Raw genomic sequence first — 53,387 nt, forward strand, 5'->3', positions numbered from 1 at the left:
GGGATGCCGGAATCCAGTCACATGGATGTGAGACTATGGCTTGGCATCAAGCCTAAATCATGCCACAGCGGTATCGGAAAGTTACCATCCCTGGCTCTGGATACTGGCATCCCTGCCAGTATGACGGTGCTAGCTGAAGCAGCTTGCTAATCAAGTTGAGTTTTGATATCAGCGCTATTTGGAGTCCAAAGCTTGTTTGGGTCGTATAATAAGTAACCGTTATTTTCAGGACCCTGAATCAGGTACGTCAAACACAGCTTAGAATATTGCAGGAAATGGAGAGAAAATTTTGAAGATACTGGTAACAGGAGCAGCCGGATTTATAGGTTCGGCGCTTAGCCTGAAATTGCTGGAACGGGGTGACGAGGTTGTTGGAATAGACAATCTTAACGATTATTACGATGTCAATCTGAAGCTGGCGCGGTTGGATCGGCTGCAAGGTTATGACCGCTTTAAATTTATCAAGCTTGAAATAGCGGATAGAACGGCGGTAGAAGAGCTCTTCGCCCGTGAGCAGTTTCAACGAGTCATTCATTTGGCGGCTCAAGCCGGTGTACGCTATTCGATAACCAACCCTCATGCCTATATTGATTCCAACATAGTCGGCTTCATCAACATCCTGGAAGGATGCAGGCACAATTCCGTCGAGCATCTAGCCTATGCTTCATCCAGCTCGGTTTACGGGGCGAATACCAAAATGCCGTTTTCTGTCCATGACAATGTCGATCATCCGGTTTCGCTTTATGCGGCCAGTAAAAAAGCCAACGAATTAATGGCCCATACCTATAGCCATCTTTATAAGCTGCCGACCACCGGCTTGCGGTTTTTTACCGTTTACGGTCCGTGGGGAAGACCGGACATGTCGCCCATCAAGTTTGCCCGTAATATCATTGAAGGAAAGCCGATTGACGTGTTTAATTACGGCAATCATCGTCGTGATTTTACTTATATAGACGACATCGTTGAAGGCGTGATCAGGGTTATTGATCAACCGGCGCAAGCCAACGCCGCCTGGGCCAGCAAAAATCCCGATCCTGCGACCAGTTTTGCACCTTATCGCATCTATAACATAGGCAATAATAATCCCGTGCATTTACTAACGTTCATTGAAACGCTGGAAAAATATTTGGGTAAGGAGGCGATAAAAAATTTATTACCGATGCAGCCGGGAGATGTGCTTGATACCTATGCCGATGTTTCGGATTTAGCGCATGATTTGGGTTATAAACCCGTTACGCAGTTGGATGATGGGATTAGAAATTTTGTTGAATGGTATAAGGATTTTTACAGGATGGTTTTGTAGATTGAGCATGCTGTTTATGCTCGATATTCCTGTGATTCAATAGGACAAGGGTTTGCGGGTTTACCCGTCGCCGTTCCATCACCGGATGTTGAAATGTCGGGCAACGGAAAGCTTTGACTGACCGGGCTATTACGCCTTGCCGGGATCTGGCCGCTGCTTGCAGTAACTCATGCGGGCAAATTCGGTAAACCATTCCGTTGAAAAATTGACGTTTTTGTATTCTTCAAAGTAAGGGCCGCCTACTGTCCAGTGGACATTCTTAACATCGGCTGGCGGTTGGTCGTACTCTCCCACCAGCCAGTTCCAGCGAACATCCAACTCACCAATTTGATCATCTTCAAGCCAACTGAAGCGGTGCAGTTCCAGCGCCGATGTAGTATTGACAAATTCCGCGGTCACTTTTCTATTTGCCGGGTGTGCGCAGTTCCAAAGTACCACCGAAGACCAGTTTTTTCTTGGGTATTTATACTGAACGGTATTCAGGAATTTAATGTTGTCCTTAGGTTCATAATCGTGTTTTGTGACGTAAACGGCGCGGTCCGGATCAGTTTCTGTCACTTCCAGAATTTCCCAAATGTCAGTACGCAACATCATGTCGCAATCGAAGAACACCGCATAACCCTTGTAGTCGCACAAATACGGAACCAGAAACCTGGAAAATGAAAAGTCATTAGATTGTTTGGGATCCCGATCCCGCGTATAAATATCCTTCAAGTTTGCCAGATTTACCGGAATGATTGCGACAGGCCGGCTGCTGCGTGCCAGAATAGAATGTGCCATGGTGTGCCAAGCAACGCTTTCCACTTCATCGAAGCCTATAAATATTTTTAAAATTTTTGAATGCATAGGTTTCCTGTTTAATAGTTGAAAAGGAAGTTGTTAGCGCCTTGGCATTTCGAGAATTTCAGGTTATCCGCTCGCTCAAGGGTGTGCAGATTGCAAGTGGTCGGCATTTAAAACCACGTTTCCAAAGAGCCCTGTTTTTTCGAATAGCTTGTTTAGGCGTCCATTATATAGATTGCTCCCCAATTGCAAGCGAAGCTTTCCAGCAGTTGTTGTTTCAAAAGAGATTAAAATTGAAGTTATATGATCAATCCCTTGGTCGACCGTGAGCTCCATACCGAACGGGGACGCTATGTGCGTAGTGATCCAGAAGAAAAGCCTTAAAGTGCGTTTTGCCAAAAAAGACTGTGAAACAACAGACTCAGTGGCAACGTTAACTTAACTACGCGCTGGCGTGTAATGACTATTTTATCGTTAAAGAAGCCTCAATAGGCCTTGCGCTTGTAATTTAAGCACTTCCTCTTTCTCCTTTTGCCAACGATGAGTCTCGGAGCCCGAAAAAGTAAATCCGATCATCAACAGCTGATGCTCCGTCAAATCGAATTGCTGCAGCACATATTGTAAGGCTAAAAAACCGGAACTAGGCCCATATAAACTGCAATCTTTGGCGATATCCAGCATGTGACAGCAATCATGGAACAGATCATCGCCAAAATAAACGATTTTTTTATTTTTCAGGCCGTTCCTGGAAACGATGAATTTGGAATAATCGGTCTGTCTGAATGTCTGTCTCGACCAGGGTTTAAACCAAACCTGACGTGCTGGATTGCTGGTAGGTCTTGGAAACCAAATTTCATTCACTTCGTTGATAAAAGGTAAAGTAGCCAGCCTTCTATACTTGGCATAAGCCCGTCCGGGTGCCGATGAATTGCAGACGCATAAAACGTCGGTTTTTACTCCGGTATTGATATTAAAATTGTTCTTAGTCGCCACATTAAATCTCACTACCAAGTCTGCCGAATTTATTTCATCGGACAAATCGGTTTCGACCGTGGCATTACCTACTATTGCTATTATCATAAGGATTCAGAACTTTAGAGCTTTAAGGCGCAATAACGATAATGTATTGCACCACATGTTAATTATCATAGTTAAGGGAGCATCCTGTTTATCTTAGCGCATAAAGATCTTGTTGCACATACGCAGTAAGGCGTAATCCGTAGGGTGCAATAGCGCGAGCGTATTGCTCCCTACGATGTCTATGGAGTTTAAACAGTCTTATTTCCAAATACTGACAATATTGGTGAAGTCGTCCGTCCAGGGCTTCATGTCGAAATATAAGGGCATCTTTTGCCAGTTGCCGAGGCGGCTTAGGCGTAGTGGTTCCAGTGTTTCGGCGTGCTTTGCCATGACAACCCAGTCTGTTGCAACAACCAGCGGGATGTCCTGTTGCGGTTTGAATTCCTGAATCAGCGAGGCTAAGTGCAGGGCTTCCGCATTAATCGATAATACTTTTTTCAATGATAAATGGCGGTTGGTCATATGAAACGCCAGTATGCCGTTAGGTTTGAGTTTTTTGAAATAAAGCTCCAGTGCTTCCTTGGTCAGCAGGTGGGTCGGCACCGAGTCGGAGCTGAACGCATCCATGACTAATAAATCAAAGTGTTGATCCGGCTCTTTTTCCAGCGATAAACGGGCGTCTCCTACACGCATGACGGCGTGATGAGCGCATTGGCTCAAGTAGCTGAAATAGGCGGGGTTGCTGGCTATGTCGACCACCAGCGGATCGATTTCGTACAGCGTCCAGCTTTGCTGGTCCTTGGCATAACAGGCCAAGGCCCCCGCGCCCAGTCCGACTACGCCGATATTCCAGGCTTGATCGTTATTATCATACTCTTTAAACAACTGTCCCATCGGCCCCGGACGGCTGTAATAGGTCAGCGGTATTTGGCTCAGGTTTGCCGCCAGACGTTGCGCACCGTGCTTGGTCGTGCCGTGAAATAATTCATGATAGCTTTCAGGCTTGCCTTGTTCATCGGTCAACACCGCTTCACGAACGGCCAGTACGCCAAAAAAAGTGCGTTCCTGATAAAGCGTATGTGATGACAGACCATGCAAGCCGAGCGCAAGGAAAATAATAGCGCCGGTCATTAAAGCGAAGCCGACCGGGCGCGCTCGGAGTAGATAGGTCAACAAGGTTAAACCTATCAGACTGATGACGATGGTGTCGAAATACTGGAGTAAATTATCGACAGTGGCATGAGCAACAATCCCGATAATAACCAGCAGGGCAGGGGCTATTATTTGCGGTAGGGGTGAATTCATTCGCCCAGGGCGCAGCAGTAAGGCTGCAATAATCATGATCGGGTATTCATAAACAGCATTGAATACAAACGGCGCAACAAAGGTGTTGAACATGCCGCCTAACATGCCTGCAAACGACATGATCAGGTAGAAGGTTGTTAAATGCCGGGTATGCGGCCTTAGTTTAGCCAGCTCGCCGTGACAAACCATCACCGCAAAGAAAAAAGCGATCAGGTGCAAAATCAGGTAGGCCCAATAAGGCAAATCGGCCGGATTAATGAACGCATAGGCGATAAACGGCAACAGGAAAATCGGTTGCAGCTTCACCATTAACGGATGTATTTTGTCGTTCCATTTGGAAAAAACGATAACAAAAGACAATAGGTACAGTGTTAACGGGATAATCCACAACAACGGAACGGAGGCAATATCAGTGCTGATGAAGTTGGTCAGACCCAGCAGCAGGCTGGAGGGTACAAAGGCTAGCGCCAGCCAGTGTAATTGGGTGGCAAGACTGAGATTATTTTCGTCGTTAACAGCATCTACGTTCTCTTGCTGCCCGGTTGTTTGTCTGCTTTTCCATAGCGCAAAAGCGCAGCCTGCAATCAGCAGGCATAGCAGCAGATAGCCTATGCTCCAATAACTCTTTTGGTTGGCCAGTCCGATATTGGGTTCAAGCAGAAACGGGTAACTCAGCAATGCAATCAGGCTGCCGGTATTGCTGGCCGCATAGAGATAGTATGGATCATGGCTGGTATGGTGGCCGACATTGGCGAACCATTTTTGAATCAGTGGTGCGGTTGTCGAAACCACGAAAAAAGGCAGGCCGATAGCAAGAAATAACGTCCAAAACAGCCAGAATGTCGGGTTACTGTCTGTCGGAGGAACGGTGTTTTCCGGCAAGGCTAAAGGCAGTGCCAAAAAGCTGATCAGTATGAGTGCGGTATGGATCTGAATTTGGCGATGCTGGCTGTAGCGCGTAGATAGATAGTGTGCGTAAAGATAGCCGAGAAACAAAATGCTCTGGTAAAACACCATACAGGTGTTCCATACTGCCGGCGAACCGCCCAGCAGAGGTAATAAAATCTTCCCGAACAGGGGTTGCAACACAAACATCAGCGATGCACTGGTAAACAAAGTTGCGGCAAATAAGAAGATCAGGGATAAATTGCGGTCGGTGGTGGCTTCTGAATGGTGGTTCATTATTTTTATAGGTAGCCCTTAAGGCTTTTGATTTTTAATCTGCTAATGATAAAGCATTTGCTGTTGGATGGGGATAGGTATCTAAAGCAACGCGGCATATCCTGCCTGACGCCTTCCGGACTAATGCTAATTCCCAGACAAATTGGTGCCGAGATCCAGTAGTCATGGATAAATCAACACCAGATTGCGCTAACTGTTTTTTGCTACAAGAACTTTTTCGATCTATTTTTTAGATTTCAGTGTTTTGGATTCGGCAATACTATGCTCAGGGCACGAAAATAACGCAGATATAAAAAAGGCGGTGTGACCGCCTTTTATAAGCCATAGTCCAACAATTTCCGTTAACGTTTGTACCGCTGCTGTTTTTCCGGCTTATTAGTGTCCTGGGAATTATCATAGTCTCTGGATTCGTTAATCTCTTGTCTTTCGTCGGCTCTGTCCGCACCGCGCATATTATCCCCGGTTTCTGACTGCTTATTGCTGTTCAGCAAGCGGCCATCAGGACCGGGGCTTTCATTGCCGTGGTTACTCGGTTGCTTTGCAATAGCCGCCCCGGATAGAGATAAGGCCAAAACAGTTGCCGGAAGTAAAAAATATTTCCTGATTTTCATATTGTTGCCTGAGTTGTTATAGCGATCCAAAATAAGCCGCCAATGCCTTAAAATCGGCTTCGGACATATTGGCGACAATGGCTTGCATCGGTCCGCTTTTACGTGAACCTTCTTTGAAGGCTTTTAATTGTTGCGCAAGGTATTCGGGGTGTTGCCCTGCAAGCCTTGGAAACTGGCCGTTACCTTCAGCCTTGGCGCCATGGCATCCCAGGCACATAGAGGCTTTGGCTTCGCCTGCTTTTGCCAATGCAGGATCGCCCCCGGCCTTGACAGGTTGCTGGCTGGAAAAATAAGCGGCAAGGTTGTTGATGTCTTCATTGTTCAGGTTGGCCGCCATCGGTTGCATCATCGGATTGGTGCGATTTCCAGCTTTGAATGCTTTAAGTTGATTGATCAGGTAGGTCGATTGTTGCGCTGCCAAGTTGGGCCATTGCGCATTGCCGCTGTTGCCTTTTTGACCATGACAACTGGCACAAGGGGCAGATTTTTGTTCTCCGGCGGTTATATCGGCTGCCGAAACCGGCAATGTTAAAAAAACGGACAGGAAAGAAGATAAGATAAAGGATTGTTGTAGTGAGTTCATGATTCACCTCATAGGATAGGGTTAGACTATCTGTGGCTATCTATTGGGCAGGCTATCGAAAGAGTCTGCCTTTTTCGGATAGGACTTCACTATACAACTAAAAAGATTAACTGATAACAAAAAGTTAAGGGCTGTACGTAAGTATACAAAGTAATAAGTTCGTTTTTGGCAAATCAGGAGAGCAAGTCTACGAGATTTATAGAAGGCAAAAGACCAAGTGGTTGCTATGTTCAGCGAGGACTGGCTGGACATAGCAAAAACACAGCTATTTTACGATGCGTAAATTGGGTTTTGCAGCAGGTTTTTTTACCGGCGGTGGCTCATCGCCATCACCATCTTCCTGGTCGAAGATCATGCCTTTGCCGTTTTCTTTAGCATAGATTGCCAACACCGCAGTTATTGGTGTGCTGATATGCATTGGCTTTCCGCTAAACCGGGCATTAAATTCAATTTCCTCGTTACCGAGAGAAAGTCCCTGTATCGCTTCCGGCCTTATATTTAAAACGATTTTGCCGTCTTCAATAAATTCTTTCGGTAAAACGGCACTGGTATCTTCAGCGTCCACAAGAAGATGCGGCGTCAGGTTGTTATCAATAATCCATTCGTAAATTGAACGAATTAAATAGGGCTTTAGAGAAGTCATAAGGCTAGGATTTACTTTAAAGGCTCGACCATTTCTTTTTCAGCTTCGCTCAGGCTACGCTTGAATGCGGCTCTGTTGAATATGCGCTGGGCATAATTGGTGATTACTTCATTCGGGGTTGCCACGTCAATGCCTATGCTGGGTAGGCGCCATAACAAGGGTGCGATGACACAATCGATCAGTGAGAATTCATCACTCATAAAATAGGGTCTGGCGGCAAAAATAGGCGCAGCGGATAATATGCTTTCTCTGAGCATTTTTTTGGCACGGGCGGATTTTTTCTCCCCGGAAAATAAAATTTCGTCCAGTAACTGATACCAGTCCTGATCAATGCGCTTGATCAGCATTCGGGCATTAGCCCGTGAAACCGGATCCATTTGGTGTAAAGGGGGGTGCGGAAAACGTTCGTCCAGATATTCCATGATGATACGTGAATCATAGAGAACCAGATCGCGTTCAATCAATGTGGGTGACGTGCCATTGGGATTTAGTTCGAGTAAATCTTCAGGTGGATCTGTCGGGTCATAATATTCTATGTCTGCGACAACTCCTTTCTCGTGCAAAACAAAACGGGCGCAGTGGCTCATCGCGCATGTTGGAGATGAGAAAAGCGTCATTACAGATTTACGAGTATTAATATTTGTCACGAATAACAACCTCTTTAAGACGTGTAGGGCGTTAAAAAAAAGGTATTATAACAGGTTGGCGATTTTTTTATTTACAGTTGTTAGTAAATAGGATGGGCCTTTTTCGTCAGCCCACCCGATAGTTTTGGTAACTAAGTTCGTGTTTTCAAGAATTAATGGATGTTCTTCCAATATTCTTTTTTCAGCAGATAAGCTAAAACTAAAAACATTAAAATAAAAAATATCACATATTTTCCAAGACGTTGCCTTTCCAGTTGCACTGGTTCGCCGACATACACCAGGAAATTAACCAAGTCATTGACGAAAATATCAAATTCTCCTTCGGACAATGTACCCGGTTCTTTAATAACCAGCGTGGTATATTCATGACCCCATATGTTTTTTCTAGGTTCTGCATACTGATCACCTTGCAATTGCCAGAGCGGGTTAGGCATGGCGGTATCCTCGAAAATCAGGTTGTTTACGCCTCTAGGGCTTTTTGGGTCAATATAGTAACTTTTTAAATAGCTGTATAACCAATCGGCGCCACGCGATCTGGCAATTAAAGATAAATCGGGCGGCTGGGTGCCGAACCATTTTTCTGCGTCATGCCCATTCATGGCGCTGTGCAATTGGTCGTAGATATTGGCTCCTTCCGGTGCAATATCTTTCAACATCTTTTTTTGATCGACATCGGTATCAAGAGCAATACGTAGATAACGAATATGCTTGATTGAATGGCAGCCAAGACAATAGGTGACGAAGTGTTTCGCCCCGCGTTGCAATGAAGCATTATTGGAAAGATCAATATTCGCGTCTTGCAGTTCAACGCCTTCCGAGGCGGCAACTCCAAAAGACAGTAATAACAATAAAAGTAATGCCGTTAAATTTTTCATATTAATCCAGACTCCCTATTGCTTTTTTTGCTAACCGACTGATAACGTTTTTTATGCCTTCGGGGTTAGGTTGTCTGGTAAAAGAAGAGCCTTTAAAAGCAGTATGACCAATTTCAGTCGCTGCTGGTTTTAATACGGTAATTTCCTCAATTAGCGCGGGCAATTGCTCCTCAAGACTATGTACTGTAGTTAAGCGTTTTGGCACCGGCTTGGTTTTTTCCCACCGTGTATAAAGTGGCATTAACAGGAAGAAGCCGAAGTATATCGCGCTAAAAATACGCGCAAATATGGTTGCTGTCGGCGTTGCAGGTTGCGTACCCAAATAGCCCAGAGCCAGGAAACTGATTACAAACAGCATCAAGGCCTTTTTGTATATGCCGCCGCGATAGCGAATCGATTTGACCGGACTGCGATCCAGCCAAGGCAACAGGAATAATACGACAATCGCACCGCCCATACCGATAACCCCTGCAAATTTATCTGGGATCGCTCTTAAAATGGCATAAAAAGGTGTGAAATACCAGACTGGAGCTATATGCTCCGGAGTTTTCATCGGATCGGCAGGGATGAAATTGGCGTGCTCAAGAAAATAACCGCCCATTTCCGGCATATAAAAAATAACCGTCGCGAAAAACAACATAAAGACGCCCACACCGACCAAGTCTTTGACGGTGTAGTAAGGATGGAAAGGAATGCCGTCCACAGGATGGCCCCACGGGTCTTTGGATTCCTTGATTTCAATACCGTCCGGGTTGTTTGATCCCACTTCATGCAATGCCACGATATGCAGGAATACCAGCATGACCAAAGCCAGCGGCACCGCAATAACATGGAAAGCGAAGAACCGGTTCAAGGTTGCGTCGGAAACGACATAATCGCCTCTGAGCCAGAGTGACAGGTCATCACCGATAACAGGGATGGCGCTGAACAGCGAGATAATAACCTGTGCGCCCCAGTATGACATCTGTCCCCAAGGCAACAGGTAGCCCATGAAGGCTTCGGCCATCAAGGCGACAAACAGCAACATGCCGAAAATCCAGACCAGCTCGCGGGGATGCTTGAACGAACCGTAAAGCAAGCCTCTGAACATGTGCAGATAAACGACGATAAAAAATGCCGACGAACCGGTCGAATGCATGTAGCGAATCAGCCAGCCCCAGTTCACATCGCGCATGATGTATTCTACGGAGTCGAATGCCAGTTTGGCATCCGGTTTGTAGTTCATGGTCAGGAAAATACCGGTCAATATCTGGTTAACCAGCACCAGCAAAGCCAGTGAGCCGAAGAAATACCAGAAATTGAAGTTCTTGGGCGCGTAATAATGCGCCATGTGCTCATTCCAGAGTTTGGTCAGTGGAAAACGCTCCAAAAACCAATCGTTACATTCAGTTATGCGGCTACGTTTCATGCGCTTGCTTCCTCTGCAGATTCACCAATAATCAGCTGAGTATCGGTAATATAGCGGTAAGGGGGGATTTCCAGGTTAGTCGGCGCCGGTACTCCGCGATAAACGCGACCAGCCAGATCAAACCAGGAGCCATGACATGGACAGAAAAATCCGCCTTTCCACTTGTCGCCAAGATCGTTAGGCGCTATTTCAGGACGAAACGTGGGTGAACAGCCCAAGTGGGTACACAAACCCACGGCAACAAACACTTCCGGTTTAATGGAGCGTACCGGATTTTTACTGGACTCCGGTTGTATCGATTCCTGAGAAAGAGGATCTCTTAACTCATTGTCCAAAGTTTTTAAAGTTTCAAGAACCTGTGGGGTTCTGTTGAGTATCCAGACCGGTTTGCCTCGCCATGCGACCCTGATTAATTGACCGGGTTCCATTTTGCTGATGTCAACTTCAACAGGTGCCCCGGCCGCCATGGCTTTGGCACTGGGTTGCATTTGAGCAAGAAAAGGAACAGCCAAATAGCCTGTGCCGACTGCGCCAACCACGGTCAAGGCCGTGGTTAAAAACTGGCGTTTGGACTGATCGACGCCTTTATTATTCATTATAGAACTCTCCTGATTAAGTCTGCGCTTCTTAAGGGCGCATTATTTTCTAGCGTCAATATACCATTAGAGCTTATAAGATTTGAAGTGCTTATGCCGCCGGTTTTAGTATTTGTTAGCTATTAAAAATGGATTGAAGTAACACGTAAAGCACAAGCCTATGATATTGCGACAGATTGTTTGTGGTTTAGCCTCGATAACGCCGTTAAGTTTTTTATATAAATGGTATATATTTGATGATTTGATACGGTGGTTATTCCGACTATGGAGTGACCAAGCTGCTTGTTAATGCAGCAAGAAAGGCCGCATTTTCTTCCGGTTTACCTACGGTTACCCGCAGACAATCGGCCAACAAGCCGCCTTGGCCGCTAAGGTTTTTAATTAAAACGCCTTGTTGTTTTATTGACTCGAAGATTTCGTTTGCCCGGTTCTCAGGGGTTTTAAACAGAATAAAATTAGCGGCGCTGGGATAGGCAGTAATGCCGTTTAGTGCATTAAGCCGGTTAAAAACGATTGACCGTTCAGCGCAAATTTTTTGCGTTTGCTGATCAAATAATGTTTTGTTGGACAAGGCAAAATCTGCGCTTGTCTGGGTGAGGCTGTTAATGTTGTAGGGCAGGCGGATTTTGTGGAGTTGTTCAATGATGTCCGGCAAACCTGCGATGTAGCCGAGACGTAAACCCGCCAGACCCAGTTTCGATACGGTGCGCATGACCAGCAGGTTGTCATATTGCCCCAGGCTGTCGATGAAACTGGCATCGGCAAAAGGCGCATAGGCTTCATCAATGACTACCAAACCCTTGGCCGCTTTTATGATGTCCCGAATCGACGCTTCTGAAAATAAATTGCCGGTGGGATTGTTAGGATAGGCCAGAAAAATGACCGAAGGCTGATGCTTTTCTATAGTCGACAGCATGGCCGGTAAATCCAGGTCAAAGTTATCGGCAAGCAAAGGGATAGCATGGTAAGTTAGACCCAGGCATAGACTCAGCTGTTTATACATCACAAAACCCGGATCCGGCGCCAACACGCAGGCATTGGAAGGCAGCGCCATTAACAGTAATTGGATGATTTCATCGGAACCATTGCCCAGCAGTACATCAAATTGATCGGGTATTTGATTCAAGCGTTTGATAGTTGCAGTCAAATGCCTCGCTTCAGGGTCGGGATACCGGTTCAACGGACAGTCTTTCAACGTTTCCAGCCAGTTTATTTTGATGTCTTCAGGCCAGCTATAGGGGTTTTCCATGGCATCCAGCTTGATCAAACCAGTAGCATCTGCAACTTTATAAGCAGACATCGCCAGAACTTCTTTGCGGAAAATGGAGGAAATGAGATTATTTTCGGACATATATGTGGGTCAGGGTAAAAGATGCAAGGCGAAAGGCGAAAGGCTAAGGCTTGGCGCAAACGGATGTTTTTTTCGCCCTTGGCCCTTCGTCCTTCGCCTTCTTTTAGTCTGTTTTTATTCTATATTCCGCAGATCGCGCATGGGCAGTCAGACTTTCGCCTCGCGCCAATATGGAGGCGGTTTTACCCAGCGTATCCGCACCTGCTTCAGAACAGTTGATCAAACTGGAGCGTTTTTGGAAATCGTAAACACCCAATGGTGACGAAAACCGTGCCGTGCTGGAGGTCGGTAATACATGGTTGGGTCCTGCACAGTAATCGCCTAATGCTTCGGCGGTATAGCGACCCATGAAAATAGCACCCGCGTGGCGAATGTTTTTACACAAGGCTTCCGGATCTTCAACGGAGAGTTCCAGATGCTCAGGCGCAATGACGTTGGCCACATCTGCAGCAGCGTTTAAGTCGCTGACCTTGATTAATGCGCCGCGCGTAGTCAGCGATGTTTTGATAATTTCGGCGCGTTCCATAGTTGGTAATAATTTATTGATGCTTTGCTCGACAGCATCCAGATAGGCTGCGTCAGTGCTGATCAATATGGCTTGGGCATTTTCGTCATGTTCGGCTTGCGAAAACATGTCCATCGCAATCCAGTCGGGATGGGTTTTGCCGTCGCAGATAATCAGGATTTCCGACGGACCTGCAATCATGTCAATGCCCACTTGACCGAAGACCAGTTTTTTGGCGGTAGCCACATAGATATTGCCGGGCCCTACAATTTTTGCCACAGCAGGAATGGTTTCCGTGCCGTAAGCCAGCGCGGCAACGGCTTGAGCACCACCCATCGTAAATACGCGGTCTACCCCGGCCAGATAGGCGGCGGCCAGAACCAGTTGATTGGTTTCGCCGTGAGGCGCAGGCACAACCATGATCAATTCGCCGACGCCCGCGACTTTGGCCGGTATCGCATTCATCAATACCGAAGAAGGGTAGGCTGCTTTACCGCCAGGCACATAAAGTCCTACACGATCCAGTGGGGTGATTTTCTGTCCGAGAACGGTACCGTCAGTCTCGGTGTATTGCCATGACTCTATTTTCTGGTGATCTGCATAAGCGCGAATACGGTCTGCGGCTGTTTGCAACGCCTGAGCTTGCTCAGCCGGTAAGCTGTTCCAGGCCGATTCGAGAACTTCCGGTGATAGTTCCAGTTCGGAGGCTTGCGTGATAGAGCGGTGGTCAAAGCGGTTGGTATATTCAATAACCGCTTTGTCGCCGTTTTTGCGGACATCGGCAATAATAGCCAGAACGCGCTGATGAATTTCCAGATCGTCGGTTTCATCAAAAGCCAGCAAATTTTTTAATTGCCGGTCAAAATCAGCTGACGAGGCATCGAGTCGGGTGATATTTATGTCGGACATGAGCAGTAACCAAAATTGTTAAACGATGTAGGTTGGGTTAGCGGTAGCGTAACCCAACATTTGCCTAACGCAAAACGTTTCAGGCGGGGCAGCATACCCCCTCCGGCTTGTGGAAGACGCTGGGGCAGTCAGTGACTGAGTTCCTTCGCCGGAGCGCTCATCTTTATACACAAGTATCTAAGTAACGCGTCATACCCGCCGGGAAGCGGGTATCCAGTGCCATGGATGGCGAGCTGTGTACGTCCATGTAGCCTGGATCCCGGCAATCCCTGCCGGGATGACGTGCTTTAAAAATACTTGTGTATAACGACGAGCGGCGGAGCGTGGGAACGATGCACTTTGCTTTTCTTCGTGGTGCAGTGTTTTTAAACTAAACCTAAATAAAGGTTAACCTCTTTTCGCCAGAGTCTTTTCAAACTGGTCAAGCAATGACTGAATCGCCTGATGCTTCATTTTCATCGCCGCTTTGTTGACCACCAGCCTGGAGCTGATATTCATAATCAGATCCCGAGGCTCAAGATCATTAGCTTTTAGCGTATTGCCGGTATCAACCAGATCGACGATGCAATCGGCAAGGCCGACCAGCGGCGCCAGTTCCATCGATCCGTACAGTTTAATGATTTCAGCCTGTATCCCTAAGCTGGCAAAATAGCGTTGGGTTATTTTTACGTATTTGGTCGCAACACGGACACGCCCTGCAATCGCGGGCGCATCTTTATGTGCAGCGGTCATTAACCGGCAACAGGCGATATTCAAATCCAACGGTTCATACAAACTTTCAGCGCCGTGCTCCAACAGGATGTCTTTTCCGGCGATACCCATATCGGCTGCGCCATATTCGACAAACGTAGGCACATCGGTGGCGCGGATAATGACCAGCTGAACATCATCGCGGGTGGTTCGTAAAATCAGTTTGCGGCAGGTAAGAGGATCATCAATCGGCGTGATGCCTGCCTCTGCCAATAAGGGCAGGGCATCCTCATAAATCCGGCCTTTAGATACGGCGATAGTTAGCATAATCTTCCTTATCTTGGGACGCGACGTATCGTCGCACCCAATTGAGAGAGTTTTTCTTCGATGTGGTCATAACCCCGATCGATATGGTAAATGCGATCCACCAACGTATCCCCTTCGGCCACCAGTGCGGCTATCACAAGACTTGCCGAAGCTCTTAAATCAGTCGCCATAACCGGTGCGCCGGTCAGTTTTGTAACGCCGGTGCAGATGGCGGTATTCGATTCCAGCTTAATGTCGGCGCCCATGCGCTGTAATTCCTGAACATGCATGAAGCGATTTTCAAAAACGGTTTCAGTGATAATGCCCACGCCGTCGGCGATCGCATTCATGGCGGTGAACTGCGCCTGCATATCGGTCGGGAAAGCCGGGTAGGGCGAGGTGCGAACCGAAACAGCCTTGGGCTTTCTACCGTGCATATCCAGTTTGATCCAGTCTTCACCGGTGGTTATTTCAGCGCCGGCTTCAACCAGCTTTTCCAGAACGGCATCAAGAATATCAGGGCGGGTATTTTTAAGTTTGATGCTTCCGCCGGTAATAGCCGCGGCAATCAGGTAGGTTCCGGTTTCGATCCGGTCGGGAAGGATGTCGTAGTGGATGCTTTCAACGCCCAGCTTTTCTACGCCTTCAATGACCAGCACGTCGGTGCCTATGCCGGTGATTTTGGCGCCCATTTTGTTAAGAAAGTGAGCCAGGTCAGTGACTTCAGGTTCCTTGGCGGCATTTTCAATAATCGTGGTGCCTTCGGCTAAAGCCGCTGCCATCAGCAGATTCTCGGTGCCGGTAACGGTGATCTGTTCAAGAACCAGGCGACAGCCTTTAAGCCGGGCCGCTTTGGCATGGATAAAACCGTTCTCGACCGTAATATCAGCACCCATCTTCATCAGGCCGCTAATGTGGATGTCAACGGGACGCGAGCCGATAGCGCAACCGCCGGGCAGTGACACATGAGCTTCGCCGAATCGAGCCACTAAAGGGCCTAATACCAGTATTGAGGCACGCATGGTTCTGACCAGTTCGTAAGGCGCAACGAAACTGTTGATAGTGCTGGAGTCGACTTCGATATTCATTTTCTCATCAACGGTGAGATGAACACCCATGCGGCCCAGCAATTCCATGGTTGTGGTGATGTCATGGAGATGCGGTATGTTGCCGACGCTAACCGGTGCTTCAGAGAGCAGTGTGGCAGCCAGAATCGGTAAGGCGGCATTTTTGGCGCCGGAGATACGTAGCTCGCCGGAGAGGCGTGCGCCGCCGGTAATAATTAGTTTATCCATATAAATCTTTAAGGCTAAGGGCTAAGGGCTAAGGGAAAGTGCTTGGCTTTTTGCGCCTTAGCCTTTCGTCTTTTCTATTAATCGGTTTGACTTGCAAAATGGCTTGTTTGATCAAAGCCGCTGAGTTTAGCAAGGTTGAGCAACTGCTCGGGAATATTTTTGAAAGCTATCTGCGTTCTATTGTGCCGGGAATATTTTATCCATTCAATCATTAACGCAAGTCCGGCGCTGTCTGTATTGGATACGCGGCTCAGATCAATGGTGACTTCTTTTGCCGCTTTTAAGAAAGAAAACGATTTGAGCGTCTGTTTGTCGATGGTGGCGAAAGTTAAATCGCCATCAATAACAAAGCGCCCGTTACTTTCTCTAATAATATTCAGTCGGCTCACTTTTTTTCTTCCGCAGACTTAAATAGGAATTGGCCAAGTGCCTTTTCCAGAATAATAGCAGACTGGGTAATTTCGATTTGCCCGCCATTTTTTAAAAACTCATCCGAACCGCCCGCGTCCAGGTTAACGTATTGCTCCCCTAACAGACCCGAAGTAAAAACGCTGGCGGTGGTGTCATCAGGCAGGGTATTGTATTGCGAGTCAATACTCAGTTTTACAACAGACTCGTAGGTTTTAGGGTCGAAGCTAATGGCGCTAACCTTGCCGATTTTAACACCGGCTGCTGAAACGGGCGATTTAACCTTCAAGCCGCCTGAGTTTTCAAAACGGGCAGTAACCGTATAACTATCATGCTCGGTAAAAGAGCTTAGATTACTCACTTGCAAGGCAAGAAAAAACAACCCGACTATGCCTGCTGCGACAAAGAGTCCGACAAATGTGTCCTGGGTATTGGTGTGTTGCATGTTAATTATCTCCAAACATGAGTGCGGTCAGAATAAAATCCAGACCTAAAATACTAAAAGCTGAATTAACTACGGTACGCGTGGTGGCGCGGCTGACGCCTTCCGAAGTCGGGATTGCGTCATAGCCTTCAAACAGTGCTATCCAGGAAGCGATAAAACCGAACACTATGCTTTTGATAACACCATTGATAATGTCATCCTGAAAATCGAGTTTGGCTTGCATCTGCGACCAATAAGCGCCTTCATCAACGCCTAATAAGCCAGAGCCAACCATTTGCCCGCCGATAATGCCTACTGCACTGAACAGTGCGGCAAGTAAGGGCATGGATAAAAATCCGGCTAAAAAACGAGGAGAAATAATACGTTTAATCGGGTCGACAGCCATCATTTCCATGCCCGACAACTGTTCGGTCGCTTTCATCAGGCCAATTTCCGCCGTTAACGCGGAACCGGCCCGGCCTGCAAATAAAAGCGCCGAAACGACGGGGCCGAGCTCTCTGACCAAAGAGGCTGCAACCATGACTCCCAATGTTTCTTCCGCGCCGAAATCAGAGAGTATGTAATAGCCTTGCAGACCCAAAACCATGCCGACAAACAGTCCCGAAATAGTGATAATCAGAAAAGAGAGTACACCGATCGAATACATCTGGTTAAGCACCAGTCTGGGACGAGGTAACACACTGAGTATGCCGGAAATAGTCTGAAACAGGAAAAACGTGCCTCGCCCAAGTTTGGTAAAACCGGTGCGGGTGTTTTGGCCCAATTGCTGTAGAAATTCAATCATTTTAAATTAAGGTAAAAGGTGCAAGGTAAAAGGTGCAAGGTAAAAGGCAAAAAACCTTGAACCTTAATAACGTTTTCCTGTCGACAACAAATCATCAACATAATCTTTTGCCGGATAATGAAAATGCGCCGGGCCGTCAGCAGCGCCGGTCATAAACTGTTGCACCCAGTCGGAGTCGGATTGTTCAATTTCCTTGGGCGTACCCTGGCCGACAATTTTGCCCTCTGAAATAACATAAATATAATCAGCTATCGCCGCCGTTTCCTGAACATCATGAGAAACAACGATGCTGGTTAAGCTCAGGATAGTATTCAGCGACTTGATAAGGTGAACCAATGCCCCCTTGGAAATGGGGTCCTGGCCGGTAAAAGGCTCATCGTACATGATCATCATCGGATCCAGCGCAATGGCCCTGGCCAGGGCAATACGCCTGGCCATGCCGCCGGAAAGTTCGTTAGGCATCAGATTCCGCGCGCCTCTCAAGCCTACCGCCTGCAATTTCATCAGCACCAGCGTGCGAATCATGGATTCAGGAAGATGGGTATGTTCGCGTAACGGAAAAGCCACATTATCAAAGACGTTCATATCCGTTAATAACGCGCCGCTTTGGAACAGCATGCCCATGCGTTTACGCAGATTGTACAGTTCCGACCGGCGTAAGCGGTGAACATTGTTGCCATCGACGATAATAGTGCCTTGTTCAGGAAACAATTGCCCCCCGATCAGTTTTAACAGAGTCGTTTTGCCGGTGCCGCTGGGTCCCATGATGGCGGTAATTTTACCGCGCTCAAACTCCAGCGAAATATCGTCAAATATTTTCTTGTTGCCGCGAGAAAACGACAAGTTTTGAACAGAAACCAGACTGTTTTGCGGAAGGCCGCTATTATCCATGCGTAGAGAGTTAATGTGGGGAATTAAACGGCCTATTTTCTATGACTACTCCCTGTTAAGTCAATCTATTGTGCTGCCGGTTTAACAGGCAGCGGTTATACAAGGTTGAATTCACTTGTGCCTTGCCGTTATTTGAGCAATACGCCGTCAAGATTGCCGATGAGTTTGTGGTAGTAACCACCATTGATAGAGTGGAGGATGTAAACCAAATACATTTCGTGTATCCTTTTTTGCGACTGATGCTTCTACACTACAGAGGTCACGGAATTTTCGGATGTTACTCGACTGAATTTAAGAGCCAGGAATGAATGCAGCAATTACCGAAGTAAAGTCTTTACTGGAAAGGCTTCCGGAAGAGAGTACTTACGAAGACATTCAGTGTCACTTGTATGCGGTAGAGAAAATTCGACGCAGTATTTATTGGTCGGGCAGAAGTAGAAAGAACCATGAGCCAGGAAGATGTAGAGCTGAAATTCGGTCAATGGCTTATAAAGTAAGCAGGTCGCCGGAAACAATAGAAAATCTGCAATCGATCGCTGACTATATTGCAAAACACTCCCGCGTTTATGCGCAGTCAGTAATAGCAAAAGTCTTTGATGTTTCCAGAAGCCTTGGCCGGACTGTTACCGAGCGTTGGATAACCGAAATCAGGGAGCGATTCGTGTACAGTTATCGGCTTATTTATCAGATAGAGGGCAATAAAACTCTTATTGTCGCTGTTATTCACGGCAAGAGATCGATTAAAAATATCTCAGACCGTTCAGAATCATAAAACTGCAATATCATCGTGAAAAATATTAATTCAAACTATTTAGTCGGCATCGACCTTGGCACAACGCATACCGTTGTTGCTTACACCAAAGCCGATAGTACCAACCAGGAAATACAAATTTTCCAAATCGAGCAGCTGATAGCTCCGGGCCAGGTTGCCGCAAGGCCGTTGTTGCCGTCGGTGCGTTATCATCCTGCAAGCGGCGAATTATCCGAGGCCGATCTGTCGTTTCCCGGCGGAACACCGTCAGAAAGCGGAACCGCTGTGATTGGCGAGGCTGCGCGTCTACTCGGCGCTAAAACCAAAGGGCGATTTGTCACCAGTGCCAAAAGCTGGCTGTCGCATCCGTCGGTTGATCATACGGCCGATATTCTGCCGTGGGGCAGTAGCGATGACATCAGCAAGGTGTCGCCCATCGCGGCCAGCGCCAGTTACCTGTCGCATATCCGCACGGTTTGGGGACATCAATTTCCTGATGCGCCGCTGGAACAACAGGATATTGTGATTACCGTTCCCGCCTCGTTCGATGAGGCGGCCAGATCCCTGACACTGGAGGCCGCAAAGCTTGCCGGACTGTCTAACGTCCGGCTGCTGGAAGAACCCCAGGCTGTTTGTTACGACTGGTTAAGACGCAATACCGGAACCATTAAACAGGCGCTGGCGAATGTGCATCTGTTGCTGGTTTGCGATGTCGGCGGCGGCACCACCGACTTAACGCTGATTAAAGTGGAGCAGGGCGAGCAAGAGCCCAAATTAACCCGCATCGGGGTCGGCGATCATTTAATGCTGGGCGGCGATAACATTGATTTGGCGCTGGCGCATCTTGTCGAAAGCCGCCTGAGTAGCAACGATGAAAAACGCCTGTCGGCGGCGGATTTGTCGCAACTGATCGAACAATGCCGGATTGCCAAAGAGCGCCTGCTGGCAGAAGATGCGCCGGAGCAAGTCAACGTTACCTTGCTGGGCGGCGGTTCCAAGCTGATCGGCAGTTCCCGCTTTGTCGCGCTGTCTAAGGATGAAGTCAGGAAAATTGCGCTGGACGGTTTTTTTCCGTTGTCAGGCCTTGGCGATTTGCCCGACAGAAAACGTAGCGGCGTGGTCGAGTTCGGCTTGCCGTACGCCGCAGAACCTGCGGTCAGCAAGCATATCGCCGCGTTTTTAAAGCTGCACGGCGCAGCATCCCGCGAAGCTTTAGCAGGCGAGGGCAACGTACCTGATGCCTTGCTGCTTAACGGCGGCGTGTTCCGCAGTCAGCCGATTACCCAGCGCATTGTCGATTTAATCGGGTCGTGGCGCTCCAATCCGCCGGTATTGCTGGAAAACAGGCATCCCGAACTGTCCGTCGCTTTTGGCGCGGTCAGCTATGCGATTGCGAGGCGGGACAAAAAGCTTAAGATCGGCGGCGGTTCGGCGCGCAGTTATTTCCTGTTGGTCGATACCGACGATTCCAGCAAACAGCAAGGCCCTTCGACTCTACTCAGGACAGGCATCTGCATTTTGCCGAAAGGCAGTGAAGAAGGTGATGAAGTCATCCTGAAAGACCGGCGTTTTGCGTTGCGCTTGGGCGTGCCGGTGCGTTTTCACCTGGTTTCATTGTCCGGCGACGGCGACTTCAAACCGGGCGATGTGACCGGCATTACCGAGATGTTTCATTCCCTGCCGCCGCTGGCCGTGGCTTTCGAAGGCGATGCCGGCAAACCGAATGCCGAGGTTATCGTAGAATTGGCGGTTACCCAAACCGAAGTCGGCACGCTTAAAATTCAATGTATTTCTGTTCAAGACAGCAGCCAGCGTTGGGATGTTGAGTTTCAAATCAGGAAAAAAGCGGTCGGTTTGCAAACGGATGCCGCTTTGCCCGCCAATTTTAATCAGATCGTTGAACAGATACAGGCTGTTTTTGGCGCAAAATCCAGACAGGTTGACCCCAAGGCGGTAAAAAACCTGCGCGCCGATCTGGAAAAACTGACTGGTGTCGCACGCACCGAATGGACGACGCCTCTGCTAAGAGCCATGTTCGGCATCTTGCTGGACGGGGCTAAATATCAACGACGCTCCGAAAATCACGAGCGCGTCTGGCTGAGTCTGGCCGGTTTTTGCTTGCGGCCCGGTTTCGGTTATCCGCTGGATGACTGGCGCGTCGAGCAGCTATGGAAAAACTATTCGCAAGGTATCCAGTTTGTTAACGAAACCCAAAACTGGACAGAATGGTGGACGTTGTGGCGACGGATTTCCGGAGGTCTGGATGCGGCAGCGCAGGAGAAGATTTTTGCCGACATTGCAAAATTCCTGAACCCGGCGGCGGCAAGACAACCCGGCGTTATCAAACAAATCAAAAATCGCGGTTACGATGACATAGTGCGGCTGGCCGCCGTTTTGGAGCGCCTGCCGGTCGCCAAGAAAATACAACTCGGCGAATGGCTGCTAAAGCGCCTGGAAAAAGCCGGCGAGCCCAGTCAGACCTGGTGGGCAGTCGGACGTATCGGAGCAAGGATGCCGTTTCACGGGAGCAGCCATAATGTCATCCCTGCCGACATTGCCCGTCTGTGGTTACAACAGATGTTGGCAATAGACTGGAAGAAAATCCCGCAGGCAGGTTTTGCCGCTACACTCATTGCCCGAATGAGCGGCGACAGGGCGCGGGATATTGATGAGAATACGCGTCTGCAAGTCATTGAAAAACTGAAGCTGAGTAAAGCGCCCGCATCCTGGATAGACATGGTCGAACAGGTGAAAGAGCTGGACGAAAAGGAAGAAAAACAGATTTTTGGCGAAGCATTGCCGCCGGGATTAAAACTCATCAATGAAGCGTAGCATTTAAAGAAGGTCACAATGAAGTTAGTCAGTATCATCATCGTAGGACTTATCCTGCTGTATTTTATAGATTCGGCATTTAAACTTAACCCGTTTAATGTGGAAATGTTAATTCACAGCGGCCTAAGATTTCTTGCCGGCTTTCTGATTCTCGGAATCGGGGTTTTTTATGCGCATCAAATCAGGCTCAAATTTGCGATTTGTCTAATATTAGCGCTAGCTTTGGCTGATGACATCCGGGATTACACCCGAGATGTCGAGAGCTTCACAATTGAAGTTATGCTACATAGCATCTACATGTTGTTATGGGGTTCTTTGACGGGCTATATGCTGATGAGGCGGTGGCTGGATGGGCGCAGGCCGGAATAAGGCCATCCAAGTCTGTCCTGAATTTGTCCAAGGGCGCGTAGCGCGAGGCGGCGAATCTGCATAGTGCTTAAGACATATCACCACGAAGGCACGAAGAGCACGAAGAGCACGAAGAAAAAATCGTGTGGTGCGCCAGAATGACAATGCTCTTGGTAATCGCTTCTGCGCTGCTCTACCTCCTGCATAACCCACATGGATGTGGGGAATGCAGATATTGCAGGAGCAAATATCTGTCCATGCAGTCGTGGCATCGTGAGTCTGGAAGCCGGAGCTTCCCGCACCGAATTCCCAAGCTGGAGCTTGGGAACTAGCACTCATTAAAATCCTTAACTAAATGGCAGCGACTTAGCGCATGGGAACGAGTCCAAAATTTTCCTTGTTTCCATGCACCGCCCATAACAATATTTTGAAGAAAAACCATGTTTGACACAGATGTCATTATTATCGGCGCAGGCGCATCGGGCCTGATGTGCGCAATCGAGGCGGGCAAGCGCGGTCGCAAGGTGCTTGTTTTGGATCACGCCAACAAGGCCGGGAAAAAGATCCTGATGTCCGGCGGCGGTCGCTGCAATTTCACCAATTATTCCATCGAGCCGAGTAACTATATCTCGCACAATCCGCATTTTTGCAAGTCGGCGCTGAGCCGCTATACCCAATGGGATTTTCTGGCGTTAATCGGGCGATACCAGATTCCTTTTCATGAACGGGATCACGGGCAGTTGTTCTGCAATGAGAGTGCCCGGGAAATTCTGGAACTGTTGTTAGCGGAATGCCGGAAGGCCGGGGTGGTTGTGCAGTTGAACACCTGCATCGATTCGGTTGAACGGTCGGCTGACCGGTTCCATCTTAAAACCGGCAATGGCAATTTTTCCTGCCAGTCATTAGTCGTTGCGACAGGCGGCTTATCAATCCCCAAAATGGGCGCGACCCCTTTGGGCTATAAGATTGCCGAGCAATTCGGCATTAATGTATTGCCTACCTGTGCAGGCCTGGTTCCGTTTACCTTGCAGCCGGAAGATAAAGAAAAATTCTCGGCGTTATCGGGCATTGCCGTGCCTTGCGTGGTTAGCAATAACAGGCAGAGTTTTACTGAAAATGTATTGTTTACCCATCGCGGCTTGAGTGGCCCGGCGATTTTGCAGATTTCATCCTATTGGCATGCCGGAGAGGAAGTTGTTATTAACTTGCTGCCGCAGGTGAATCTGGAAACAGAGCTGAAATCGAAGCGTCAGCAAAAAATCAAGAACAAGTTAAAAACGATTTTGGAAGGCTATTTGCCCAAGCGGCTGATAAGCAGTTTTCTGCCTGAGGATTTGCTGGAAAGGTCGTTGCAGGATTTATCGGACAAACAAGTTCAGCGGGTTGCAGATCAGTTCCACAACTGGACGATCAAACCTAATGGCACCGAAGGTTATCGTACCGCTGAAGTGACTTCCGGTGGCGTTGACTGTGACGCTGTTTCTTCCAAAACCATGGAAAGCAAGCAGGTGCCGGGGCTTTATTTTGTCGGGGAAGTGCTGGATGTGACCGGTTGGCTGGGCGGCTACAATTTTCAGTGGGCGTGGTCGTCAGCCTGGTGCGCGGGGCAATATTGTTGACTTAACGGGGTTGTGCCGGGTAGTGAAAAGGCTTAAGTGCACCGGCAGGTCGGTAGAATATACTGAGCATATCCTACCGATTTGATTGTCAGGTGCTAAACTTAAGCGCCTGCGCAGATCATTTATCTTTCGATCTGAATTTACTGTAAAAACCTTTCAGTTTCCCCGGCGTTTTTACATCATCAGGCTGTTGATCTGTATTGGCTTGATCTTCGCTTGGCGGTACAGTTTCAAGCGGTTGTGTGTCTATCCACTGTGGTTCTGTTTTAACCGGCTGTTGCTTTTTTCCGAACAGGTTTTTGATTTTTCCTACTGATCCTTTAGCGGGAATAACCGGCTGCTGCTCCATATCCAATGATGCATAAGTATCTTCTTCGACGGCCGGTTGCGGTTCAATGTTTTGCGCAGGCTGCTTGCCGAATAGTCCTTTAATTTTTCCAAATGATCCTTTAGAGGGGGCAACTGCTTGTTCCCTATCTGATGATGCGGATGGGGTTTTTCTAGCTACCGGTTGCAGATCGTCGTCCAGCACCAAGTCCAAAGGCTCTGCTTCTTCGATAGCCCTTACTGATTCCATTGGTGTTTCTTCAACCTGACGGGTAACCGCCGCTTCCGGTACGGCATTAATTTGTTCGACCTGTTGACCGGGTTCAGGTTGGGCAATCAGAGGCTCTTCAACGGGTGTGTTTTCTGTTATTTGTATCGGCTGTTGCCAGTCGTTAACTGCCCTGAATATTTCCGGTTTAGGCTCTACTTTAGGCTCTACAGGGGAAGTCACAGCTGGCTGGAAATTTTTCAGGGTGTCGGATAAAACCAGTTGGGTATCGTTCTGCTGTTGCAGCATTGATTTTTGTTCTTCGAGTGCCTGTTCCAGTTTGGAAAGCTGGTTAGTGTGATTATCTAATGTCGATTTGAGCGCATTAAGCAGGGATTCTTTTTCGGCCAGTTTAGTCGTTGCTGTCTGACAGGTTTGCTGTAACTCGATTTTTGCCTGCTGCTCGGTACGCAGGCGTTCTATGAGTTGCATAATGACCTTATCGTGCTGCTGCCATAACGAATCCGCCTTAACATCTTCGCTTGCAAGTAATGGCCGTTCGCCGAGATCAAAACTTGTTGCCAGCGTTTGAATGGTTCCTGCAATCTGCTGGTTGCGTTGATAAATCAGCTGTTCAAGCGCTAAAGCCCGTTGCGTTTCAGCTTGAGCGGCAGATTGGGCGTTTTCCATTTGTTCAACAGATGTCGCCAATTCCTCTTGACTGAGCCGTAGCTGTTGTTGCGTATCGTTGAGGATTTTAATAGCCGCTTTTTCGCCGGCTGCTTTCCCTCTTTTTATGGCAGCAATCCTGAAACTGTAAAGCAGTGCCGTCAGCAGCCAGACAGTTGCCGCTAATACCGCAGCGTACAGCGCATTATTTAAGGTAAAAAGATACCATTCGGAAAGCATGGCTTTGATAAAGGGTAGGTATGTTTGCATAAATGCTCCTCAATAATAAGATTTTTATATATTGTACTCGGAGCACTGTTAGCGACGCTGATATTTTTGCCCAAGGCGTTATTCGGGCGATTGTTTTTGGGGCTTTGCGATATCGCTTTCAGGTTCAGCTTTTTATCCGTTCAATCCCGGTTTATTGAGTGAAAGCTGCCATGTCCCTATGGCTGCGGATCTACATGCCGGATTTGCGGCTTTGAGTAGGGCAGGTTGTAGCGGCCTGTTCAAGTAAAGCACATGGAAAATTAAAATGATGTGCCAACACTTTTCCGGACGAACGTTCAGCGTTCGTTATTCCTTAGGCTGTTCATTGGCACGGTTTGAGTTATCTGCCTTACTCAAATCAAGGTTCGATTCCCAACCGCCGCCCAAAGCCTTGTAAAGCGCCGCCAGCGCCGTTGCCGTGGCGGTTTCGCTCAGAGCCAGACGGTTCTGGTCCTGCAACAGTCGCAATTCGGCATCCAGTACCGTCAGAAAATCGCTCACGCCTTCCGCAAAACGCAAGTGAGCCAGTTCATGGGCTCTTTCGCTGGCCTTGGCCGCCGAACTTAGCAACTCTCTGCGGCTTCGCTCCCGATTGTAATTCACCAGCGCGTTTTCGGTTTCTTCCAAAGCGCTGAGTACGGTCTGCTCGTACTGGGCCAGACTGGACTCGGCACGGGCATCGGCCGCTTTAATGCGGGCATACACACGACCTAGGTCTAATGCTGCCCAGCTGATTTTTGGTCCCAGGGAATAGGCATCCGAACGAGCCGCTCCTATGCCCGAAAAGGTGCTGGACTCAAGCGAGATAGTGCCGACGAAAGTAACGCGCGGAAACAGGTCGGCGGTAGCAACGCCGATGCGGGCAGTAGCCGCTGCCAGCGTTCGTTCGGCGGTGCGAATGTCAGGGCGGCGGCGTAATAGCTCCGCAGGCTGACCGATATGGATAGTCTTGGGAATCTTGGGCATTGGCGCGGGCTGCGACAGTTTGCCGGTCAACGCACCGGGAAGCTGCCCGGTGAGTACGCTGAGCCTGTGTATAGCCTGCTGGATGGCGCTATCCAGCGGCGGAATGATAGCCAGAGTGGAGTCGAGCTGGGCTGTTGCCCTCGATGTATCGAGTTCGGTGCCGCGTCCGCCTTCGAGCCTGACGCGGGTGATTTCCAATGTTTGGGTTTGGTTTTCGGCGTTCTTTTTCGCCGTTGCCAGCTGGTTTTGCAGACCCCGCAATTCGAAATAATTTCTGGCCACCTCGGCGATCAGACTGACGCCGAGATCTCGAAGATTGGCTTCCTGCGCATCGACTTCATCGCTGCTCGCTTCCACATTACGGCGTACGCGGCCAAAGAGATCGACTTCCCAAAAAGCATCGAAACCTATGTTGTAGAGTTTCAACTCGCGTGGCGCGAAGGACAGGTTGTTCATAGCCCCGGCACTGCGTTTTTGATCAGTATAATTAGCATGCGAGGTTACGATAGGGGCCAAATTCAGCCCCGCTTCCATATACAGCGAGCGTGCCTCCCGAAGATTAGCGCGGGCGGCCTGAAGGTCGCGGTTGTGCTGCACCGTCTTATCGACAAGCTCGGTCAGATCCTTGTCTTCAAACAGTTTCCACCACGCCGCGTCCACACCTTGCGCAGAAAATTCCGGGTTGTCGGCATTGGCAAAGGCCGGTCCTGCGTCGGTAGTCGGGGTCTTATAATCGGGACCCACCGCGCAGGCGCTGAGTAAAACGGTGCAGAGCAAAGTCAGGACAAAAACTCTGCTTTGTTCAAACATAAGCCCAAGCTGGTTGACGGGGCGAAATTCTGCGGAGTGCATGTTTATTCCTTGGTTGATAAGTGAGGCTCATCGGCCGACAAACGCTTGGCCTTGTGTTGGGAGGACTGCCAGCGTTGCGCCAAGCCCTGCACCATCACATAGAACACCGGCGTTAACAGCAGGCCGAACAAAGTCACGCCCAGCATGCCGCTGAATACCGCGGTGCCCAGTACCTGCCGCGATTCCGCTCCCGCCCCTTGGGCTATCACCAGCGGAAACACGCCCATGATGAAGGCGAATGAGGTCATCAGAATGGGCCGCAGCCGGATCCGCGACGCTTCCACCGCTGCATCGAAACGGTTAAGTCCGCCCTCTTGCAGCCGCTTGGCGAATTCCACGATCAGAATGGCGTTCTTGCTGGCCAAGCCCACCAGTACGATGAAGCCGATCTGGGTGAAGATGTTGTTGTCCATGCCGCGCAACCATACGCCTGCCAGAGAGCACAGAATACACATGGGCACGATCAGGATCACTGCAAACGGTAACGACCAGCTTTCATATTGGGCCGCCAAAGCCAAAAATACGAAGATCACGCTCAGCGGAAAAACCAGCAGGGCGACGTTTCCGGCCAACACCTGTTGCAGGCTGAGCTCGGTCCATTCAAAGTCGAATCCCGGCGGCAGCTCTGCACCCAGCAGTTTGTTCATCACAGTAATCGCCTGGCCGGAACTGACCCCGGGCAAGGTGCCGCCGTTAATTTCCGCCGCCGGATACATGTTGTAGCGTGTGATTTTGTCGGGTCCGGTAATTTCCTTAACCGACATCAGAGACCCCAAAGGCACCATGCCGCCTTGAAGATTCCGTGTTTTCAGTTCGGTGATGTCCTCCGGTTTCATGCGAAACTCCGAATCGGCCTGAGCCACCACCTGATAGGTCCTGCCGAAACTGTTGAAATCATTCACATACATCGAACCCAGATAGATCTGCAAGGTGTCGAACACGTCTTTCAAGGGCACATCCATAGACTTGGCTCGGGTACGGTCCACGTCCAGAAAAAGCTGCGGAACCGAGGCGCGGAAAGTCGTAAACAGCCCGGCCAGGCCGGGTTGCTGATTGCCCTTGGCGATCATCTCGTTGACCGTATCCTGTAGCGCCTCAATACCGGCATTGGTGCGATCCTGAACTTGCAGCTTGAAACCGCCTACCGAACTCATACCCCGGATCGGAGGCGGGGCAAATACGGCAATGTGAGCGCCCTCAATCTGGGCGAGCCGCTGCTGAAGATTTTTGATGACCGCATCGGCATGAAGCTCCGGGTGACCGGCGCGCTGGTCGAAATCATCGAGCCGGGCGAACATCGTGGCGACGTTGGACTGGCTCGAGCCGCTCAAGATGGAAAAACCGGCATAGGCGTTCAGATGTTTGACGCCTTTGGTTTCCAGAACGATACGGTTAGCCTGCTGCACCATTTCCTGGGTGCGCCCCAGCGAAGCGGCGTCCGGCAGCTGCGCATACAAAATCAGGTAGCCCTGATCCTGCTGAGGAATGAAGCCCGTCGGCACCTTTTCAAAGGCCAGAAAATTAAGGCCGTTGAGTCCCATATAAAGCACCAGCACCACCGCCGTCATGCGTATCAACCTGCCGACCAGGCGCGCATAACCTTCGCTGAACGAGTCGAAGAACCGGTTGAAGACGCCGAAAAACCGGCCGAACAGACGATCGATCAGCCGTGTGAACCAGTCCTTGTCGCCATGTGCCCGATCCAGCAGCTTCGCGCACAGGGCCGGACTCAGGGTCAGCGAGTTAAACGCCGAGATCACCGTGGAAACCGCAATGGTCAGCGCAAATTGTTTGTAGAAGGCGCCGGAAACACCGGTAATAAAGGCGGTGGGCACGAACACTGCGACCAGAACCAGAGCCGTAGCAATGATAGGGCCTACCACTTCTTCCATGGCTTTCCGGGTGGCATCCCGGGCCGATAATCCTGTCGCGATATGGCGCTCCACGTTCTCTACCACGATGATGGCGTCATCCACGACGATACCGATAGCCAGCACCAGGCCGAATAACGATAAGGTGTTTAAGGACAGACCCATAGCGGCCATGACGGCAAACGTGCCAATCAACGAGACCGGCACGGTAAGCAGTGGAATGATGGTGGCGCGCCAGTTCTGCAAAAATATCACCACCACGAGCAAGACCAGCAGGATGGCCTCGAACAGGGTCTTGGCCACCGCGTTGATGGATTGCTGCACGAACACAACGGTGTCATAGACCATATTGTAATCAAGACCCTCAGGAAAGCGCGTCTTCAGCTTTTCCATGGTGTTGACCACCGCCTCTTTGGTTTCCAGGGCGTTGGATCCGGGTAACTGGAAGATGGCAAGTCCCACCGTGGGCTCGCCATCCAGGAACAGCGCAGAATTGTAATCCTTGGCGCCCAGTTCGATGCGGGCCACGTCCTTGAGGCGGGTCACCTGGCCGTCCGCCCCTTTTTTGATCACGATGTCGGCGAACTGTTCGGCTTCCATCAGTCGGCCCGTGGTGCTGACCGTGTATTGGAAATCCGTGCTCTCCTTTGTCGGCAGCTGGCCGACCACGCCGGCCGCTACCTGGATGTTCTGTTCCCGCATGGCGTTGACTACGTCGCCGGCAGTCAGATTACGCGCGGCAACCTTCTCCGGATTCAGCCACAGGCGCATGCTGTAGTCACGGGCGCCGAACACCATGATTTCACCGACGCCGGGCAGTCGCGCCAAGGTATCCTTGATTTGCAGCAGCGCGTAATTGCTCAGGTAAACACTGTCGTAACGCTTGTCCGGGGATAACAGGTTGACGACCAGACTCAAGTCCGGGCTGCGCTTCTTGACGCTGATGCCTTGTCGGCTCACTTCCTGAGGCAGCTTGGGTTCGGCCAGCGCCACCCGGTTTTGCACCAGAACCTGGGCTTTATCCAGATCAGTACCCGGCTTGAACGTAACGGTAAGCGACATGCTGCCGCTATTGGTGGACTGAGAGGACATATACAGCATTTCCTCGACGCCGTTCACTTCCTGCTCGATAGGCGTCGCCACAGTTTCCGCGACCACTTTGGCGTTGGCGCCGGGATAGGTCGCACTTACGACCACAGTGGGGGGCGCAATCTCGGGATATTGGGCAATAGGCAGTCCAATCAGCGCGAGACCCCCGACCAGAACAATAATGATGGAGAGTACCGATGCGAAAATCGGGCGGTCGATGAAAAAGTGCGTGAATCGGTTCATGGTCTCAATTCTCCATCCGGCCCGGTCAGCGAGATGCGTTCCGGAGTCACCTTGACACCCGGCTTGAGCTTCTGGATACCTTCGATAACCGCCCATTCTTCAGGCCTCAATCCTTCGGTGATCACGCGGGACTGGCCGATATGGGCGCCGAGCACCACCGTGCGATATTCCACCTGGTTATCCTTGTTCACCACCCATACGAAACGCTGCGCCTGATCCGTGCCGATGGCGCGATCGGGAAGCAGAATGGCCGGATACGGAGCGCTCGCGCGGATCCGCATCCGGGCAAAAAAGCCGGGACTCAACAATTCATCAGGGTTGGCGAACACGCCCCGCAACGAAAGCGTGCCGGTGGCCGCATCTTCACGCGGCGATATATAATCGAGACGGCCCTGGTGTGGAAAATTAAGCTCATCAGCCACCGCTAACTCCACCGGTGTCTGTTCCTCTCCCAGACTGCCGCGACCTCCTTTCTTGGCCTGACGCCGATATTTCAGTACCGAGCGTTCGTCCGCATCCACGTAAACATAAACCGGATCGGTAGAGACGATGAAAGTCAACACCGTTGCATCGCCACCGCCACCGTTGACCACATTGCCGGCGGTGATTAATTCGCGACCGATCCGGCCGTCTATCGGGGAGCGCACCTGAGTAAAATTCAGGTTCAACCTTGCCGTATAAACATTGGCTTCCGCAGACTGAACGGCGGCAAGGGTTTCCCGAAGCCCCTTGCTGCGGGCATCGTGCTCCTCTTCGGAAATGGCTTTGGCGCGGAACAAACGCTCGGCGCGCGCCAAGTCATTTTTTGCCAATTCGTGACGGGATTTTGCGCGTTCCAGTTCAGCTTCGGCATAGTTCAGTTGAGCAGTGAACGGTTTCGGGTCAATCAGGAATAGAAGATCGCCTTTATGTACCTTGTCCCCAGCCTTGAAATTCACTTTCTCCAGATAGCCGCTTACCCGTGCGCGCACGTCTACCGAATTGACTGCCTCGATGCGGCCCGTGTATTCGTCCCATTCAGTGACTTCCTGCGACACCGGCTGTGCGATTTTGACATTGGGCGATTGGCTTTGGCCCGGCTGAGAATCCGATTTGTCCTGGTTCCCGCATCCGGTCATCGCCATCAGGGCGATGGTAACTAACAGGCCGACTCGTGTGCGCTGTATTAATGTCCCGTCATTCGAAGGCAGCCGCTGATGCCATGTTCTGTGAAAGCCTTCAGGGCTTGATTCCCTCAATGGACTTAAGCAATGGACGATGGTCGATATGAGAGTTTCTTTTTGCATCCTTTTACACCCTGTTTTTTTAAGGAATTAAATGGTAAGACATATTATCATTTAAATTAAGGTATGATCATAATAATTTCAGTCAATGAATTTCGTGAGTATTACACAATGATTAAATGTGGACGACCTCGCAAAGGAGAGGAGCTGTTAAGCCGTGATCGCTTACTGGACACAGCCTCCAGTCTGTTCCTCGAATACGGCTACGGCAACCTCAGCCTGGAAACCATCGCGCGGGATGCGCGCGTGTCGATGCGAACCATCTACAACCAGTTCGGCGGTAAGGCCGGACTCTTCGGCGCGGTGGTAAGGCGTTGCAGTGACCAGTTTGTCACCGGCCTGTCGGATGAGCATGTCCTGGAGCGTTCTCCGGAAGATACGCTGGTCTTTTTTGCCAAGCAGTTTTTGCGCCGCATCACGCAGCCGGATGTGGTGCGCATGCGCGCCATACTGATCGGCGAATCGCCACGCTTCCCCGATCTTGCCACTCAATTCTATGAACAAGGGCCGCAGCGCACCCTCGATCATCTTGCCCAGTTTTTCGCCCGGCAGCAGCAAGCAGGCCATTTTGTCGTAATGGATCCGCATTTTCTCGCCGACCAGTTTTTGAGTGCGTTACGTAGTGAACGGTTCCAAAAACTGCAACTCGGTCTGGAACCAACGCCTGATGAAGCGGAAATCGATGTTTGGGTACGACAGGCTATCGGCTTGTTCCTGCACGGTAGCCTGAAAAACAGGCAGGGCAGTACAAGTGATACCACGGTTGAACCGTGCGTCCGGAATCCTTAATTCGTCTGTAGCATTTAAGCTATACAGCAGGCTATGGAATTCAGGAGTCTTCCGTGTCTTCTGGAGTCCGGTAAATAGAAATATCCTTCAAGGTAGGCGGCTAGCAGGCAGGGAGTGTGCTCAATCAGATTGAGGGCACTCCCTGGCTAATGACCGGCAATACAGAATCACAACAAGGATTTAATCGTGAAGAATATTTTAACAACAGACAGTTCTGAAGCTCACAACGCATTCTGGAATACCCCTGCTGAGCAGCAACTCAAACAGCTGGCTAGTACTCAGTCAATTCTATTTTGACGGGTAAAAGTAAATCCGTTCGTCCTGAGCCTGTCGAAGGATGAGCGGATTTACGCTGAGCTAAACAAATTTTACACGACATAACAAGACTGACTGAGTACTAGGACAGCTCAAGGATTAAGCAATGAAGAAGCCGAGCAACGCATAAAGCACTATGGTGCAAACCGCCTGAACAATAAAAAGCAGACGGGAAACTTACGACTGTTTTTTGCCCAGTTTAAAAACTCCACTGCAAAACGCATGATTGCGCCGTAATTATTTAATCTTTATACCCAGTTGCTTAACAGTTTTACCCGCAATTTTTGCCGCATAGATCAGCACTGCCAAGAAAATAGCTAAACCCAACGTCAGCAGCGGATAGGAAACGGTACTCTGCGGCGCAGCATCACTGAGCAACCCGGACAGGTGTTTGGCGGTATAGCCGAAATAAACCAGACTGATATTGTAAATTAAAATACCGCTGGTAGCGGCCAGATAAGGCCGGAACCTGACCTGAGTCACCGAAAAAGCATAGCTCAGCATTGCAAACGGCAAAGGTGTCAGGCGCAATAAAAACATCAGCTTAAATTCATTACCCTTGATAACCTCGTTGAGCTCAGAAAAATGCTTATATTTGGCAAGATGCGTAAGCACTCTGTCGCGCAATAAATAGCGGCCCACAAAAAAAATAAGTGCCGATGTTAAATAGGTTGCGATAACGATATAAAACATCCCGGCACTGATTGGGAATAATAAGCCGGCAGCAAAACAGAGTGCATCGACTGAAACAAAAAGAGGTGTCAGAATGACAAATAACGTAATAAAACCCAGTGGCGCAAAAGCGCCCAACTCCTGAATTCGGACTTCCAAATCAGGAAGATAAAGTTCCAGTTCATGGCCAATAAGTAATACAACCCCGACAAAAATGAAAGCTATCGCTAATTTTTTGATAAGTCCTGTTTCTTGCAGTTGCATGTGTTATTACTCCTTGAAGAAAATTATCAGTAATTAATAGAGCTGGAAGATTTTCAATATATTTTAACAATCCAAAAACCTCCACATTCCTTAAACTATTATTTCGTATATTTCTTTAGAACGAAATAGGAAAAACCCCGCAGGGTTGGGCTTATAATCCAATCATGAAATATTGACGGACATTTATTTCCGAAAACGCTTTCTTTTACCAAATTGTCAGGATAATCCCGATACTTATTCACAAAACCCAAAATATAGATTTTTCTGGAAAGCTTCAGATAATTTAGTGAAATTAAAATCGATGATGAAAAACCAATCAAATAAACTTCACATTGCCCATGTCCGCGCAGCAGACCAAAGTATTCAATCATTAGAAACCCACTTACTTGAAGTGGCGGAAATCAGCAAAAAATTAGCCGCTAAAATTAATGTGCCTGAAGCAGGAGAACTGATAGGGCTTTTGCATGATTTCGGCAAATACAGTGCGTCCTTTCAGAATTACATACAATCCGCTACCGAGTTAATTGACCAGGATAACGATGACTACGTTAATGCCGGTGCGCTAAAGGGAAAAATAGATCACTCAACAGTGGGCGCGCAGTGGGTATGGGAAGCGCTGAGTAAATACGGTAAAAACGGCGAAGGAAAATTATGCGGCCAAATACTGGCGCTGTGTATTGCCTCGCATCACAGCGGGTTGATCGATTGTTTAAAGCCGGAGGGCGTTAATGGCTTCAAAGAGCGGATAAATAAAGATGACCAGCGATCTCATCTAGCTGAATGCAAGCAAAATGCACATCCATTTATTTCAGACAAGGCGCTGAACCTGGCCGGTAAGCCTTTGCTGACAGGCATGCTCGATCAAATAAAATTATTGACCCGGACGGAGCAGCATGGGCAAATAATATCGGAAGCCATTAAGCAATTTTATGTCGGCTTTTGGACTCGGTTTTTATTCAGCTGCCTGTGATAGACGCGGACCGGATTAACAGGTCGCGCCTCACGCAGGCGCGTGGATTGAAACAGCATTATGCCGGGTTGGCCTTATTCCGGCCTGCAACAGGATCATTTTCCACGGCAACTTTTAACACATCATCCACATTTTCCAGCCAGACAAAGCGGAGTTGATTTCTCACCGCTTCGGGTATTTCTTCAAAGTCTTTCTTGTTGAGCGCAGGAAGCATGACTGTTTTTAGCCCCGCTCTGGCCGCAGCAATGACTTTTTCTTTAATGCCGCCAACCGGCAATACCAGTCCGCGCAGGCTTATTTCTCCGGTCATTGCCACATCGCTATGTACGGTACGCTCGGAAAACGCGGAAAATAATGCGGTAAACATGGCGACTCCCGCACTGGGGCCGTCTTTAGGAATAGCGCCTGCCGGTACGTGGACATGGATATCGTTTGTTTTGAATATTTCCGGGCTTAAACCCAATTCATGAGCGCGCGATTTCACCAGGCTTAACGCGGCCTGGGCGCTTTCTTTCATGACTTCGCCCAACTGACCGGTAAGGATCAGTTTGCCGTCGCCGGGCAGACGGGTGGCTTCGATAAAAAGAATGTCGCCGCCGACCGGTGTCCAGGCAAGTCCTGTGGCAACGCCCGGAACGCTGGTGCGCATCGCGACGTCGCTGTAAAACCTTTTCGGTCCCAGAATGCCCGGAATATGTTCGCCGTCAATCTGTTCATTAACGACAATATCCTCGGCAATACGCATCGCTACATGACGAAATACGGAGCCGATCTCTCGTTCCAGATTTCTGCAACCAGCCTCGCGGGTATAGTCCTGAATAATGGTGAGTATTGCGTTATCGGTGATTGCGCATTGCTCGGGATTTAAGCCGTTGCTTTCCAGTTGCCTGTGTACCAGATAGCGTTTGGCAATCTGAAGCTTTTCCTCGGAGGTGTAACCGGATAATTCAATGACTTCCATCCGGTCGCGCAAAGGCGCGGGGATGCTGTCCAATACGTTGGCCGTTCCGATAAACATCACATGGCTCAGATCGAATGCGACCGCCAGGTAATTATCGCGGAAAGTTGAGTTTTGCTCGGGATCCAACACTTCCAGCAAGGCCGAAGACGGATCGCCATGAAACCCCGAGCCGAGCTTGTCCATTTCATCGAGCATAAATACCGGGTTATTGGTGCCGGCCTTGCGTATGGATTGAATAATGTTGCCCGGCAGTGCGCCGATATAAGTGCGCCGGTGACCGCGTATCTCGGCTTCGTCATGCAGACCGCCGAGGCTGGCGCGTACAAATTCACGCTCGGTTGCGCGGGCTATGCTGCGTCCCAATGAGGTTTTTCCGACGCCGGGCGGTCCGACAAAGCATAAAATGGGGCTCTTGCCATTCGGGTTCAGCTTGCGCACGGCCAAAAATTCCAATATGCGCTGCTTGATTTTATCCAGGCCGTAATGATCTTCATTGAGAATTTCCCTGGCTCTTTTTATATCGATAACGCCTGTACTTGCGACCGACCAGGGCAGTTCGATCAGCCAATCAAGATAGGCGCGAATCATCGAATATTCGCCGCTGGCATCCGGCATGTGCTGCAAGCGGCCAAGTTCCTTGCGCGCTTGTTTCTCGACTTCTTCAGGCATTTTGGCCGCACTGATGGCGTTGCTTATTTCTTCAATTTCGGCAGCACCGCCTTCTTCTTCGCCCAATTCCTTCTGGATAGCCTTCATTTGTTCCCGCAAAACGAATTCGCGTTGCCGCTGCCCCATGGTTTCCTGAGTTTGTTCGTTAATCTTGTTGGAGATTTTTAACACTTCGACTTGATAATTGAGTAACTCCAGGATTTTGTCGATACGTGCCTGTATATCGAACAGTCCCAGTATCTCTTGTTTTTCCGGGGATTTTGAAACCAGGTAACTGGCGACCAGGTCAGCCAGCATCGACGGTGAAGTGATGGATTGAATGGCGTTAATCAGCTCATCAGGCGCTTGGTGTGTCTGAGCCAGAACTTCCAGCGCTTTTTGCTTGAGCGTTATGACGCGCGCTTCGACATCCTTGGAACGCATTTCAGGCTCTTCGTAACGGTCAATCCGGGCGACAAGAAACGGATAACCCGGCAAAAACTCCTGTACGCGAAAGCGTTGCACCCCCTGACAAACGACATGATGCGTGCCGTCAGGCGCAGTTATATAGCGTAAAATTTCCGCTACAGTACCGACTGTGTAAAGATCATCCGGGTTGGGTTCCTCATCTTTGTCCCTCAATTGCATAAGCAGTCCGATCGGTTTCTCGGAACGCACCGCTTCTTGCACAGCCGCAATAGACAGTTTACGGCCTATCACCAACGGAGAAACGTTTTGCGGGAAAAGCACGGTTCCGCGCATGGGCACAATGATAATCGCATCATTGGGAACGGGGGGGAATTGCAACGGCGCTTCCTGCTTTATCTCTGAAGATGGCTCTTCCGTATTCGTCGTTGATCCCAGAAGTATATTTTTCAGATCCTTGATTTGCATAAGAAGCCCTTATATTATTTTGCGCAGTGAAATTAACAAACACCCGTTTACAAGTTCATTCGTACCGATTTCAAAACGTCCGGCGGGCAGTTCAATATGCCGCTCAAATCGTCCATAGGGGATTTCCAGTCGGCGAATAGTCGCTTGTGAGCTGTCCGGTAGATGCCGTTGTCCGTCAATAATCAAATGATCGCCTTCAAGCGCTACGTTCAACTGTTCCGGGGCAACACCCGGTAGTGCGATCATAATTTTGAATTCGTAATTGGTTTCATAGATATCGATCGGCGGTTCCCAAGTCGGTCGTTTGGCGTTGTTCATGACAGACGGCCTAAAGAACTGTCGATGCAATCGGTCGGCCCGATCCAATATTTGACAAGCTTCTGCCCACATCCATGTTTCAAGGTTACGTAATGGCATAATGTGTTATTCCAGATTGTTGCAGTTTAACTACTCAAGCAGCGTAATTATTTGCCCCCGCTCCATTGTAAAATCGCTGTCCATGACGATTTATTCGGCGGGAGCCGAATGGTGCTTGCTGTGTTCCGGTATCTTATCGTTGCCGTGTTCAATCATTTGCGCGTCAAACCATTCATGGAGCGCCTGGACAAACTGGGGATATTCGGTTGAATAATGAATCTGCGCGCCATTAGGCAATGCTTTATATTCAAATTTTATATCGTCGGTTTTTGCCATTTTCAACTGGGTCAGACCCGGCATATCGGCTCCGTGGACACGTTCAGTTATAGAAAAATCGCCTTTTCTGAATTCATTGGCAATTTCAAGCAGATGTGTCTGAATCAGTTTTATTTCCCGGGTATCGTTTGCCGATTTGGCGACAACATGCTGAATGCCGCCATGAACGGTTTTGGTAAACGTTTGCAGGGCTTGACCCAAGGTATAGGGCACCACTTGCTGTGCGCGTTGACGTACTTCATCAACCGGCTCCGGGCCGGTTTTTTCAAAAGCCGCGGCTGCGGTAGAAAAAAGTAAAAGCCCGACCAATATTAATGGGTTATTTTTCATAATCGTAGTTCTCGTTTAGTTAGGATCCAATGAAAATATTTGATGAGAACATCTAAAGACTCATAACAAAGTATGTCTTGCTTACGAACCCCGATAAATCCGTACAACTACTTACAAATACCGGTTTTGATGATCCGCATAGAAATTGGCAGCAATGTAAAAATGATGCTCAATACCTCGCTACGTTGGCGATAAAGACACAGCTCAAACGATGAGACGCGGGGCGGGAGTTCAACCGCCAACTAAAAAGCGGCTCGATCAACTCGCTGCCGAGCTGTCGTCATCCGGTTTTACTGGCTATGTCCAGAGGAAAGCGGAAAGGCCGGTTGTCGCCTGGCAATCTTAAAAATAATCAGGCGATCCGGGCAAAAAAACGGCTATTGAAAGGTGGATAATCTATTTGTGTCGATGACATGAACAGGCCTTTGAATGCCCGAATTATCGGCTTTTCGAGCGGATTCAGCTAAGTATTCGTGCTTATTGAATATAGTCCGTAACCTTGTATTCTGGTGTCGTAATTGGCGAGGATAAGATTAGGATTTTGGATCTGATTTTGAATTCGTTAAAGGACATTCAATATCAATCGAGTCTGATTCCGAGCTATCCGATCAGGAGCAATATCGACTCAAGCCATCACAGCAGAAAGGTGAATCCATGTACGTTAATACACAAGCGCTCCTCTCGCTTACCGCCGGAATTTTAATACTTGTTCGTCCCGCCTTGTTGAATTACATCATCGCTATTTATCTTATTATTGTCGGTGTTCTGGGCCTGGTCAGATGATTTTCCATAATGTCAAAAAAGCCAATGATATTGCGGATTTTCATCGCAAACGTCTATGCGCCAATCCGTAACTTGGGTTCTTGTGAATCCTTAGATCAGTCAGAAGGTACCTACTATGTTTACAGCTAAAACACTCTTGAGATTAGGGCTATCGGCAGCATTGACAAGCTTGTTGTTCCTGATGGGATGTGCCTCGGCACCGCCGACAGATTTGCTGTCGCAGGCTGAACTGGCCATTCAGAATGCAGAACGGGCCGGAACCTCTCAGTACGAACCCGAACTGCTAAGCAGCGCCCGCACAAAACTTAATCGTGCCCACAAAAGAGTGGATGACGATGAAAATGAAGAGGCGCGCAGAATGGCCGAAGAAGCCATTGCCGAAGCAAATTTGGCCAATGCCAAAGCCGCGGCGGCAAGAGAGGCCAATCAGACGGATGAAATGAAAAAGGCGATCGAAGCCTTGAAACAGGAGACTTCGCGGCAAAGCGAAGGCCACTAACCAGCCATTTTGGAGGCGTACCATGCGACCACAAATCTCTTTCCAGCCATCACCGTTGACCAGTCTCTTTCTTGTTCTAGCGAGCGTGTTGCTAACAGCTTGCACGCCGGCCGCCAATATGAGCCTTGAGAGAGCCCGTACCGATTATCAGCAAGCGGCAAATGACCCGGCAGTGAAGGCCAATGCTTCTGCGGATTTGTTTGCGGCGGAAAAACTGCTGCAACAAGCCGAGGCCACCTGGGAGGAGGATGACGATTCCGACGAGGTGGACCATCTTTCCTATCTGACCAGCCGAAAGGTGGATTTGGCGCGAGCCACCGCTAATCAGGCGGTATCGAAAAAAAGCTTTGAAGAATTAAGCGGTCAAAAGGACCAGATTCGCTTGCAAGCTCGTGAAGCTGAAATTGCGAAACTGAAAGCTAAAAAGGTCCCGCAAGGCATTTTGGTGACATTGGGCGATGTGCTGTTCGACACGGCGCGCTCCAATCTCAAACCTGGAAGCCTTCAGAATATGTATCCCTTGGTGGAGTATTTGAAAAGACATGCCGAAACCAGGGTGAAGATTGATGGCCACACTGATAGCAGGGGATCTGCGGGCTATAACGCCAATCTTTCGCAGATGCGGGCCGAGGCCGTCAGAACTTTTCTGATTACCAACGGAATCTCATCGGCACGCATCAGTGCACAGGGCATGGGTGAGGATTACCCGGTCGCAACAAACTCAACCGCTGCAGGACGCCAGCAAAACCGGCGCGTGGAAGTGACAATAACCGACGCACCCGCAACAATGTCCCCCACTTCTTCCGGTTCTCCCGGCAGCGGCATGTGATGTTAGGAAGTGATCTGATTGCTGCTTGTCTTGAGACAAAAGCACCGTCCTTGTCTCTGTCGAAACCAGCGGCGTTTTTGATGGATTACAGCGTATCGATTATCTGATTTATAAAGTAATCGTTTGAGATAAACATCATATTTATAAAGTATTTAACGTTAATTATCGGATTTTGCCACGGTAAAGCGGATGCCGGCAGATCGAAGAATTACGCTTTAAACACAGGCGGCTGCACAAACGAAATTCCGCTTTAGGAGCATAGGTATCTACACAAGTGCGGCCTCTTGTCTCGTTCCCGCGCGCTGCGTCACTGCCATTAAGTTAAGAAGATAATGACGCCGTAGGAGCGGGCCGCGCCCGCGACATTTGGCCGGCGATTGCAGAGTTGCAGCGCTCTCATCGCAGGCGCGGCCCGCTCCTACAACGCTTAACTTAATGGCAGTGCCGTGTTGCGCGGGAACGAGAGAAAGGCTAGGTATTTCTATAGATACGTTGAGATCTAAGCTCAAAACTTCGGGCTGCTTTATAACGTCATTCACTTAATTCTATCCGCATGGAATTTTAAATATGAATACGATAAATACTAAACCTGAGCCGGAAATACCGCATTTTGTCTTAAAAGATTGCGCATTGATCGCGATTGCCACACACAGACGCGCCAATACCTTAAAAGAGTTCCGCGACCATATCGCCAGCCTGAATCCGGACAGCTTGTATTACCATTTTTGGGCGAATTTATTATTGCCGCATTTTGAGGAGCGCGAGTACATCAACGACTTTGCCAGCTGGATGCGTCATGGTCTTTCCGATACCAAATTGGCCGAACAATTGGCCGTGCTCGACCCGACCTCATTCAATGATCTCGAGGAATTACGCTACCATCTACTCGAATATATCGATGACCGCATGGAAGAAAGCGAATACTTGCAATGGACTCGGGCCTCGCAACAGTTTGAATTTATTCGCTCGCAAATTGTGGTATTCGATACCCACACCCGGATAAGCGAACCGCATGAGATGTCGGGCCTGATTGCCCTCATGTCGGCAAGCAGCATCTTTTACCATTTTATTGATGCCCGTCGCCGTGCTCAGGACAAAATGGATGATTTTTGCCGATGGTTAACTTTTTTCGGTGAAACTTATCAGCCTTTAATTGTCCAGTTAAGCGGGATCGATCCTTATTTCAGTACCTTGGTTGAATTACGTCAACAAGTGGCGACGGCCTTTCAAAACCATTTTACGGAGCGAGTGTCATGACCACGATGTTAGAGGCTTATGCGGCGGTAACCGGCGCAGATGTTATCCGGCATCTGCAACAGCTGGCGGAACTTTTGCAAGGCAAGACCGTGGTGCATGTTAATTCCACGCGCGTTGGCGGCGGCGTTGCCGAGATATTGGATAAGCTCGTGCCGCTTTCCCGGGAGCTAGGCATCGATACGCGCTGGGAAGTGATTAGCGGCGATAGCGAATTTTACCAGTGCACAAAAAGCATGCATAACGCAATACAGGGTGACAGGATCATTATTCCCGATAACTTGCTGGAACATTTTCTGGAAGTGAATGAGCAAAATGCCAACCAACTGCGTTCTGTTCTGGAAGAAGCCGACTTTGTTTTTATTCATGATCCGCAGCCGGTTGCCCTGTTAAAGTATTGCAGCAATCGGAAGGGTAAGTGGATCTGGCGCTGTCACATCGATGCCAGCCATCCGTACCGGGGAACCTGGCGCTTTTTAGACCGGTTTGTGCGTGAATACGATGCCAGCATTTTTTCATTATCGCAGTTTGTGCAACTGCTGCCGCATCCTGCCTATATTATCCCGCCCAGCATCGACCCGTTAAGCGACAAAAACGTTGACTTGACTCAAGACGAATTAGATTCGGTGCGGACACGTTTCGGCATAGATCCCGATGCGCCGATGATTGCGCAGATCTCGCGGTTTGACCGGTTTAAAGACCCGATAGGCGTCATAAAATCTTATAAACTGGCCAAGCAATATATTCCCGGGTTGCAATTGGTATTGGCCGGCGGCAGCGCAACGGACGATCCGGAAGGTGAGGTCGTGCTCGATGAAGTGCGCATCGCGGCGGGCGATGACCCCAATATTAAAATCTTACAGTTGCCGCCCGACGCCCACCGTACCATTAATGCGCTACAACGGCTTGCCGATATTGTTCTGCAAAAATCCACTAAAGAGGGCTTCGGCCTTACCGTAACCGAAGCCCTCTGGAAAGGTAAGCCGGTTATCGGCGGCGACACCGGCGGCATTCGTTTGCAGGTCGTTAATTTTCATACCGGTTTTTTAGTCAACACGCCGGAAGGCGCTGCGCTGCGTATTCGGTACCTGTTTAATCAAAAGCAAAAAGTGCAGGAAATGGGCATTAAATCCAGGGAATTCGTCCGCGAAAACTTCCTGTTAACCCGTCAGTTGCGTGAGTATCTAACCTTAATGGTATCGCTGCAACATGGTGCGGTTGACCGAATTGAATTAAGTTGAGTCCGGCGCATGTCAAACCTGCATCGAAGTCATGCCATGCCTTTCGGGACTCATATACGGGATGACGGCAAGATCACTTTTAGATTATGGGCGCCCGGAGCCGACAAGGTTGAATTAAGCCTGCAAGGCAGCGCGCCTGAACTCAGGTTACTGATGACGCCTGAAGCCGATGGCTGGTATGGCATTACCACCGAACTGGCCGGTATCGGCTTTTTTTACCAGTACCTGATCAACGGGCAATATTACGTTCCCGATCCTGCCTCCCGTTATCAACCTCAGGATGTTCATGGTTCCAGTCAGGTTATCGATCCCGATGCCTGGCAATGGCAGGATCATGGCTGGAAAGGACGGCCTTGGGAAGAGACGGTGTTTTACGAGCTGCATGTCGGGACTTTCACTGAAGACGGCACTTTTACCGGGGTAACAAAACGTCTGGATTATCTGGTCGATTTGGGCGTGACCGCAATACAGCTAATGGCCATTGCCGATTTTCCCGGTCAACGTAATTGGGGCTATGACGGCGTATTGCCGTTTGCGCCTGACAGCAGCTACGGAACCGCAGAGGATCTTAAAGATCTGATTGACACCGCGCATGCCAAAGGCTTGATGGTGTTTAACGACGTGGTTTACAGCCATTTCGGCCCGGAAGGCAATTACCTGCATCTGTATGCGCCGGGATTTTTTACCGATCGATTCCATACGCCGTGGGGCGATGCGGTTAATTTCGACCCTGAACATAACCACTGGGTACGCTGGTTCTTTATCCACAATGCGCTGTATTGGCTTGAAGAATATCATTTCGACGGGTTGCGCTTTGATGCCATACATGCCATTTTCGACGACTCATCCCCGGATATTCTGGAAGAACTGGCCGAAGCCGTTCGACTGGGGCCGGGATATGATCGCCCTGTCTATTTAGTGCTGGAAAACGACAATAATGTCACCCGTTACTTAAGGCGCAATCCGTCCTTGCCGCAGCGTTATTTCGATGCGCAATGGAATGACGATCTGCATCATGTTTTGCATGTTCTGCTAACCGGAGAGAGCGCTGGCTATTATCAGGATTACAGTCAACAACCGCTACGCCATCTGGCCCGCTGTTTAACCGAGGGTTTTGCTTATCAGGGCGAAGAATCCGCTTATCAGGACGGGAAGCGGCGCGGCGAATCCTGTTCGGGGTTGCCGCTGACGGCCTTTGTATCCTTCTTGCAGAATCATGACCAGGTCGGTAACCGGGCATTCGGCGAGCGCATCGCAAACCTTTGCGCTCCGGAAGCTGTGCGTGCGGCGACCGCGATCGTATTGCTGACACCGTCGCTGCCTTTGTTGTTTATGGGCCAGGAATGGGCCTGTAATCAGCCGTTTACCTATTTTGTGGATTTTCCCGGCGAATTGGGCGAGGCAGTAAACCTGGGTCGATTACAGGAATTTTCCAGGTTCACGGGGTTTAACGATGCTGAATCGCGATTAAAAATACCTTTGCCCAACGCCGTTCAAACCTATCGGGCGGCCAAGCCGGCGTGGGATGAATCGGATCGGGAGCCGCATCGACAATGGCTCGATTATCACCGGGAATTATTGCGTATTCGTCGCTGTCATATTACCCCAAGGACAAAGGGAATAGTTGCCGGACAAGCCCATTACCTGCTTTTCAATGACAGGGCATTAACGGTGCAATGGCAGATGAACGATGCTTCAATTTTAACGCTGGTGGCAAACCTTGGCAGTGATTCGGCGAGGGTTGATTGTTCTTGTGATGGGGACGTGCTGTTTGCCAGCGATTCGGTTGTGCATAAAAAACTGCGCCAGGGTTGTTTAAACCCTTGGTCGGTCATTTTTTATTTAAAGGAAGCCGACAAATGATGTGTGCAAAAGCGGTTTGTCCACGAAAAGCACGAAAATACTCACTCAGATACAAAACAGCAGCGGGTTCTCCAATGCATTGTTTTATTTCGTGTCTTTTCGTAGACAAATTATTTTCAGGATTAACAGTATGGCTGCCGGTTTTTCTATTCCACACAACAGCGTGATTTATGACTGATTCCGTAAATCGGCAAAGAGAGATAGACATTCCCGTTTCGACTTATCGCCTGCAATTTAACAAGCAATTTACTTTTGCCGAGGCTACCCGGTTTATTTCCTATCTTCGCCGACTCGGCATTAGTCACTGTTACGCTTCTCCTTATCTGAAAGCCCGTCCCGGCAGTAATCACGGTTACGATATTGTTGACCATAACGAACTCAACCCCGAAATCGGCAGTTACCAGGATTTTGAGTGTTTTATCGCCGAATTGCGGCGCAACGGGATGGGTCTGATAACGGATATTGTCCCGAATCACATGGGCATTATGGGCAGCGACAACATCTGGTGGCTGGATGTGCTGGAGAATGGTCAGGCTTCTTACTATGCCTCATTTTTTGATGTTGATTGGTATCCGGTTAAGAGAACGCTGCAAAATAAAATACTGCTTCCTGTGCTGGGCGACCATTACGGGAATATATTGGAACAGCAGGAACTGAAGCTGGTTTTCGATGCCGACCAGGGCGAGTTTAGCGTTTATTACTATCAGCACCGGTTTCCCGTTGATCCACAGACTTATCCTTTTATCCTGAGCTCGCAACACGAACAGTTACTGAACTATTTCGCGGTCGACGATCCGGTGTTTCTGGAATATCAGACCATTGATAACAGTTTCAGCAAATTGCCTTCACGCACGAACAGGACGGAAGAAAAAATAGAAGAACGCAAGCGCGATAAAGAAGTCTTTAAAAAGCAACTGGCCAAACTCTGTGCGGATAGTGCTCAACTCGTTAAGTTTATTAACTTTCATGTCATGGAAATTAACCGGATAGCGGGCGAAAGCGGCGAATTGCATGCATTGCTGGAGCAACAGGTCTATCGGCTGGCTTATTGGCGCGTTGCCGGCGATGAAATAAATTACCGCCGGTTTTTCGACATCAACGAACTGGCCGGGTTGCGGATTGAAGATGAAAAGGTATTTGATGCGACTCACCAACTGATCCTGTCGCTGATCGAACAGGGCAAGATTCAGGGGCTGCGTATCGATCATGCGGACGGATTGTGCAATCCGGTAGCTTATTATCAACGCCTTAATAAAAAAATTGCGGCTATTTTAAATACCGGCACCGAGCAGAATACGCCGCCGATCTATATCGTGGCCGAGAAAATTGTCGCCAACTATGAATATTTATCCAACAATTGGCCGATTCACGGCACCACCGGCTACGAGTTTGCCAATATCGTTAACGGCGTTTTTATTGATGGCGCGGCCGAAAAATCATTAACGCATTGTTACGCACGTTTTATAAAGCATCGACAGAATTTCGACGAACTGGTGTATCAGGCTAAAAGGCAGGTGATGACAACCGCGTTGGCCAGTGAATTGAACGTGCTCGCCAATCAGTTGAGCAAAATCGCCGATGCCAGTTCAAAAACCCGAGACTATACACTCTACGCGTTGCGCAATGCCTTATCGGAAGTTATCGCCTGTTTTCCTGTTTATCGAACCTATATCAACAGTCAGCGCGTAAGCAAAGAGGACAGCCAGTATATTAATTGGGCGGTTGACCAAGGCAGGCAGCGAAGTTGGGCGGCCGATAAAACCGTGTTTGAATTCATTCGACACCTTCTGTTTATGGAACATTATTCGCTAATTGAAAGTACGGATTTGTTGAGATTTGTAATGAAGTTTCAACAATATACGCCGCAGGTCATGGCCAAAGGCCATGAAGATACCGCGCTTTATCAATATAACCGGCTCATTTCCTTAAACGAAGTGGGCGGCGATCCCCGGTACTTCGGAAACTCGGTCAACGCCTTTCATCATTTTAACCGGGAACGGATTAAAAAATGGCCACATACCCTGTTATGCCTGTCCACCCACGACACCAAACACAGCGCTGACGTACGGGCAAGAATCAATGTATTGACTGAAATACCTCTGCAATGGCAGGAAGCGGCACTACGCTGGCAGCGCTTGAATAAAGCCAAAAAAACCAAGACGAGCGGAGTGGTTATTGCCAGCAATGATGAATACCTGTTTTATCAGGTGCTGATTGGAACCTGGCCGCTAACAAGTTTGACGGATGCGGAGTCGGCCGATTATCGGGAACGCATCCGGAGCTATATGATTAAGGCGGTGCGTGAAGCAAAACAATACACCTCATGGCTCAATCCTAATGAAGATTATGAACAAGCCGTCAATCAATTTGTTTACCAATGCCTGGACGCCAATGCCAGTCCATTATTTTTAAAGGATTTTACCGAGTTCGAAAGGCAAATCAGAAAACCCGGCTTGTATAATGCGCTTGCGCAGGTAGTGTTGCATACAACCTCGCCGGGGGTGCCGGATATCTATCAAGGCAACGAATTATGGCAATTTACTTTGGTTGATCCCGATAATCGACGACCCGTTGATTTCAGTAACAACAGTCAGTTATTGAACGAAATGGAGGCACTGCTGGCAAAACCGGATTTTGACCGGCTGCAATTCATAAGATCCTTATTAGCAAATATGGAAGATGGGCGGATCAAGCTTTTTGTGGTCATGCAGACCTTACGCTTTCGACATCAACACGCCGCGTTATTTAAAAACGGCGAATATCTGAAAGTTAATATCCACGGAGCGGGGGCTGACAGACTGCTGGCTTTTGCCAGACAAGACCAAAACAACTTTGCCGTTATGGTCGTGCCCCGCTTAAACGGGTTTAACAGATTGTTGGGCGATGTCGGGGCCGATACCTGGCTGGAATTGCCGCAAGACAGCCCCAGACAGTATCGGGAACTGTTCAGTCAATGCCGGGTTATGACCGAAGCGGTTGAAGACTCTCTTCAGCTCTATATTGGTGAGCCGTTAAAATTATTTCCTCTCGCCATTTTATTCGGCGTTGTTGAATAAAGTGATTGTCATGAAAGAATATTCCGGATGCTATTTCTTATTCTCTCCGCGTGCCTGCGTAGCCCGGTAGGGTACGCTGTGCGTACCTTTCAGCCAATTTCCGCAACTCTCTGCATTGTGCCGTTCGCACTGTTGCTGTATTTTGCGGCCCCCGCTGTCAGCGCAGAGGTTTCCGTTAACGGACTTGCAGGAGAAGCTAAAAAAAATGTTCAGCTCATGCTGTCGCTGACAAAAGAGCCGTGCCAAGCATCGGAATGGAAAATACGCGGCTTGTTTGACAATGCCGATGAAGAAATATCGCAGGCTTTACGGGCTTTGGGTTATTACCATCCCGTTATCGACAAATCATTGGCTTTCAATGCGAAATGTTGGCAGGCGGACTTTACGATTGCTTCCGGCCCGCAGGTCATCATTGGCGACATCACCATTACCCTGAACGGCGATGCCCGCGATGACGCCGAGTTTCAAAAACTGCGCAATGCGCTGCTGACTGCAAACGGCAAGCCTTTGCGCCACGATCACTACGAAAAGATGAAAAGTCGGCTCGAAACACTGGCGATGGAACGAGGTTATCTGCAAGCCGCGTTTTCGGGAAAACAATTATTAATCGATAAAGCCAACAACAGGGCGCTCATCACGCTGGTGTTTAATACCGGGAAACGCAGGGTGTTTGGCGACGTTATTGTTGAACAGGATATTTTGAATCCCGAGTTTGTCAGCAGATTCATTTCAGTAAAAAGCGGCGATTTTTATTCCAGCGAACAACTGGCCAAAACCCACACAGCACTGTCGAAAAGCGGCTACTTCGACAGGATAGAAATTCGCCCGAATACTGAAAATACCCGCGGTAACCAAGTTCCCGTCAGCATCAAACTTTATCCGGGCAAAACCCGGCATTACGGATTCGGTGTTGGCTTTGACACCGATATAGGGCCTTTAGTCAATGCAGCTTACAGTAACCGTCGAATAAATCGCCGCGGACATTTTATTAATGCCAATCTTGATCTTGCCCCAGTGCGGTCAACGGCAGATGTTGAATACAACGTGCCGCTGGACGACCCGACCCACGATTTCTTCAGTTTCGGCGGCGGCTTTAAACGGGAAGATCTGGACGCTTATGAGTCCCTGTCGGCGAAGCTTTCCGCGCGCTTAAAACACGCCTTCGATAACGGTTGGAAGCAGACGCTGTTTCTCGATTCTCTTTACGAAGACTTTACCATCGGCAGCACATCCAATCAGGTCCTGTTATTAGTCCCCGGCGGCAGCTGGCTACGTTCTGTTGCCGATAATCCCATGCGGCCTACCCGAGGCTATCGCCTGGAGCTTAATCTGGCCGGCAGTTATGAAAACCCGATTTCCGATATCAGTTTTGCGCAAGGCTCAGTAGCCGCCGTATGGACGCATCCCTTACCTTGGCGCGGCAGATTTATCGCTCGAACCGAGCAGGGTGCAACGCTGGTTGATCAATTCGACAAGCTGCCGACCTCGTACCGGTTTTTTGCCGGCGGTATGAACAGCGTGCGCGGTTATGCTTATCGAGACCTGGGTCCCAAGGATAATACGGGTAATGTGATAGGCGGCAAGTTCTTAAGCGTAGTCAGCGCGGAATACGAACATTACCTGTTTGATAACTGGGGCGTTGCGGCATTTGTTGACGCCGGTAACGCTTATAATCCCGGTAATGTCAGGATCAAAACAGGGGTCGGTTTAGGCGTCAGGTGGTATTCGCCTATCGGTCCGGTCAGGCTGGATTTTGCATTGCCTTTGAGCGAATCGGATTCTTCATTTCAAATCCATTTTGCCGCCGGGACAAGGCTATGAATCCGGATCAATCGCCGTTTTAGAATGATGAAGCGTATTCTTCTGATTATCTTGATTGTGCTGCTGACGATCCCTGTCGGCTTGCTCGGTTTGATGAACAGCGTAACCGGCAGCCGCTGGCTGTTGCAGACGGTTTTTTCAAATTTACCGGTGCAGGTTTCGGTTAAAACCATTGACGGCCGGTTGCTTGAACGCATAGTACTTTCCGATCTGCATTATAAAAGCGATACGGAAACAGTCACCGTTAAAAATCTTGTGTTCGCCTGGCAACCTTCCGAACTGTTTTCCGGCATTTTAAAAATTGTCGATATGAGCCTCAATGATGTCAATGTCAGCGTGACCAAGACCGCAGCCCCGGAACAAAGCACTTTCGACTTTAATGCAGAGTTACGCTTGCCGGTGCAGATCGTGCTTGAAAACCTGCTGTTAACGAACCTTACCTTTCAGCAAGGCGAGCAGTTGCAACAACTCGAAAAACTGCATTTGGCGGCCTTTACCGAACATGACCGGGTTAATCTGGTTTCACTGGACGTTAATGCCAAACCGCTGGAAGCAACAGTAAAAGGGCAGGTGGGCTTGGGCAAGGGCTTTCCATTAAGTTTGACCGCCGATTGGCAGGCGACAACGGAGGAATACGGTCTGTGGCAAGCGACAATTACCGTCACCGGCGACATTCGGCAACTGGCTTTCGACAATCAGTTGTCGTCACCGTTCAAATCAGCTTTGACAGGCAATCTGGATAATTTACAAGATGCGCCGCGTATCAACGTACGCGGCGATTGGCAAAATCTTAACTGGCCGCTTGGCGGCAACAAGCCTCAAGTAAGCAGTGAGCAGGGATCGCTTGAGGTGGACGGTTTGCTCAGCGATTATCGGATTATGCTAAACGCACAGCTAAGTCCGCAGTATTTGTCAAAATCCCGGTTAACGTTTAAAGGCCAAGGCAGTACCGAGGCTTTGTCTATCAAAGAACTGGAGCTCAAATCACCGGAAGGCGTGTTTCAGATTGACGGCGATGTGTCCTGGAAAGACGCTACCGTTTTTGATCTGACTGCAACCGGGCAGAATTTTAATCCGGCCATCCTGTTACCCGAGCTTCCCGGCAGCCTGAACTTTAACACCCGCATCAAAGGCAAACTGGCCGGAGAAGCGTTACAACTGGATGCCGAGATCAACAAGCTGTCGGGCAAGTTGCGCGGTTATCCGGTTAGCGCAGGCGGCAAGCTGGCGTTGGCCGGTGACCAGCTGAAAGTCGACGCCTTACAGGTTGTTTCGGGAAGGAATAAAATTGCCGTCAACGGCACGCTGGGACAGGAGCAAGCCGCTCTTATTGTTGCTATCGACGCGCCTGCGTTGGAATCGTTATGGCCGAAATTGGGCGGCAGCTTGAAAGGGGACGGGCGTTTACAAGGCGCGTGGAAGAACCCGTCGGTGGCCTTTCAGGCGAGCGGCAAGCGTTTGCGCTTTGCCGAACACAGCGCCGAGCAATTAACCGTCAACATCGATTATCAAGCCGATGCAAAACTGACTTCCAAAATGCAACTGTCTGTTAACGCGATCAAAACCGGCGAACTTCATATTGCAAAGCTGCTGATTGACGGATTGGGTACGCTTGAGCAACATCGCTTTAAAGCCGACATCAATTCTTCTTACGGTGATCTGTCAAGCATGCTGACAGGCAGTTTCAAGGCCGGTGTGTGGCAGGGCGATTTTTCCAGGCTGGATTTGAATACCAAAGATTCCGGACGGTGGCAGCTGACCCATAATATGACTGTCCGCGTCGCGCAAAGTCCTGCCGGTGTCGATGTGTCTTTGGCGCAAGCCTGTTTAGCCCAACAAGCCGCCGATCTTTGCGTACAAGGGCAGTATCCGGCCAGCGGTGATTTTCAGTTTAAAATTAACGCCAACGCATTGCCTACCGGCTTGATGCAAGTCTACCTACCTGAATCGATGCAGTTAAAAGGCATTATTAACGCCGATGCGGAACTACGACAGCAGCAGGGTTTGCTGAGCGGCAATTTTCGACTGACCATGCCTGCAAACGCAAAGATTGTGTTACAGACCCAGCAAGGGCCGATTGAGTTTATTTTGGGCTCATGGTTGTTATCAGGCAAACTGAAAGAAACGATGGTTTCAGCCGATTTCGATCTGGCCCTGACCGGCCGGGATTATCTGCGCGGACAAGTACAGCTGGATACAGGTCAGGGTAAAGCCCTGGCCGGACAGATAACGGGATCGATGCTTAACTTTGCCTGGTTGAATCCTTTTGTTCCGCAGTTATCTAACATTAAAGGCGATCTTAAAGCGAATTTAGCCTTACAAGGCCGTACCGACCAACCCGCTGTTAGCGGAGCGGTGCGATTCACCGGCGGAGCTGTTGACTTTGCCGAACTGGGACTCGGAATCCGCGACATCAGGCTTGAAGCGCTTCCATCTGCCTATGCCGAGCGTATTCAGCTACACGGTTCGGCAAAATCGGGACAAGGGTTCATTCAGCTCGACGGTTTTGCCAACCTGCAAGGGAATGGCGAGTTGATGCTGAATGGAACGAATTTTGAAGTGGCTAAACTGCCGGAAGCTCAAATAACGGTTTCACCGGAATTAAAAGGCACGTTTACCGACCGGCAACGGAAAGTGACCGGCAAATTAAAGATCCCCAAAGCCATCATACAGATGACTCAAATCCCTGAAAATGCGGTAAAAGTCAGCCCTGATGAAGTTATTCTCGGCGAGCAGCAAGCCGAACAGAAGGCAGCGGCGGCAGTCCCTGTCGATGCCGATATAGACATTGAACTCGGCAAACAAGTCAACTTTTCAGGGCAAGGTCTAAAGACCGACCTGTCCGGCACATTAAAGGTAACCAAAACCGGAGAAACAACGGCCGTGCATGGCAATATCAACATGGACAAGGCGCGTTATAAAAGTTACGGGCAGGATCTTACCGTACGCAAAGGACAAATCCTTTTTAACGGTCCGATCGATAAGCCCTGGCTGGACGTGGAAGCGATACGCGTTTCAAAAAGCAAAGATGTTACCGCTATTCTCAGCCTGACCGGCCCGCTGGATGCGCCGAAAACGCATTTATATTCAGAACCTGCGTTGCCGGAAGAAGAAGTGCTTGCCTATTTAATTACCGGCGGGCCCTTAAATCAGGTCAGCCAGGCGGAAGGAAATATGGTTGCCTCCGCCGCATTATCTTACGGTGCAGGCAAAGCATCATGGCTTGCCAACAAACTGGGCGTAGGCGAACTTGAAGTTGAACAAGGAGAAACGCTAGAGGACACAATGGCTACGGTAGGCCAATATCTGACGCCGGATTTATATGTGGGCACCAAAGTCGGCTTGTTTAATCAACAGGTTGTATTGGTATTAAAGCGCAAGCTGACCAAGACCTTGAATGTGGAAACGCAGACCGGTACTTCGCAAAGAATAAAACTTAACTATGAGAAGGATAGCCATTAAGGAACGTGGACAAAATAACTCTTGATTAGCAAGATGCTTCAGCTAGCACCGTCATACTGGCAGGGATGCCAGTATCCAGAGCCAGGGATGGTAACTTTCCGATACCGCTGTGGCATGATTTAGGCTTGATGCCAAGCCATAGTCTCACATCCATGTGACTGGATTCCGGCATCCC

43 protein-coding genes are annotated in these 53,387 nt (G+C 49.3%); 17 read left to right on the forward strand and 26 right to left on the reverse strand.

The window, feature by feature from the left end; genetic code table 11:
• Nucleotides 1–289: 289 nt before the first annotated feature.
• The gene (locus tag Q8L79_RS15530; RefSeq protein ID WP_305273007.1) at nt 290–1,303 is read left to right on the forward strand and encodes an NAD-dependent epimerase; all 1,014 of its coding nucleotides are present in this window, start codon (nt 290–292) and stop codon (nt 1,301–1,303) included.
• A 129-nt stretch (nt 1,304–1,432) separates the two neighbouring features.
• On the opposite strand, the gene Q8L79_RS15535 is transcribed toward Q8L79_RS15530, so the two are convergent.
• The 18 genes from Q8L79_RS15535 to Q8L79_RS15620 all read right to left on the reverse strand — a co-directional run bounded on the left by Q8L79_RS15535 (nt 1,433) and on the right by Q8L79_RS15620 (nt 18,540).
• On the reverse strand, nt 1,433–2,149 hold the full coding sequence (locus tag Q8L79_RS15535; RefSeq protein ID WP_305273010.1) for a glycosyltransferase: 717 nt from the start codon (nt 2,147–2,149) through the stop codon (nt 1,433–1,435).
• 411 nt (nt 2,150–2,560) lie between these two features.
• Nucleotides 2,561–3,166 carry a glycosyltransferase family 29 protein gene (locus tag Q8L79_RS15540; RefSeq protein ID WP_305273013.1) on the reverse strand — a complete coding sequence of 202 codons (606 nt, stop codon included), beginning with the start codon at nt 3,164–3,166 and terminating at the stop codon, nt 2,561–2,563.
• Between the two features lie 198 nt (nt 3,167–3,364).
• On the reverse strand, nt 3,365–5,593 hold the full coding sequence (locus tag Q8L79_RS15545) for a fused MFS/spermidine synthase (RefSeq protein WP_305273016.1): 2,229 nt from the start codon (nt 5,591–5,593) through the stop codon (nt 3,365–3,367).
• Between the two features lie 341 nt (nt 5,594–5,934).
• Nucleotides 5,935–6,204, reverse strand: coding sequence for a hypothetical protein (locus Q8L79_RS15550; RefSeq protein WP_305273019.1), 270 nt, complete (start codon nt 6,202–6,204; stop codon nt 5,935–5,937).
• A 16-nt stretch (nt 6,205–6,220) separates the two neighbouring features.
• Complete coding sequence (locus Q8L79_RS15555; protein WP_305273021.1) at nt 6,221–6,787, reverse strand: cytochrome c; 567 nt, start codon at nt 6,785–6,787, stop codon at nt 6,221–6,223.
• A gap of 265 nt (nt 6,788–7,052) precedes the next feature.
• Complete coding sequence (locus Q8L79_RS15560; protein ID WP_305273024.1) at nt 7,053–7,430, reverse strand: ClpXP protease specificity-enhancing factor; 378 nt, start codon at nt 7,428–7,430, stop codon at nt 7,053–7,055.
• Between the two features lie 11 nt (nt 7,431–7,441).
• Nucleotides 7,442–8,047, reverse strand: coding sequence for a glutathione S-transferase N-terminal domain-containing protein (locus tag Q8L79_RS15565; protein WP_305273126.1), 606 nt, complete (start codon nt 8,045–8,047; stop codon nt 7,442–7,444).
• 182 nt (nt 8,048–8,229) lie between these two features.
• On the reverse strand, nt 8,230–8,952 hold the full coding sequence (locus Q8L79_RS15570; protein WP_305273027.1) for a cytochrome c1: 723 nt from the start codon (nt 8,950–8,952) through the stop codon (nt 8,230–8,232).
• Between the two features lies 1 nt (nt 8,953).
• On the reverse strand, nt 8,954–10,360 hold the full coding sequence (locus Q8L79_RS15575) for a cytochrome bc complex cytochrome b subunit (protein ID WP_305273030.1): 1,407 nt from the start codon (nt 10,358–10,360) through the stop codon (nt 8,954–8,956).
• Entirely contained in the window at nt 10,357–10,956 is a 600-nt protein-coding gene (petA, locus tag Q8L79_RS15580) for a ubiquinol-cytochrome c reductase iron-sulfur subunit (protein WP_305273033.1), read from the reverse strand. Before petA ends, Q8L79_RS15575 begins: the two co-directional genes overlap by 4 nt.
• Before the next feature lie 262 nt (nt 10,957–11,218).
• Nucleotides 11,219–12,307 carry a histidinol-phosphate transaminase gene (gene hisC / locus Q8L79_RS15585; protein WP_305273036.1) on the reverse strand — a complete coding sequence of 363 codons (1,089 nt, stop codon included), beginning with the start codon at nt 12,305–12,307 and terminating at the stop codon, nt 11,219–11,221.
• 103 nt (nt 12,308–12,410) lie between these two features.
• Complete coding sequence (gene hisD, locus Q8L79_RS15590; protein ID WP_305273040.1) at nt 12,411–13,721, reverse strand: histidinol dehydrogenase; 1,311 nt, start codon at nt 13,719–13,721, stop codon at nt 12,411–12,413.
• Nucleotides 13,722–14,108: 387 nt separating this feature from the next.
• Complete coding sequence (hisG, locus tag Q8L79_RS15595; RefSeq protein ID WP_305273043.1) at nt 14,109–14,738, reverse strand: ATP phosphoribosyltransferase; 630 nt, start codon at nt 14,736–14,738, stop codon at nt 14,109–14,111.
• Between the two features lie 8 nt (nt 14,739–14,746).
• Nucleotides 14,747–16,012, reverse strand: a complete 1,266-nt coding sequence (gene murA, locus Q8L79_RS15600; protein WP_305273046.1) for a UDP-N-acetylglucosamine 1-carboxyvinyltransferase — start codon at nt 16,010–16,012, stop codon at nt 14,747–14,749.
• A 77-nt stretch (nt 16,013–16,089) separates the two neighbouring features.
• Nucleotides 16,090–16,401, reverse strand: coding sequence for a lipid asymmetry maintenance protein MlaB (locus tag Q8L79_RS15605; RefSeq protein ID WP_305273049.1), 312 nt, complete (start codon nt 16,399–16,401; stop codon nt 16,090–16,092).
• Nucleotides 16,398–16,865: an outer membrane lipid asymmetry maintenance protein MlaD gene (gene mlaD, locus Q8L79_RS15610; RefSeq protein WP_305273052.1), complete on the reverse strand. Its 468-nt coding sequence runs from the start codon at nt 16,863–16,865 to the stop codon at nt 16,398–16,400. Before mlaD ends, Q8L79_RS15605 begins: the two co-directional genes overlap by 4 nt.
• 1 nt (nt 16,866) lies before the next feature.
• The gene (gene mlaE / locus Q8L79_RS15615; RefSeq protein ID WP_305273055.1) at nt 16,867–17,649 is read right to left on the reverse strand and encodes a lipid asymmetry maintenance ABC transporter permease subunit MlaE; all 783 of its coding nucleotides are present in this window, start codon (nt 17,647–17,649) and stop codon (nt 16,867–16,869) included.
• A gap of 63 nt (nt 17,650–17,712) precedes the next feature.
• Complete coding sequence (locus Q8L79_RS15620) at nt 17,713–18,540, reverse strand: ATP-binding cassette domain-containing protein (protein WP_305273058.1); 828 nt, start codon at nt 18,538–18,540, stop codon at nt 17,713–17,715.
• A gap of 304 nt (nt 18,541–18,844) precedes the next feature.
• Between Q8L79_RS15620 and Q8L79_RS15625 the strand changes: the two genes are divergently transcribed.
• The 4 genes from Q8L79_RS15625 to Q8L79_RS15640 all read left to right on the forward strand — a co-directional run bounded on the left by Q8L79_RS15625 (nt 18,845) and on the right by Q8L79_RS15640 (nt 24,090).
• Entirely contained in the window at nt 18,845–19,312 is a 468-nt protein-coding gene (locus Q8L79_RS15625) for a type II toxin-antitoxin system RelE/ParE family toxin (RefSeq protein ID WP_305273061.1), read from the forward strand.
• Nucleotides 19,313–19,327: 15 nt separating this feature from the next.
• Nucleotides 19,328–22,123 (forward strand): Hsp70 family protein, encoded by a 2,796-nt coding sequence (locus Q8L79_RS15630; protein ID WP_305273064.1) that lies wholly within the window; start codon nt 19,328–19,330, stop codon nt 22,121–22,123.
• 18 nt (nt 22,124–22,141) lie between these two features.
• A complete protein-coding gene (locus tag Q8L79_RS15635) occupies nt 22,142–22,492 on the forward strand; it encodes a hypothetical protein (RefSeq protein ID WP_305273066.1) in 351 nt (116 codons plus the stop codon).
• Nucleotides 22,493–22,911: 419 nt separating this feature from the next.
• A complete protein-coding gene (locus Q8L79_RS15640; protein WP_305273068.1) occupies nt 22,912–24,090 on the forward strand; it encodes an NAD(P)/FAD-dependent oxidoreductase in 1,179 nt (392 codons plus the stop codon).
• 118 nt (nt 24,091–24,208) lie between these two features.
• Here Q8L79_RS15640 and Q8L79_RS15645 read toward each other — a convergent pair whose 3' ends face one another.
• The 4 genes from Q8L79_RS15645 to Q8L79_RS15660 all read right to left on the reverse strand — a co-directional run bounded on the left by Q8L79_RS15645 (nt 24,209) and on the right by Q8L79_RS15660 (nt 31,871).
• Nucleotides 24,209–25,564, reverse strand: coding sequence for a hypothetical protein (locus tag Q8L79_RS15645; RefSeq protein WP_305273071.1), 1,356 nt, complete (start codon nt 25,562–25,564; stop codon nt 24,209–24,211).
• 306 nt (nt 25,565–25,870) lie between these two features.
• Nucleotides 25,871–27,340, reverse strand: coding sequence for an efflux transporter outer membrane subunit (locus Q8L79_RS15650; protein WP_370870001.1), 1,470 nt, complete (start codon nt 27,338–27,340; stop codon nt 25,871–25,873).
• 44 nt (nt 27,341–27,384) lie between these two features.
• The gene (locus tag Q8L79_RS15655) at nt 27,385–30,585 is read right to left on the reverse strand and encodes an efflux RND transporter permease subunit (protein WP_305273076.1); all 3,201 of its coding nucleotides are present in this window, start codon (nt 30,583–30,585) and stop codon (nt 27,385–27,387) included.
• A complete protein-coding gene (locus tag Q8L79_RS15660; RefSeq protein WP_305273079.1) occupies nt 30,582–31,871 on the reverse strand; it encodes an efflux RND transporter periplasmic adaptor subunit in 1,290 nt (429 codons plus the stop codon). The genes Q8L79_RS15655 and Q8L79_RS15660 overlap by 4 nt, the downstream gene beginning before the upstream one ends.
• Before the next feature lie 108 nt (nt 31,872–31,979).
• Here Q8L79_RS15660 and Q8L79_RS15665 point away from each other — a divergent pair, with 108 nt between their 5' ends.
• Complete coding sequence (locus tag Q8L79_RS15665; RefSeq protein WP_305273082.1) at nt 31,980–32,657, forward strand: TetR/AcrR family transcriptional regulator; 678 nt, start codon at nt 31,980–31,982, stop codon at nt 32,655–32,657.
• Nucleotides 32,658–33,047: 390 nt separating this feature from the next.
• Nucleotides 33,048–33,209 carry a cation-transporting P-type ATPase gene (locus tag Q8L79_RS20160; protein WP_370870003.1) on the forward strand — a complete coding sequence of 54 codons (162 nt, stop codon included), beginning with the start codon at nt 33,048–33,050 and terminating at the stop codon, nt 33,207–33,209.
• Here Q8L79_RS20160 and Q8L79_RS15670 read toward each other — a convergent pair whose 3' ends face one another.
• Complete coding sequence (locus Q8L79_RS15670) at nt 33,210–33,908, reverse strand: TVP38/TMEM64 family protein (protein WP_305273084.1); 699 nt, start codon at nt 33,906–33,908, stop codon at nt 33,210–33,212. It abuts the gene before it with no gap.
• 286 nt (nt 33,909–34,194) lie between these two features.
• Between Q8L79_RS15670 and Q8L79_RS15675 the strand changes: the two genes are divergently transcribed.
• Nucleotides 34,195–34,878, forward strand: a complete 684-nt coding sequence (locus Q8L79_RS15675; RefSeq protein WP_305273086.1) for a CRISPR-associated endonuclease Cas3'' — start codon at nt 34,195–34,197, stop codon at nt 34,876–34,878.
• A gap of 58 nt (nt 34,879–34,936) precedes the next feature.
• Here the strand turns inward: Q8L79_RS15675 and lon are convergent, their stop codons facing one another.
• The 3 genes from lon to Q8L79_RS15690 form a co-directional block, all read right to left on the reverse strand.
• Nucleotides 34,937–37,381 (reverse strand): endopeptidase La, encoded by a 2,445-nt coding sequence (lon, locus tag Q8L79_RS15680; protein WP_305273089.1) that lies wholly within the window; start codon nt 37,379–37,381, stop codon nt 34,937–34,939.
• A 9-nt stretch (nt 37,382–37,390) separates the two neighbouring features.
• A complete protein-coding gene (locus tag Q8L79_RS15685) occupies nt 37,391–37,798 on the reverse strand; it encodes an Hsp20/alpha crystallin family protein (RefSeq protein WP_305273092.1) in 408 nt (135 codons plus the stop codon).
• Nucleotides 37,799–37,888: 90 nt separating this feature from the next.
• Nucleotides 37,889–38,404, reverse strand: coding sequence for an aspartate carbamoyltransferase (locus Q8L79_RS15690; RefSeq protein ID WP_305273095.1), 516 nt, complete (start codon nt 38,402–38,404; stop codon nt 37,889–37,891).
• 654 nt (nt 38,405–39,058) lie between these two features.
• Between Q8L79_RS15690 and Q8L79_RS15695 the strand changes: the two genes are divergently transcribed.
• The 9 genes from Q8L79_RS15695 to Q8L79_RS15735 all read left to right on the forward strand — a co-directional run bounded on the left by Q8L79_RS15695 (nt 39,059) and on the right by Q8L79_RS15735 (nt 53,212).
• Nucleotides 39,059–39,187, forward strand: coding sequence for a DUF3096 domain-containing protein (locus Q8L79_RS15695; protein ID WP_305273097.1), 129 nt, complete (start codon nt 39,059–39,061; stop codon nt 39,185–39,187).
• A gap of 115 nt (nt 39,188–39,302) precedes the next feature.
• Nucleotides 39,303–39,686 (forward strand): DUF4398 domain-containing protein, encoded by a 384-nt coding sequence (locus Q8L79_RS15700; protein WP_305273100.1) that lies wholly within the window; start codon nt 39,303–39,305, stop codon nt 39,684–39,686.
• Nucleotides 39,687–39,708: 22 nt separating this feature from the next.
• Nucleotides 39,709–40,515: an OmpA family protein gene (locus Q8L79_RS15705; protein ID WP_305273105.1), complete on the forward strand. Its 807-nt coding sequence runs from the start codon at nt 39,709–39,711 to the stop codon at nt 40,513–40,515.
• 567 nt (nt 40,516–41,082) lie between these two features.
• Nucleotides 41,083–41,772: a DUF5752 family protein gene (locus Q8L79_RS15710; protein ID WP_305273108.1), complete on the forward strand. Its 690-nt coding sequence runs from the start codon at nt 41,083–41,085 to the stop codon at nt 41,770–41,772.
• Nucleotides 41,769–43,010, forward strand: coding sequence for a glycosyltransferase (locus Q8L79_RS15715; protein ID WP_305273110.1), 1,242 nt, complete (start codon nt 41,769–41,771; stop codon nt 43,008–43,010). The genes Q8L79_RS15710 and Q8L79_RS15715 overlap by 4 nt, the downstream gene beginning before the upstream one ends.
• Before the next feature lie 9 nt (nt 43,011–43,019).
• Nucleotides 43,020–44,873, forward strand: a complete 1,854-nt coding sequence (gene treZ, locus Q8L79_RS15720) for a malto-oligosyltrehalose trehalohydrolase (RefSeq protein WP_305273113.1) — start codon at nt 43,020–43,022, stop codon at nt 44,871–44,873.
• 170 nt (nt 44,874–45,043) lie between these two features.
• A complete protein-coding gene (gene treY / locus Q8L79_RS15725) occupies nt 45,044–47,929 on the forward strand; it encodes a malto-oligosyltrehalose synthase (protein ID WP_305273115.1) in 2,886 nt (961 codons plus the stop codon).
• A 27-nt stretch (nt 47,930–47,956) separates the two neighbouring features.
• On the forward strand, nt 47,957–49,750 hold the full coding sequence (locus tag Q8L79_RS15730) for an autotransporter assembly complex family protein (RefSeq protein ID WP_305273118.1): 1,794 nt from the start codon (nt 47,957–47,959) through the stop codon (nt 49,748–49,750).
• A 24-nt stretch (nt 49,751–49,774) separates the two neighbouring features.
• Nucleotides 49,775–53,212, forward strand: coding sequence for a translocation/assembly module TamB domain-containing protein (locus Q8L79_RS15735; protein WP_305273121.1), 3,438 nt, complete (start codon nt 49,775–49,777; stop codon nt 53,210–53,212).
• The last annotated feature ends 175 nt before the right edge of the window (nt 53,213–53,387 follow it).

Origin of the sequence: Methylobacter sp. (assembly GCF_030680395.1) — a bacterium.
Classification (GTDB): domain Bacteria; phylum Pseudomonadota; class Gammaproteobacteria; order Methylococcales; family Methylomonadaceae; genus Methylobacter_A.

Bases quoted from the DNA above. Each gene is read 5' to 3' on its own strand.
- Q8L79_RS15535 (WP_305273010.1), bottom strand. From the start codon at position 2,149: ATGCATTCAAAAATTTTAAAAATATTTATAGGCTTCGATGAAGTGGAA.
- Q8L79_RS15540 (WP_305273013.1), bottom strand. From the start codon at position 3,166: ATGATAATAGCAATAGTAGGTAATGCCACGGTCGAAACCGATTTGTCC.
- Q8L79_RS15545 (WP_305273016.1), bottom strand. From the start codon at position 5,593: ATGAACCACCATTCAGAAGCCACCACCGACCGCAATTTATCCCTGATC.
- Q8L79_RS15550 (WP_305273019.1), bottom strand. From the start codon at position 6,204: ATGAAAATCAGGAAATATTTTTTACTTCCGGCAACTGTTTTGGCCTTA.
- Q8L79_RS15555 (WP_305273021.1), bottom strand. From the start codon at position 6,787: ATGAACTCACTACAACAATCCTTTATCTTATCTTCTTTCCTGTCCGTT.
- Q8L79_RS15560 (WP_305273024.1), bottom strand. From the start codon at position 7,430: ATGACTTCTCTAAAGCCCTATTTAATTCGTTCAATTTACGAATGGATT.
- Q8L79_RS15565 (WP_305273126.1), bottom strand. From the start codon at position 8,047: ATGACGCTTTTCTCATCTCCAACATGCGCGATGAGCCACTGCGCCCGT.
- Q8L79_RS15570 (WP_305273027.1), bottom strand. From the start codon at position 8,952: ATGAAAAATTTAACGGCATTACTTTTATTGTTATTACTGTCTTTTGGA.
- Q8L79_RS15575 (WP_305273030.1), bottom strand. From the start codon at position 10,360: ATGAAACGTAGCCGCATAACTGAATGTAACGATTGGTTTTTGGAGCGT.
- petA (WP_305273033.1), bottom strand. From the start codon at position 10,956: ATGAATAATAAAGGCGTCGATCAGTCCAAACGCCAGTTTTTAACCACG.
- hisC (WP_305273036.1), bottom strand. From the start codon at position 12,307: ATGTCCGAAAATAATCTCATTTCCTCCATTTTCCGCAAAGAAGTTCTG.
- hisD (WP_305273040.1), bottom strand. From the start codon at position 13,721: ATGTCCGACATAAATATCACCCGACTCGATGCCTCGTCAGCTGATTTT.
- hisG (WP_305273043.1), bottom strand. From the start codon at position 14,738: ATGCTAACTATCGCCGTATCTAAAGGCCGGATTTATGAGGATGCCCTG.
- murA (WP_305273046.1), bottom strand. From the start codon at position 16,012: ATGGATAAACTAATTATTACCGGCGGCGCACGCCTCTCCGGCGAGCTA.
- mlaD (WP_305273052.1), bottom strand. From the start codon at position 16,865: ATGCAACACACCAATACCCAGGACACATTTGTCGGACTCTTTGTCGCA.
- mlaE (WP_305273055.1), bottom strand. From the start codon at position 17,649: ATGATTGAATTTCTACAGCAATTGGGCCAAAACACCCGCACCGGTTTT.
- Q8L79_RS15620 (WP_305273058.1), bottom strand. From the start codon at position 18,540: ATGGATAATAGCGGCCTTCCGCAAAACAGTCTGGTTTCTGTTCAAAAC.
- Q8L79_RS15625 (WP_305273061.1), top strand. From the start codon at position 18,845: ATGAATGCAGCAATTACCGAAGTAAAGTCTTTACTGGAAAGGCTTCCG.
- Q8L79_RS15635 (WP_305273066.1), top strand. From the start codon at position 22,142: ATGAAGTTAGTCAGTATCATCATCGTAGGACTTATCCTGCTGTATTTT.
- Q8L79_RS15640 (WP_305273068.1), top strand. From the start codon at position 22,912: ATGTTTGACACAGATGTCATTATTATCGGCGCAGGCGCATCGGGCCTG.
- Q8L79_RS15645 (WP_305273071.1), bottom strand. From the start codon at position 25,564: ATGCAAACATACCTACCCTTTATCAAAGCCATGCTTTCCGAATGGTAT.
- Q8L79_RS15650 (WP_370870001.1), bottom strand. From the start codon at position 27,340: ATGTTTGAACAAAGCAGAGTTTTTGTCCTGACTTTGCTCTGCACCGTT.
- Q8L79_RS15655 (WP_305273076.1), bottom strand. From the start codon at position 30,585: ATGAACCGATTCACGCACTTTTTCATCGACCGCCCGATTTTCGCATCG.
- Q8L79_RS15660 (WP_305273079.1), bottom strand. From the start codon at position 31,871: ATGCAAAAAGAAACTCTCATATCGACCATCGTCCATTGCTTAAGTCCA.
- Q8L79_RS15665 (WP_305273082.1), top strand. From the start codon at position 31,980: ATGATTAAATGTGGACGACCTCGCAAAGGAGAGGAGCTGTTAAGCCGT.
- Q8L79_RS15670 (WP_305273084.1), bottom strand. From the start codon at position 33,908: ATGCAACTGCAAGAAACAGGACTTATCAAAAAATTAGCGATAGCTTTC.
- lon (WP_305273089.1), bottom strand. From the start codon at position 37,381: ATGCAAATCAAGGATCTGAAAAATATACTTCTGGGATCAACGACGAAT.
- Q8L79_RS15685 (WP_305273092.1), bottom strand. From the start codon at position 37,798: ATGCCATTACGTAACCTTGAAACATGGATGTGGGCAGAAGCTTGTCAA.
- Q8L79_RS15690 (WP_305273095.1), bottom strand. From the start codon at position 38,404: ATGAAAAATAACCCATTAATATTGGTCGGGCTTTTACTTTTTTCTACC.
- Q8L79_RS15695 (WP_305273097.1), top strand. From the start codon at position 39,059: ATGTACGTTAATACACAAGCGCTCCTCTCGCTTACCGCCGGAATTTTA.
- Q8L79_RS15700 (WP_305273100.1), top strand. From the start codon at position 39,303: ATGTTTACAGCTAAAACACTCTTGAGATTAGGGCTATCGGCAGCATTG.
- Q8L79_RS15705 (WP_305273105.1), top strand. From the start codon at position 39,709: ATGCGACCACAAATCTCTTTCCAGCCATCACCGTTGACCAGTCTCTTT.
- Q8L79_RS15710 (WP_305273108.1), top strand. From the start codon at position 41,083: ATGAATACGATAAATACTAAACCTGAGCCGGAAATACCGCATTTTGTC.
- Q8L79_RS15715 (WP_305273110.1), top strand. From the start codon at position 41,769: ATGACCACGATGTTAGAGGCTTATGCGGCGGTAACCGGCGCAGATGTT.
- treZ (WP_305273113.1), top strand. From the start codon at position 43,020: ATGTCAAACCTGCATCGAAGTCATGCCATGCCTTTCGGGACTCATATA.
- treY (WP_305273115.1), top strand. From the start codon at position 45,044: ATGACTGATTCCGTAAATCGGCAAAGAGAGATAGACATTCCCGTTTCG.
- Q8L79_RS15730 (WP_305273118.1), top strand. From the start codon at position 47,957: ATGCTATTTCTTATTCTCTCCGCGTGCCTGCGTAGCCCGGTAGGGTAC.
- Q8L79_RS15735 (WP_305273121.1), top strand. From the start codon at position 49,775: ATGATGAAGCGTATTCTTCTGATTATCTTGATTGTGCTGCTGACGATC.